Annotated in this window: 38 protein-coding genes and 1 pseudogene (1 of these 39 running past the window's edge); 12 read left to right on the forward strand and 27 right to left on the reverse strand. The window is 54.8% G+C overall.

The features are described 5' to 3' along the window. The 8 genes from WC392_09980 to cysC form a co-directional block, all read left to right on the forward strand. Positions 1–1111, forward strand: the 3' portion of a protein-coding gene (locus tag WC392_09980) for a hypothetical protein (protein MFA5242685.1). It extends 317 nt beyond the left edge of the window; only the last 1111 of its 1428 coding nucleotides appear in the window; the start codon falls outside the window, past its left edge; the stop codon is at positions 1109–1111. A 2-nt stretch (positions 1112–1113) separates the two neighbouring features. After that, the gene (locus WC392_09985) at positions 1114–1887 is read left to right on the forward strand and encodes a polysaccharide deacetylase family protein (protein ID MFA5242686.1); all 774 of its coding nucleotides are present in this window, start codon (positions 1114–1116) and stop codon (positions 1885–1887) included. Next, positions 1880–2935 (forward strand): glycosyltransferase family 2 protein, encoded by a 1056-nt coding sequence (locus WC392_09990; GenBank protein MFA5242687.1) that lies wholly within the window; start codon positions 1880–1882, stop codon positions 2933–2935. Before WC392_09985 ends, WC392_09990 begins: the two co-directional genes overlap by 8 nt. A 491-nt stretch (positions 2936–3426) precedes the next feature. Further along, the gene (locus WC392_09995) at positions 3427–4260 is read left to right on the forward strand and encodes a hypothetical protein (GenBank protein ID MFA5242688.1); all 834 of its coding nucleotides are present in this window, start codon (positions 3427–3429) and stop codon (positions 4258–4260) included. Continuing rightward, a complete protein-coding gene (locus WC392_10000) occupies positions 4218–7418 on the forward strand; it encodes a sulfatase-like hydrolase/transferase (protein ID MFA5242689.1) in 3201 nt (1066 codons plus the stop codon). Before WC392_09995 ends, WC392_10000 begins: the two co-directional genes overlap by 43 nt. Further along, positions 7405–8394 (forward strand): glycosyltransferase, encoded by a 990-nt coding sequence (locus WC392_10005; protein MFA5242690.1) that lies wholly within the window; start codon positions 7405–7407, stop codon positions 8392–8394. The genes WC392_10000 and WC392_10005 overlap by 14 nt, the downstream gene beginning before the upstream one ends. 4 nt (positions 8395–8398) lie before the next feature. Beyond that, positions 8399–9628 (forward strand): glycosyltransferase family 4 protein, encoded by a 1230-nt coding sequence (locus tag WC392_10010; GenBank protein MFA5242691.1) that lies wholly within the window; start codon positions 8399–8401, stop codon positions 9626–9628. A 97-nt stretch (positions 9629–9725) separates the two neighbouring features. Next, entirely contained in the window at positions 9726–10361 is a 636-nt protein-coding gene (cysC, locus tag WC392_10015; GenBank protein MFA5242692.1) for an adenylyl-sulfate kinase, read from the forward strand. Between the two features lie 129 nt (positions 10362–10490). Here the strand turns inward: cysC and WC392_10020 are convergent, their stop codons facing one another. Then, complete coding sequence (locus WC392_10020; GenBank protein ID MFA5242693.1) at positions 10491–10892, reverse strand: type II toxin-antitoxin system MqsA family antitoxin; 402 nt, start codon at positions 10890–10892, stop codon at positions 10491–10493. Between the two features lie 206 nt (positions 10893–11098). Here WC392_10020 and WC392_10025 point away from each other — a divergent pair. Together WC392_10025 and WC392_10030 are read left to right on the forward strand one after the other, a co-directional pair. Continuing rightward, positions 11099–11185 (forward strand): annotated as a pseudogene (locus WC392_10025) (IS200/IS605 family transposase). Positions 11186–11202: 17 nt separating this feature from the next. Then, the gene (locus WC392_10030) at positions 11203–12069 is read left to right on the forward strand and encodes a sulfotransferase (protein MFA5242694.1); all 867 of its coding nucleotides are present in this window, start codon (positions 11203–11205) and stop codon (positions 12067–12069) included. Between the two features lie 116 nt (positions 12070–12185). Here the strand turns inward: WC392_10030 and WC392_10035 are convergent, their stop codons facing one another. The 18 genes from WC392_10035 to WC392_10120 all read right to left on the reverse strand — a co-directional run bounded on the left by WC392_10035 (position 12186) and on the right by WC392_10120 (position 34825). Next, on the reverse strand, positions 12186–14135 hold the full coding sequence (locus WC392_10035) for an acyltransferase family protein (GenBank protein MFA5242695.1): 1950 nt from the start codon (positions 14133–14135) through the stop codon (positions 12186–12188). A gap of 86 nt (positions 14136–14221) precedes the next feature. Then, the gene (locus WC392_10040; protein MFA5242696.1) at positions 14222–15517 is read right to left on the reverse strand and encodes a putative O-glycosylation ligase, exosortase A system-associated; all 1296 of its coding nucleotides are present in this window, start codon (positions 15515–15517) and stop codon (positions 14222–14224) included. Next, the gene (locus WC392_10045) at positions 15514–16866 is read right to left on the reverse strand and encodes an AMP-binding protein (GenBank protein ID MFA5242697.1); all 1353 of its coding nucleotides are present in this window, start codon (positions 16864–16866) and stop codon (positions 15514–15516) included. Before WC392_10045 ends, WC392_10040 begins: the two co-directional genes overlap by 4 nt. Positions 16867–16880: 14 nt before the next feature. Beyond that, a complete protein-coding gene (locus tag WC392_10050; GenBank protein ID MFA5242698.1) occupies positions 16881–18386 on the reverse strand; it encodes a glycosyltransferase in 1506 nt (501 codons plus the stop codon). Next, a complete protein-coding gene (locus WC392_10055; GenBank protein MFA5242699.1) occupies positions 18379–19599 on the reverse strand; it encodes a TIGR04063 family PEP-CTERM/XrtA system glycosyltransferase in 1221 nt (406 codons plus the stop codon). The genes WC392_10050 and WC392_10055 overlap by 8 nt, the downstream gene beginning before the upstream one ends. Beyond that, positions 19599–21518: an XrtA/PEP-CTERM system amidotransferase gene (locus WC392_10060; protein ID MFA5242700.1), complete on the reverse strand. Its 1920-nt coding sequence runs from the start codon at positions 21516–21518 to the stop codon at positions 19599–19601. The genes WC392_10055 and WC392_10060 overlap by 1 nt, the downstream gene beginning before the upstream one ends. Before the next feature lie 12 nt (positions 21519–21530). Beyond that, a complete protein-coding gene (locus WC392_10065; protein ID MFA5242701.1) occupies positions 21531–22712 on the reverse strand; it encodes a TIGR03088 family PEP-CTERM/XrtA system glycosyltransferase in 1182 nt (393 codons plus the stop codon). Between the two features lie 30 nt (positions 22713–22742). After that, positions 22743–24323 (reverse strand): exosortase A, encoded by a 1581-nt coding sequence (gene xrtA, locus WC392_10070; GenBank protein MFA5242702.1) that lies wholly within the window; start codon positions 24321–24323, stop codon positions 22743–22745. Further along, a complete protein-coding gene (locus WC392_10075) occupies positions 24320–25579 on the reverse strand; it encodes a TIGR03087 family PEP-CTERM/XrtA system glycosyltransferase (GenBank protein MFA5242703.1) in 1260 nt (419 codons plus the stop codon). Before WC392_10075 ends, xrtA begins: the two co-directional genes overlap by 4 nt. Before the next feature lie 4 nt (positions 25580–25583). Beyond that, the gene (locus WC392_10080; protein ID MFA5242704.1) at positions 25584–26630 is read right to left on the reverse strand and encodes a FemAB family XrtA/PEP-CTERM system-associated protein; all 1047 of its coding nucleotides are present in this window, start codon (positions 26628–26630) and stop codon (positions 25584–25586) included. Beyond that, positions 26627–26800: a hypothetical protein gene (locus WC392_10085; protein MFA5242705.1), complete on the reverse strand. Its 174-nt coding sequence runs from the start codon at positions 26798–26800 to the stop codon at positions 26627–26629. The genes WC392_10080 and WC392_10085 overlap by 4 nt, the downstream gene beginning before the upstream one ends. Before the next feature lie 5 nt (positions 26801–26805). Beyond that, positions 26806–27675 (reverse strand): XrtA system polysaccharide deacetylase, encoded by an 870-nt coding sequence (locus WC392_10090; GenBank protein ID MFA5242706.1) that lies wholly within the window; start codon positions 27673–27675, stop codon positions 26806–26808. A 2-nt stretch (positions 27676–27677) separates the two neighbouring features. Then, positions 27678–28838, reverse strand: a complete 1161-nt coding sequence (gene wecB / locus WC392_10095; protein ID MFA5242707.1) for a UDP-N-acetylglucosamine 2-epimerase (non-hydrolyzing) — start codon at positions 28836–28838, stop codon at positions 27678–27680. Further along, positions 28838–29839, reverse strand: a complete 1002-nt coding sequence (locus WC392_10100; protein MFA5242708.1) for an XrtA/PEP-CTERM system-associated ATPase — start codon at positions 29837–29839, stop codon at positions 28838–28840. The genes wecB and WC392_10100 overlap by 1 nt, the downstream gene beginning before the upstream one ends. 10 nt (positions 29840–29849) lie before the next feature. Beyond that, a complete protein-coding gene (locus WC392_10105; protein MFA5242709.1) occupies positions 29850–31418 on the reverse strand; it encodes a TIGR03016 family PEP-CTERM system-associated outer membrane protein in 1569 nt (522 codons plus the stop codon). Further along, complete coding sequence (locus WC392_10110; protein MFA5242710.1) at positions 31399–32349, reverse strand: XrtA-associated tyrosine autokinase; 951 nt, start codon at positions 32347–32349, stop codon at positions 31399–31401. The genes WC392_10105 and WC392_10110 overlap by 20 nt, the downstream gene beginning before the upstream one ends. 115 nt (positions 32350–32464) lie before the next feature. After that, a complete protein-coding gene (locus WC392_10115) occupies positions 32465–33979 on the reverse strand; it encodes an XrtA system polysaccharide chain length determinant (GenBank protein ID MFA5242711.1) in 1515 nt (504 codons plus the stop codon). Positions 33980–34186: 207 nt separating this feature from the next. Beyond that, positions 34187–34825, reverse strand: a complete 639-nt coding sequence (locus WC392_10120; protein ID MFA5242712.1) for an XrtA/PEP-CTERM system exopolysaccharide export protein — start codon at positions 34823–34825, stop codon at positions 34187–34189. A 256-nt stretch (positions 34826–35081) separates the two neighbouring features. Between WC392_10120 and WC392_10125 the strand changes: the two genes are divergently transcribed. Continuing rightward, positions 35082–35900, forward strand: a complete 819-nt coding sequence (locus tag WC392_10125) for a GAF domain-containing protein (GenBank protein ID MFA5242713.1) — start codon at positions 35082–35084, stop codon at positions 35898–35900. A 69-nt stretch (positions 35901–35969) separates the two neighbouring features. On the opposite strand, the gene recJ is transcribed toward WC392_10125, so the two are convergent. Together recJ and WC392_10135 are read right to left on the reverse strand one after the other, a co-directional pair. After that, the gene (gene recJ / locus WC392_10130; protein MFA5242714.1) at positions 35970–37661 is read right to left on the reverse strand and encodes a single-stranded-DNA-specific exonuclease RecJ; all 1692 of its coding nucleotides are present in this window, start codon (positions 37659–37661) and stop codon (positions 35970–35972) included. Beyond that, positions 37658–38701, reverse strand: a complete 1044-nt coding sequence (locus WC392_10135) for a phosphoglycerate mutase (GenBank protein MFA5242715.1) — start codon at positions 38699–38701, stop codon at positions 37658–37660. The genes recJ and WC392_10135 overlap by 4 nt, the downstream gene beginning before the upstream one ends. A 69-nt stretch (positions 38702–38770) precedes the next feature. Between WC392_10135 and WC392_10140 the strand changes: the two genes are divergently transcribed. Continuing rightward, positions 38771–39223: a histidine phosphatase family protein gene (locus tag WC392_10140; GenBank protein MFA5242716.1), complete on the forward strand. Its 453-nt coding sequence runs from the start codon at positions 38771–38773 to the stop codon at positions 39221–39223. 37 nt (positions 39224–39260) lie between these two features. Here the strand turns inward: WC392_10140 and WC392_10145 are convergent, their stop codons facing one another. From WC392_10145 to WC392_10170, 6 genes are all read right to left on the reverse strand, one after another. After that, positions 39261–39524, reverse strand: a complete 264-nt coding sequence (locus WC392_10145) for a DUF2442 domain-containing protein (protein ID MFA5242717.1) — start codon at positions 39522–39524, stop codon at positions 39261–39263. Continuing rightward, positions 39496–39735, reverse strand: a complete 240-nt coding sequence (locus WC392_10150; GenBank protein ID MFA5242718.1) for a DUF4160 domain-containing protein — start codon at positions 39733–39735, stop codon at positions 39496–39498. The genes WC392_10145 and WC392_10150 overlap by 29 nt, the downstream gene beginning before the upstream one ends. 131 nt (positions 39736–39866) lie before the next feature. After that, positions 39867–41126 carry an MgtC/SapB family protein gene (locus WC392_10155; GenBank protein MFA5242719.1) on the reverse strand — a complete coding sequence of 420 codons (1260 nt, stop codon included), beginning with the start codon at positions 41124–41126 and terminating at the stop codon, positions 39867–39869. A gap of 254 nt (positions 41127–41380) precedes the next feature. Next, complete coding sequence (locus tag WC392_10160) at positions 41381–41725, reverse strand: hypothetical protein (protein ID MFA5242720.1); 345 nt, start codon at positions 41723–41725, stop codon at positions 41381–41383. 33 nt (positions 41726–41758) lie between these two features. Next, positions 41759–42115, reverse strand: coding sequence for a DMT family protein (locus WC392_10165; protein MFA5242721.1), 357 nt, complete (start codon positions 42113–42115; stop codon positions 41759–41761). Positions 42116–42341: 226 nt separating this feature from the next. Next, the coding region (locus WC392_10170; GenBank protein ID MFA5242722.1) for an IS256 family transposase at positions 42342–42927 on the reverse strand (586 nt) is incomplete at its 5' end.

Here is a 42927-nt window from a genome sequence, read left to right on the forward strand (position 1 = left end):
TTTCTTCGGCTACTATGACAAGCCGCCGTGGAATGCTTCGGGCAGTTTGATGCTGGCACACGAGGCCGAATTTAACGATAGGCCGCCAGGTGACGAGGATAGTGTCGCTATTGGTATTGTTCGTTTGGATCAGGGTAATCGCTTTGAACCTCTCGGGCAGAGCAGCGCCTGGAACTGGCAACAGGGTGCGATGCTGCAATGGCACCCCGCCGATCCGGAGAATCTCTTGTTACACAATGATCGCCGTGATGGGCAGTTCGTGTGCGTGGTACGCGACAAGACAGGGAGGGAACTTGCTGAACTCAACCGGCCAATTTACGCTGTCTCTCCCGATGGCCGCACCGGATATAGCCTTAACTTCGCGCGTTTGCATACCCACCGCCCTGGTTATGGCTATGCGGGATGCTCAGACCCTTGGGCTAATGATCCCCACCCGGACGGGGATGGGCTTTATCGGGTTGACCTTGCGAATGGTCAATCGGAATTGATCATCTCGCTACATCAGCTTGCTCATACGAACCCTTCACCCGAAATGGCGGGCGTGTTTCACTGGATTAATCATATCCAGATCGCCCCTGATGGGAAGCACTTTGCCTTTTTTCATATCTGGCGGGTGGGTGAAAGCGGCTGGCACGTTCGCCTCTACACTGCCGACGCGAACGGAAAAAATTTGAATTGCCTGCTCTCAACCGAATTTGTCTCGCATTATGATTGGCTGGACAACGAGCAAATCCTTATCTGGGCGAAGGATTCCGATAGCCGGGGGCACTTCTGGTTGTTGCGAAATGGCAGCGATGAACGCAAGGTTATCGGGGGTGGCGAACTCACCGAAGATGGGCATTGCAATTTTTCTCCAGATCGCCGCTGGGTGCTAAACGACACCTATCCCGATGGCTACGGACTGCGAACCCTGATGCTTTACGCTTGGCCGGATGGCCCCAGAGTGGATATTGCCCGGCTTTATTCCCCGAAGGAGCGCTGGTGGGGCGAGATTCGTTGTGACCTGCATCCCCGCTGGAATCGCGACGGTAGGCAAGTTTGCATAGACTCGGTGCATAATGGCGAACGCCAAATGTACCTTGTCGATGTCGGCCGGATTGTTCAAAAGTAGCCATGAACCGTGCACTGATTCTGATGTATCACGCCATCGACGAACCACGCAGCGCGGCTGAAGCACGCTTCTGTGTGACGCCGGCAGCCTTTCACGCGCAGATGGCGCATCTCGCTGGTTCGGGATATACGCTAATTTCCCTTGCCGTATTGGTCAATGCAATCAAGTCAGGAAACGCCATTCCGGTCAACAGCGTCGTTGTCACTTTTGATGACGGCTTCGAGTGCTTCCGGCGTAACGCACTACCAGTGCTCACAGAATTCCGTATTCCGGCCACGCTGTTTGCGGTGGCGGGGCTTCTGGGCGAAAAGAATTTCTGGATGCAGGCCAAGGATTGGCCAGAGCGCCGACTGATGAGTACAGAAGATATTCGCTCCATACACGGCGCTGGCGTAACAATTGGTTGCCACGCTCTGACCCATATGCCGATGACGACAATGTCTAACGCCCAATTGGTGGAGGAAACCGCTGGCGCCCGTCGCATCCTGAGCGATGCGCTCAATACTGATGTATGCCTTTTTGCTTACCCACATGGCGCACAAGGTGAACGTGAGCGGCGTGCCGTCGCAGATGCGGGGTTCATTGCCGCTTGCTCAACCGATCCGGGATTCAACCGCAGTCAGGCCGATCTTTTTGCCCTGCGCCGCATAGACGTATATGGTGACGACTCTCTTTCTGGCTTCCGCCGCAAGTTGCAGTTTGGCGCTAACCGTGTCAGTCTCAGTGATATCGCCCGCTATTACCTCAATCGGATTGTGAGTCCTTTCCATGTCTGAAACGGTGTCTCAATCGCCACTACCCTTCGTAAGCGTCGTTGTGCCTGCCATGAATTGTGCCGAAGACGTGCAAGGCTTTGCTGATGCCATGCTGCGCCAGGATTACCCAACTGATCGTTTTGAAGTCATCGTGGTGGACAATGGATCTTCCGATGACACATTTGAGCGTGTTCGCGCTGCTGGGTTGATCGCGCTGCAGCGCAAGGAAAAAGGCCGTGCGCGGGCACTAAATACCGGGGTCGAAGCCGCCCAGGGCGAAATCATCCTCACCACGGACCTATCTTGCCGTGCAGAACCGGACTGGATTCGTGCGGTTGTTGAGACTTTTTCCGCCTACCCAACAGCAGGCTGCGTGGCGGGCGAGATCAAACTACTGAAAACACATGAAAACGCGGTGATCCGTTTCCAGGAAAGGAACAGCTACATGTCCCCCTTGCTCGCTTTGAATCGAATCCACTTTCCGTATATGCCCTTTGCCGATGGCGCCAACGCCTCATTCCGTAAGCGCGTGTTCGAGGAGATCGGCGGTTTCGAGGAGAGCTTCGTGAAGGCCGCTGACGTGGAAATCTGCTATCGCATGTTGGTGCTAACCGATTACTTATTGGTCTTCAACCGCGCGGCGCTGATGTGGGAGCCGGGCGAACCATCGCTTCGAGCCCTCTTGCATCAGCGTTTCCGCATTGGATTGGGTTCTAACCTGTTACGCATGAAGTATCCTGCGTTGCACGCTGTTCTAGGATCAGGCTTTAGCTTACGTAGGTCATACTGGCAATTGCGGCATAATTTCATCACCTCACTGCATTTGCACCGCCTTAATTTTGGCGCGCTCTTTGGATATAAGCGAGACGCAGCCATTGACGCAAATATCCGCCAACTCATGAACTGGTTCGATTGGTATGGCAGCCATTACGGTCGCTGGTGGTTGGATCGGCAAGGCATTCGTCCCACGCCAGTGGATGAAGCGTGTTTGCGCCGCTTCATGGAGCAACCGGAGCAGGTGCGGGAACGCGTGCTTCTAGTGGATATTCCTATTGGAAAAGGAACATGATTCGGTTGGCACTGCGGTTGAGCGATCTCCTCCTAGACTAGGTAATCTAGGAATTGAGAACAGTGATTGTCTCCATTTTTGGTATGATGATGGGCTATCGTAAGCGCCAGCGAGAAGTATCTGCATGATACGTTTGCTTTGTGACTCCAGTCATTATTACTATTTACTATCTAAATGATTTCATGGGACCTGGGGGTGCAAGCCCCCGTTTTTATATGGCATATTTACAGGAATTGTCCGCTTGGGTGAGTCATCAGCCCCTCTCTATTGACCGGGCCAGAATTTATTTCAATTGTAGGTTGGGCTTTAGCCCGACAATTCGGACTGAAGTCCGACCCACAGCTCAAGCATTAAATGGCCGCATCAATAGTGTACGGTTGATATATGTAGCAAAAAACATAAATGGATCGGTTATGTGGAAACTGGTTCCCTCGAGATTCAATCAGTTGAGCCAGTTGAGCAGCCTCAAGAAATTAGCCCCGTGCCATCCCATGAAATTGATATTTGGCCTCTTTTTCTCGTTTTTTCTTGTGTTCCTGAATGAGGATGCATTGGCGGAATACTCATTTTCACGCCATCCCACAACGGAGCAGGGCTGGAAAAGCCTCCCGCCCTATTGCAAAGTAAAAGTTCTTAATATCCAAGCAGAAGTACCTACATGGCATAGCGCACTAGGACCTGTATTTATACATATCCATCACTATTGCGCTGGTCTGAATTTCATGAACAACTACTATAAGAGCCGAACCAAAGAGGACAAAAAATTTAGTTTGGAAAGTGTTGTTGGCGAGGTCAGTTATATGATCGATAAGACCGACGATGATGAAAAAATGCGCCCGACATTCTATGTGGCCAGAGGAAAGGCATTGCTATTATTAGGCCGGACCCCTGAAGGCATTAACGACATGATGAAGGCAATACGGCTAAATCCTCAAACCACTGAAGCCTATATTGCGCTAGTCAGGCACTTTAATGATGTGCATCTGAAAGAAGATGCGCTACGATTTGCCACCGATGGCTTGCGCTATTTGCCCAATTCCAAAGCTCTGCAGCGGATTTATGATGAAATTGGCGGAAAGCGCCCCTACCCCGAGCCTCACGAGAAAAAAGAAGAGACCAGCCCGCAAGCAAGCGAGAATTCCGCACAGGTGGAGGCAGATTTGTCGGCCATATCCAATGCGCCCACTGGCGCCCCCAATGATCCTGAAGACAGCCAGGCTGCAAAAGAGCCATTGCCAGACAATTCATCTGGCAGCACCGCAATAGGCACCCCAAGCAATCCATGGTGCCGGTTTTGCACGGATTCCGATATCAAGCCGAAGTAAGGATGGCTGGAAGCGATGGTTCTACGAATATGAAGCGCCTAGCCATTCTGGTATGCACACACAATCGCTGGCATCTGCTGGAAAAACTGCTGCAATCCCTTAATTCGGCCAACCGGCCAGCGGGTTGGGATGTCAGTGTCCTGGTTGCCGCAAATGCCTGCACTGATGAAACGCATCGGTTGCTTGGTTCCTATCTCGAAGATAAAGCTGAAAATAATTGGCTGCCCCTTGAGTGGTTTGCTGAGCCGGTGGCGGGTAAATCCTTTGCTTTAAATAGCGCCATACCCCGCATTACTTCTGACCTGATTGCATTGGTAGATGATGACCATAGGATTCCAGCGGATTTTTTGGTCAAAATTTGCCGTGTGGCAGATGCCCAGCCCGATACGGCCCTGTTTTGCGGGAGGATTTTGCCTGATTGGGTCGGGACTGAGCCTGGCTGGGTGCGTGACGATGGGGACTACAAAATCTATCCGCCTCCGATCCCTTGTTTTGAATTGGGGGATACGGCCCATTTCGTGACTGGAGAAGAAATCACCCCCGGCGGCGGCAATTTGTTCATAAGGCGCGAGGTGTTTGGGCGGGTGGGTGAATTTTCTACCGAACTTGGGCCCCGTGGCCACGACTTGGGTGGCGGGGAAGATACGGCTTTTGTGCTCAAGGCTCTTGCTCAGGGGGTGCGGCTGTATTACTCCCCGGATATTGTTCAATACCATTATGTCGACCCGGAAAGGCTGAAGCCGGGTTTTCTCATGCGCTTTGCGTATCAGCGCACCTTTGCTTCCGCTCGCCTTGGGCCGGGCACCGGCAAGATGCCCGCCTATGTGTGGCGGAAGCTCACAACCTATGGCATCAAAGCGCTATTGTCATTGGGGGCGGACCGGCGACGGTTCTACATGATCCGAACGGCTGCGGCTCTTGGGGAAATAAAAGGGCTGTTTGAGGCCAATGCTGCTGCACGGCTGTCTCGGTCAGATGCGGGGAGGGGGGAAAGCCTTTCTGTAAGCGTGGGCGTCGCTGTGCCTGCCGTCCTTGGCGGCTTGGCGGCTTGGTGGGCGAGGCCGCTGGTGATGGAGGGGCTGCCAGTTGCCGCCAGTGTCGCTGCTCTGTGCGTGGCTGCTTTGCTGCTCAAATCGGTGCTGAATTTTTCGCGAACCGGGCCACAGCTCAAGTCGGAGATATTGCGCTACTACCTGCCTTATTCCTTGTATGCCTTGTCTCGCCTTGGTTTTTGGACTTTTGTGCTGTGCTTGTTGATGGCGCTAGCCGGAGTTACCTTTTATTCTTTCCTGGCTGCGGCCCTGGATTTTTCCTTCCATCGCGGGGTTGCGGCAGCCTTTGGTCTGTTGGGCGTTGCGATCGTGACGGGCTTGCAGTTTTGCCGTCATCTCCTGTACATCCCGGGCAGTATAGAGGCTTCTTCAAACTATCGGACGAGCCGTTTTTACCCGTTATGGGCATGGCTAACCCCCAGCCGGATCGAAGCCGCCAGGTATGCTTTGTTGCTTGCCTTTGCGGGCGCTGCGATTGCCGGTGGCGCGCGTGCCGGGCTCGAAGGCCAGATGGGATATGGCCTGGGGCTGCTTGCGGCGGCAGCGGCTTTTTTGATACCTGTAGTTCTGTGGCATGCAGGGAAAGAGCCGCGCCCTGTTCGCGCTGGGGCCGCAGCGGAAAGGCCAAACATTTTAATGATCGGGGCCGATTCCTTGCGCGCCGATCGCCTGGGGGTGAATGGCAATCCACGCGGCTTGACCCCCACGCTCGATGCTTTGGCCAAGCGTGGCGTGTTGTTGCAGCAATGCTTCGTGCCCTGCGCGCGCACGGCGCCCAGCCTTGCTTCCATGCTGAGCGGCCGGTGGCCTCATGGCCATGGTATTCGCGATAACTTTTCCATTGTGGACGAAGCTGATCTGGGCCGCGCGCCACTTCCTCACGTCCTGAAGGCGCACGGTTATCGTACGATTGCAGTGAGCGACTGGTGCGGTTCGGATCTTGGCAAGTTTCCGTTCGGGTTTGGTGAGATTGATCTGCCGCAAGATCAGTGGAATATCCGATACCTTATCCGGCAGGGTCCGAAGGATATTCGCCTGTTTTTGTCGCTCTTTACCCACAACGATTTCGGCCACCGCTTTTTGCCCGAGCTTTATTATCTGGCGGGTGTTCCGATGACTTCGGAGCTGGGCAGGCGAACTCGCGGTGCCATCAGCAGATGTGCGCGGGAAGGGAACCCGTTTTTTCTGAATGTATTCATGTCTGCCACGCATGCGCCTTTCGGTTCTGAATACCCTTATTACACTCAATATGCGTCCAAGGCGTATTCCGGATGTTCCAAATTTGTCATGAGCGGCCTCAATGAACCTTTCGAAGTGATTCAGCGCCAGAAACAGGGCAAGGAATTCTTTGATCTTGAACAAGTGCTGAATTTGTATGATGGCTGCGTGAGCAACTTTGACAACGAGGTTGCACGCACCCTTGATCATCTTGACCAGTGCGGCCTGACAGACAACACCATTGTGGTGATCTATAGCGATCATGGCATGGAATTTTTCGAACGGAAAACCTGGGGTCAGGGCAATAGCGTGATTGTCGACGATAGCTCCCGTATTCCCTTGATCATTGCCGATCCGCGTCGACCGAATGGCCAGGCCATCAACCATACCGTGCGCAGCATCGATCTTGCCCCCACGCTTCTGGATCTGGTTGGGCTGCCCATCCCCAATGAGATGCAGGGGGTTTCCCTGAAACGCTGCATCGACGGCGAGATTGATGATCCGGGCCTTCCCGCTTTTGCCGAAACCGGGATATGGGTGACCCGTGTCCCGAGTATGGAAGAAGATCACATCACTTATCCGGATCTGCCGGATCTGCTTGAGATTCCGGACAAGCGGGACGGAACAATGGCAATTAAAGCCGATTATCGTGATTTGATTGTTATGGCCAAGGATCGCATGGTGCGTACTGACCGCTGGAAACTCGTTCATCTTCCTATGAATGAGGGAGTTTCCCGCCAGCTATTCGACCTGGATAATGACCCGACATGCCTGAATGACGTGTCAGCCATTTATCCCGAAGCGATGGCCGAGATGAGCGCCTTAATGGAAAAATGGCTGGCGGAAGACACCCGAAAGCAGCACGGGAGACCTGATGCCCCCTGTTAACGAAAATCCTGGTTCGCATGGCGGCATGCGAGTAAGTGTCGTTATTCCTGCATACAACTCAGCGCGTTTTCTGCGGGAGACGATTGAAAGCGTGCGGCAGCAGACGGCTCCGGTGCATGAAATCATTGTCGTGGACGACGGTTCAACGGACGAGACAGAACAAGTCATTCATTCACTTGGCGAGGGCCTTGTTTACATACGTCAAGCCAATGCAGGGGTGTCTGCCGCGAGAAACCGGGGTATTGCTCAGGCTACGGGTGAGATCATCGCATTTCTGGATGCAGATGATCTATGGCTTCCTCAAAAGGTGGAAAATCAGGTCAGGGTTTTTCTAGGCAACCCGGATGTGGCGCTGGTCGCCACTGACAGGACTGATATTGATGCGCAGGGTGGCTTGCTGCTGGATTCGTTATTCAAAAAACAGGGGCTCTACGAGTTTTTTTCAGAATTGCGCGGCAACCCTGTTCCACTTGCATTGAGCCGCCTGGTGCAGGTGAATTTCATCCCCACCAGCAGTGTCATGGTTCGCAAGTCGGCGCTTGCGCAAGTTGGCGTTTTCGATACGGCGATCCGCTATGGGGAGGATCTTGAACTGTGGGCGCGTGTTGCGGCGCAATATCCCATCGCCTGCCTTCCGGAGGTGCTGATTCGCTATCGGCAGCACGGCAGCAATGCGACCCAGGCCACGGAAAAGCTTTTGCTCGACATGGTGCAAGTCATGAAACGTATCCGTGCATGGGGAGGCCCGGCTTTGCGCAAAGAGAAGTCGAATGCGGACCAGGCTGTAGCCCAGGCCCTGTGGGAACTGGGTTACTGGTATTTCACCTCGAACGCGCCACGACGAGCCTGCTCGCCATTTTTGGAAAGCTTCAGGGAAAATCCTTCATTACGCACCCTGATGTATGCTGGGTTTAGTTTGCTTCCACTGGGCGCAATCGGAAGTGCCCGGCGCCTGAAACTAAAAATTCTTGGTTGATTTTATGTCTATTGATAAGCGCAAAAAACGCATTCTTTACGTGGAAAATGGCATCGGCTACGGCGGCGCCATTATTTGCCTGCGGCATCTGGTGAGAAACCTGGACCGGAACAAGTTCGAGCCCATGGTGATCACCGGGCTCACCGGCCCGCAATATCGGGAGATCGTTACCGAAGCACACTGGAAGCATATCCCGGACCGGCGCCTGGATGTGGTGACCATGAAACGCAAGTTGCAGGCGGCGCGGTGGCCGGATGCATTGCCCGGCTTGCGATGGCTGGCAAACCAGGTGCTGTCAAGACTGGATGATGTGTTTAATTTCCTGCCGGCCTTGCTTCAGACACTGTGGGTCGTTCAGCGTTTTAAACCTGACCTGATTCATGCCAACAATGAACCTTTGTGTAATCGCTCGGCATTACTGGCAGGCAAAATGATGGGGGTCCCCATCGTTGCCCACGTCCGCGGGGATCAACAAGGTTCGATGCTAATGCACTCGTTCTTCAAAATGCCTGACTATTTCGTCACCGTGTCCCGCTGGGTTTCGGACAGCATCGGGCGTTTAGGCGTTCCGGCGGAAAAACGCACCTACATCTACGACGGGATTGAGCTCCACAAACTCAATGTGGCTGCCGATGGGCTAGCGTTTCGCAGACAGCATCTGCTTCCGGAGGATGCCTTCATCGTTGGCCTGGTGGGCTTGTTGATACCCTGGAAAGGGCAGATGGTTTTTATCGAAGCTGCAAGGCAATTGCTGCAAGAAATGCCGGATGCTATCTTCGCAATTGTAGGGGGCACGCCGGAAGAATGCCGGGCTTATGAAGCGGAGTTGCGGCAAATCGTGGAGCAGCCCGAATTGAAGGGCAGGGTGGTATTTACTGGCCATGTGAGCGATATGGCTGCGGTTTACAATGGACTGGATGTCGTGCTTTCGGCTTCGACTTCCCCAGAACCTCTTGGCACCATGATTATCGAAGCCATGACCATGGCTCGGCCCCTCATAGCCCCGGATCATGGCGGTGCCGTGGAAATGATCGAGAACGGCAAAACCGGGCTGCTATTCAAGGCGGGGAGTGCTAAGGATCTTGCCGAAAAAATTAGCACTCTTTACCGCGAACCGGTTCTGCGCAAGGATGTTGGGCAGTCGGCGCGCGCCCATGCGTTGCAGGCATTTTCTGTTGAGGAGCATGTCCGGCATATCGAGGGTGTGTACAAGCAACTGCTGAAAATGCCCTGAGTTTTAATCGCGGTGAATTATTTCAGGCGGTACAGGTGCTGAATGAATAGCAACACGCTGCGCATATACAATTATTGAATCAGTAAGAGGTATCAAAATGTCTATTGATGTGACACGCCAGACCGTTTGGCAACAGCTAAGCATTGACCGTGCATCCCGCTCCCGGTTGATGAATCAGAACCCATGTTGTCTCTGGTTAACCGGCCTCTCGGCATCTGGAAAATCCACCATTGCGGATTTGCTTGAAAAACGACTTCATGCCATGGGGCAGCACACATATTTGCTGGATGGCGATAACGTTCGGCATGGCTTGAATCGGGATTTGGGTTTTTCGGATGCCGACCGTATCGAGAATATCCGCCGGGTGGCAGAAGTGGCCCGGTTAATGGTGGATGCCGGATTGATTGTACTGGTTTCGTTTATTTCGCCATTCAAGGTTGAACGTCGCATGGCGCGTGATTTGTTTGGGGAGGGGGAGTTCATCGAGATTTTTGTCGATACCCCGCTGGCTGAATGCGAGCACCGCGACCCTAAAGGTCTTTACGCCAAAGCACGGCGCGGCGAGTTGAAGCAATTTACAGGGATTGATAGCGCATATGAACCGCCTGAAGCACCCGAGGTGCATCTTTTCCCAGATCAGAAAATGAGTGCGGAAAATTGTGCCGAGCAGATATTGGCGTATTTGGGGGCACCTCAGAAAACTGAAAAAAACGTACGGGAAGGTGACGAGTGACCTTCTCGGAAACAAGTTCTGCAAGAAGGCTGCGTAATAATGCGGCCATATCCAGCGGGCGCGGGCTTGGGATGTTCTCGAAAACCATTCTCCAAGCAGGATGAAACGGCGAGTTTCAAGAAGCCGGGATCAGGCGGCTCTGACCTCACTGAGCAGATCTGGGTGACGCTCCAGCACCTTGAGCAACTTCACCAAGGCCAGCGGTGGCCTGGTCTTGCCGGTCTCGTAGCGCGAGAAGGCATTGATGCCGCCGCCGAAAATTTCAGCCGCTTCGCGCTGGTCGAGAGCGAGCTTCTTGCGCACGCTGGTGATGAAGCCAGGATCGACGATGGCCGCATTCACCTGTTTCGAGAAGGTGCGCATCTCGCACATGACGCGGTCAGATTCCGTCGAATCCAGGATCGACTCGGCACAGGCCGGGCAGAAGTCAGCAGTCACCGCCGTAATGAGGGTAGTTTCACCCTTGTAGGTGTAGGGCAGGTCACGGGTGTCGTGGATCAGTTTCGCAGCGCCGCAAACAGGACATTTCATATTCATAGCTCCTTAAACACGATCAGCACGTCAATTAAATGAGTGGTAGAAACAATAGGCTTCATGACCGCATATGCTGCGTGAAGAAGGCGTTTCGCACGCCTTAGGTAAAAGTGAGAAAAAGAGTATTGGTGATTGCCTTAGGCTTGACCGAGCGCTATAGTCAGCCCGATTCTTCTGACTCGATCAAAAGTTAGGAGAATCAATTGAAAGAATACCAGAGTCTTTGTCATACGAAATGGGATTGCAAATATCACGTGGTATTTATACCGAAGAGGCGAAAGAAAATGATTACTACAGGTGTTGAGCAGTGCTAAGCATAATTGGTAGATTCCTTTCCTCAATAATTATCAAAAATCCAATTTTTATTGTGGGAGGTAGCCGATCGGGCACCAGTGTCCTGGTTCAGGCTCTCGGAAAGCATAAACTGATTTACAGCTTCAAGGGAGAAGATCCGTTTATCACGGATATCGGGGGCATGGTTTACAATTTGGAATATGCTTCTGAGCGTGAGATCAATTACTATAAAAATTCTCTCAGGGTTAGCCACAGTTATATTTATGACAATCTTCGCCGTCTAAGTTATGAGAGCGCGTTCGGAAAAAACTATGGTTTGATGCGAATGCTGAAAGATATGGTGCATCGCGAATTTAATCCTGTCGCCAAGAAATTCTGGTGTGCCAAAACATTTCCGAATGAAAATGTGGCAAAGGGTTTAGTAAAGATTTATCCCAGTGCGAAATTTATACTGATACATCGCAATGGGATTAATGTTGTGCATTCACGCACTCAATTTCCCGGTTTCCGGGACTTGGATTTTCGAAGTCAATGTGAAGAGTGGGCTCATAGCGAAAACCACTTTGCTTACCTGTTCGAGCATGAAAGCGCCATTGTCATCAAGCATGAAGATTTGATCGAAGATCCCCACGCCGTGTTCCAGAAAATTTGCAAACACCTTGGAATCGAATACGACCCAAGGACTGCCAAGTTCACTAGCACCCATCAGGTGCATCCCTTGGCAACCGTGGGCACCTCAGAAAATGTTGATGTGAAGGAAGTTATGAGCCAGCGTGGCTCTGTCTATGAGAGCTGGTCGATCGAACAACGCCAGATTTTCAGAGAGGTGTGTTCAGAAGCGATGGATAGAATGGGATACGTTATTCCTTTCAAGGAATAATGATGTGCATTCAATAAGCATTTATTTCAACTGTCTCACGCCAAGATCTTGAGCGGCTTCACTGCCGTATGGACTAGTATCAGGCGCGCTGCTGCCGCATTCGCTGAATTTCCTGCTCAACGCACTTCATTAAGTACACGATCTGCCAAGTTAAGCTGCGGAACGACCCATTCTGATCCAGGGACAGTCAGATGTCCTTCGTCACGATATATCGAAGTGCTGTCTATTGCCGTCAAGCAATGCTCATCATCACAGATAATTCCATCTAACCACACGACATCTACATTTGTACGATTTTGGACTTCTTTTATAGCATCAATGATTCCTTTCTGATAAGACCGATATTCATCAATATCAAGATTGCAGTCGATGCGACCAAGAAGAATTAGTCCTGTTGCCTTCCGCTCCCAACACTCTCCGATATTAAACCCTGCTCTTGGCGGTGGCGTTACCACGATGGGGTGCTTGCCGATAGCGCGCAATTCCTTGATGGTCGCCACCATTTGGCTGATTGCGATAGTCCTGTCTACTTTTGTTTTTTTTCCTTGGTAAAAAAGCAAAAGACCACCATGGTCAAAATAACCAGAGAATGATGAACTCATGATTACGTATTTTATAGAGTCGTTATCCCGAAAAAACTTAACCGCATTTTCATTAAATGTTAAACATTCCTTAGCCCAATTCTCATCGTAGTTAGAATCAATGGATGCAATCCCCAAGACTGGCGCGCAGGCCGACTTGGTTATCTGGATCATGGAGTTTCCTATTCTCGGATCAGTTTTTAAACCGGGAATCAAGTGCATTGCGTAGCTATCTCCCCAAACGGCGAAAGTTGGCTTGCCCGAGGTCGAGCAGTCTTCAGGCTTAACAAAGACCTTTCCTTCACTACAAATCTTGTGTAAGCCAACATTTGGAAGGCTGAGATAGCTGAAATCCGGCATATTCGTTTTGCTTTTTACGTACCCAGCCACCAAGGCCGGTACTGGCGTAAGAATTACCAGGAGCGATGCGCCGGCAAGCCATTGAAAGGCTCTTTTGTTATTTGCTTGCTGGTTATATCGAAAGCGCTGCTCTACAAATTCGTATTGCATGTAAGCCAACATTATTGACATAAAGAATAGAAGCAACATGATATGGTTTGGTACTTCTCCTAGGTAGGCATTGTGCGCGAACGCGAATAGCGGCCAATGAATCAAGTACAGGGAATATGACCAATCACCAATCTTTGCCATGGAAACAGTAGCCCTGTTTAGAGGAAGCCATTCACTCTTCCCTGCCAACATTATTGCGGTTGCGATCACCACCAGTAATGCGTTCCATCGTGGGTGGTCGCTATCAATGGGTAAAAAAATAAGACATACAACAAGCAAGAGCGCTACAAGTTTTACGACTCGCGGAACTACAAGAGAGGTTGAACGCCTGACAAACCAAGCCAGCAGAGACCCCGCGAGCAATTCCCAAGCACGAGTTGGAAGCAGAAAAAATGCTAGTGTTCCCGACTCAATTGATGGAAGGCGCCAATAAGTGAAAGGGAAACTGACGAAAATAGCGCAAACAATGAAACTGGCTACCATCCCACCCCCAAAGGCCCAGCCACGCCATCTCGGAGGAATCATGAAAAGCAGAAAAGGAGTAACTAGGTAGTACTGTTCTTCAAGTGAAAGCGACCATGTATGAAGTAAAGGTTTGCCTGCTGCCGCATTTTCAAAATACCCAGTTTGAAAAGGTAAAATAAAATTGGCTGTGAACGTAACTGTTCCAATCAATTGTTCAATGTAATCATCCCACTGCCCTTTAGTTAAAAATGCATAACCAAGCAATGTTGAAAAAATTAGGGTGCTATATGCTGCGGGAAGAAGGCGTTTCGCACGCCTAAGGTAAAAGTGAGAAAAGGAGAATTGGTGATTGTCTAAATCCCTCAAAATTATTGAGGTGATAAGGTAGCCAGAAATAACAAAAAAAATGTCAACGCCAAGATAGCCCCCTCGCACGTGAACGATATCAGCGTGATAAAGCAAGACTGAAAGAACGGCAAATCCACGGAGAAACTGGATATCTTGGCGCATGGTGCTTTGCCTTATGTGTAGTAGTTGCGGCCTGAGCTGACAGTTCCCCAATTTGACGGATGCGACTGTCAGTTCAGATTAGTTGTTCAGTCTGGTGAAAGAGGGCGAGCTGCGACGAATTCAGCAGGTTTAACCTGTTCCAGCGTGCCCCACTTGTCCTTAACGGCAATCTGGTAGGTCAAGACCAGAATAATGACCAGGTGGTAGTAGTAGTCAAAGTACGCAAGGCCGAGAAACGCGCCGCCCGTCGCATATCCAACCATGCTCACCTGAGTCATGGCTGCCAGGTCAACTGCCCACTTCCGGCCCGGATCCTTCCGGCATTCCCGGATAACCTTGCTCCCCGTCCGCCATGCCAGCAGGCCAATGAGCACGAACAAGCCAAAGCCGATGAAGCCATGCTCGCCCATGACTTCGAAGTAGATGCTATGCACGTCGTGTACATCCCAGGGGTTCGGGGCGTACTGGTGAAAAATTGGAGCTTGAAAGGTTTCGAAGCCCCCGCCGGTGATGCGGTCCTTTGCAACATTAAATGCGACATGCCAGGCATTTATGCGGCCCATCGCCGAGGCATCCTGCTCGTAGGTCTTGATGGTGTTCATGCGATCCCAGTATTGCTGGGGCATGATCGCGGCAATCAATCCGGCTACCACAACGATATAGATCGCCGTGGTTGCCCTGTTGCGGCTTTTCAGCCAGAGCAGGCCGCCCATGGCTGCCGCAGCCAGCAAGGCGCCGCGTGATTGCGTCCCGATGGCGGCAATCCCGGTCAGTATCATGCTGGCAGCCAGCCCTATTCGTATCCATTTGTGCTGTGCCTGGAGGTGCAGGTAGCGAAGCAAGGGCACCGTCATGATCATGGCCAGCCCAATTTCGTTGTTGCCGGCAATGAAGGTGGTTGCCGGACCCCATACATGGTGTTCGCCGCCTTTCAGAATCGTGAAGATTCCGCCTTTGATCCCATAAAATGCAATCGAGAGTGCGATTACCCATACCAGGCCTTCCAGGCGTTTCCGGCTGGTTATCAGCATCGCGGTCAGCAGTGTCATGATCTGTATCTTCAGCACCTTGTCCCACTGCGCCCAGGCGAGCTCCGGGTAAAATGCATAGAAGGTGGTGAATGTCACCCAGCCCAGAAAGACGAACAACAAGACAATTTCCGGAGTCCACGGCAAGCGTTTGGGTTCTTTCGACAACAGGTATGCCGTCAGGGTGACCACGGCGGTCATGAGGGCGAAAGGAATGTTGAGCGCGAAGCCCCACGCCAGCTTGTGGGGGTTCATGTAGCCCAGCCAGGACCACAGATAGATTCCGTAGTGAGGGTGTTTGAATGCCAGCAGCAGAACAGCAAACACTACGCCGGTGACAATAATATCCCTCACGTCGCGGTCCCTGTGCTGGCGGCTGCCACTTTACTGACGATGTAGCGGAATTTTCCCGAGGTTTCCTTGGGGATCGATGTGACGTGTTCGATTTGTATGTCTACCTCCGACCCAAGTCGCCGTTTGAATCCCTCGATGATGGTTTGACTGTTTGCCGGCTGGAAGGGCGCTTCGGTCACTAGATATACCCGGGTGAGTTCCAGCGTTTCCTGAACAATCTTGAATTCCTTTACACCCGGAATATCGCGCACCACGTAGACCAGTGCCAGGCCGTGCATCACGGTGCCGTCCCGGGCGACGACAAAGTCCGTGGTCCGCCCCTGAATTTCCTTGAGCAGCGGCAGCCCCCGTCCGCAGGTGCACAACTGCTCGTCGAGCACGCCGATATCGCCGGTGCGGTAGCGGATGAAGGGGAAATCACCGGTGGCGAGATGGGTGGTGACAATTTCCCCGGCTGTCCCATGTGGCACCGGCTGGCCGGCCTCGTCCACGATTTCGACGATGATGTCCTCGGCGGTGAGATGCATGCCACCGCTCGGGCACTCATGGGCGATGAAGCCCGCATCCCGCCCGCCGTAGCCGTTTGCAACCTTGCAGCCGAAGGCGCGGGAGATTCGTTCACGCTGATGGTCATAGAGTTTTTCCGAGGTCACGAAGGCGACACGGATGCCGAGGTCATCCATGCGCTGGCCGCGAGTTTCGGCATGCTGGGCGATATGGGCCAGTGCGGAAGGGTAGCCGAAGAGCATTTTGGGGCGCATGGCGCGAATTTCAGCGACAAAGCCGTCGAGTTTTGCCGCGGACATTTCAAATGCGGGCAGCAGTTTGGTGCGCAACAGGCTGTCGCGAATCTGGCGCACCTTGTCCTGGCTACCCAATTCGATGGGTGAACCCCACACGACGATTTCCGGGTCGCCAATATCAACATTCCACCAGCGGGTTGCCCGCCATTTGGCGGCTACATCGTGACTGACGCGTTCATTGCCGAGAAAAAATATGAGCGGTTCACCACTCGAACCACCCGTGTTGAAACGGGAAAGGTCCTGTGCGATCTCTGATTTCAACTGCTCTGTGTTGGCGCGAATGACGGCCTTGGTCAGAAATGGCAGCCGGGCAAGATCGGAAAGGCTGCTGATGCCGGCAGGGTCGAATGCCATGTCGCGGAACAGGTTGCGGTAATAGGGCACATGCTTGCCCGCCTTCGACAAAAATGCTCGCAGCCGCTCAACTTGCATGGTTTCCAGGTGCTCTGGCGATAACCACTGAGTGCGTTCCATTTCCTTGAAAATCTGCACCGTATCATGATGCTTCAATTTTTCATGCAAGGGGAACAGGCAGGAGGACACCATTCGGGTGTATAAATTTAGCGACACGTTTCCGATCCCTTGTGTTGTGCGCGCGGAGGCATGATTGGCTCTCCGGTTTTGTTGTGCCGGGCAATATCCAGAAAGGCTTCAACCAGTATGGCTATTCGCGAATCCCATGTATTTTCGTTGGCATAGGCAATAATTTTGCTTCGATCCCATTTTCGTTCAAGGGCCGCCTTGAGTGCCTGCTCCAGCGCTGACTTTTCATTGAACCCGGATTGTTCATTGGCCGCTACAGCGCTAATAAAATCAGCGGGTTGTAGGTCGGGTTTCAACCCGACACGTCGGGCTGAAGCCCGACCTACGCCTAATGGATTATTAGGGTTAAATGGAACGATTGTCCCCAGTTCCGGTTTGCATACGACTTCTGCGTTACCGCCGACGTTGGTGGTGATGACGGGCAGGCCGCAGGCCATTGCTTCAAGAAAAACATTGGCCCAGCCCTCGTTCCGGGTGGAAAGCACGAACACGTCCGCTGCGGAAAGAGGTTCCTTCAAAACCCCGGATTTCATCGGGCCGGTGAAAGTGACATGTCCTTCCAGGCCAAGTCTGGAAACCTGGGCACGTAACTGGGCGCCCATGTCGCCCTCCGGGCTGGGGCCGCCCACGATCAGGTAATGCAGCGCTGGAAAGCTTTCAAGCAGGGCAGGAAGGCAATCAATGACACGATGAAAGCCTTTTCGTTCGACCAGGCCGCCTACTGAAACGAGCACTGGCGCATCCGCCGGCAAGCCAAACCTGGTACGGGCATCGGCCTTGTCGATGGGGTGGAATTTCATGGTGTCGACGCCATTCCCCACCACTTCTGTCCTGGACTCTGGAATGCCTAGCGAAAGGGCTACCTGGCGCAAGGAAGCGGATACGGAGAAAATCCTTGCCGCAGCTTGCAGCGCCAGGGTCATGCGCTTGCGGAATGCGGCCTTTTTGGCCAGGCGGGATTCAGTGCCGCGCAGGGTGACGGTGAAGGGGAGGGCGAGCCACTTGCCCAGCAGGCTCGCCGCATAAGCATCCGGATAGGCGAAATGGCTGTCGATGATGTCGCAACACCGTTCACGCTGGAGCCTGCGCATCAGGACGAATGTGCTCAGTGCGAGAAAAAATCCATCCAGGGATTTGAACAGGCCGGGAATGGAGAAAAAACGCGGGTGCAGCACTTCGATGCCATCCTGAATTTCCCGGTAAGGCGGAACAGGACGAAAATGGGGCCGGAAGAGGCGGATGAATCCCTGAAACGGAAACCAGGGCACAGGTGCAACCACCATGAGCGGCAGCACCTTGCCCACCCGGAACATGCGCTCGCGGATAAAAACCCCGGCGCCGGGCTGCGCGGCATTGGGAAACAGGGTGGAAAAGACCACGATGCGGGGCTTTTTAACGTGAAACTCGCGAAGCGAGACCTCGTCCCTCTCTCCCGTCGGGAGAGAGTTAGGAGAGAGGGAATCGGTCATGGCGAATTGCTGTTTCATGATCTGGGGTGGCGGTTTGCCATGATCGTCAGGCATGGCGGGCACTTTTCCCCGCAAGCCGGTTATAGATGGCGGCATAATTCGACACGGATCTGGGCCAGTTACGCTCGGTTTCCACAAATTGCCGCGCGGCGGCGCGCAGTTCCGGCCATCTGGATTCTTCCGCAAGCAGCCGCAACACTGCGCCGGCCAGGGCCTGCGGGTCTTCCGCCTTGAACAGGATGCCGGTCTTGCCGTCCTGGATGAGTTCCTTGTGGCCGCCCACATCCGAGGCGACCAGCAGCCTCCCTTGTGCCATGGCTTCCAGTGGCTTCAAGGGGGTCACCAGTTCGGTCAGCCGCATGGAATGGCGCGGGTATGCCAGGATATCCACCAGGTCGTAATAGCGCTGCACCTGGTCGTGCGGCACGCGGCCGGTGAAGATGATTTTGTCCTGAATGCCCAGTCCGGCTGCGAGATGCTTGAGGTTGTCATTCTGCGGACCTCCTCCAACCAGCAACAGACGGGCGTCAGGCGCGGTTTTGAGGATGGCGGGAAACGCCTGTATCAGCAGATCCAGACCCTCGTAAGCGTAGAAGGAGCCGATGAAGCCGATGACGCGGTGTCCAGTCAGCCCTAGCTGCTGCCTGAGGGCCGCGTCGCCCGTGCCACCCACCGAAAATTTCTCGATATCCACTGCATTTGGGATAACGGTGACTTTTTGCGCAGGAATACCTCGGGCAACGATATCCTGGCGCAAGCCTTCGCAGATCGTGGTCACCGCATCGGCACGCTTGAAAGCGCTGGTTTCCAGCCCCCGGGTAAGACGGTAGCGCATCCCCCCTTCCTTGCTGGTTCCATGGTCCACCGCGGCATCTTCCCAGAATGCCCGGACTTCATAGACGACGGGGATGCCATGCTTGCGCCCGGCACGCAATGCGGCAATGGCATTAAGAGCGGGTGAGTGGGCGTGCAGAATATCGGGGCGGATGAGCGGCACGATCTCGTCCAGCCGCCTGGCCAGGGTGTCGATGACGCTGATCTGGTTGAACAGGGGCAGGGTGGCGAGCGCCCCCTTTGCCGGCGGGGTGCGATAGAAATGCAGGCCATCGACATCCTCTTCGAGTACCTTGCAATTTTCCTGCTTGGAGCTGGTGATGTGATGTGTATCCCATCCAAGGGCACGTTGCTCGCGCAGGATTGCCAGCGTCCGGAAAGTGTAGCCGCTGTGCAGCGGAATGGAATGGTCGAGGATGTGAAGAATGCGCATCAGGTATGCACTCCTTCGGACGGTGAATTCCCCATTACCTTGCGCAAAAACGCTTCAAACATCAGGATCGTCCACAGCGATGCGCTGTAGTCGCGCAGGCCGGATTGGTGCTGGTCCACCATTTCGCGTAGGAAGGCCATGTCGAATATGCCGGTCGAGGCCAGCGTTTCACCCAGAATGGCATCGCGCACCCGTTGCCTGAGCGGCCCGCGAAACCAGCTTGCCAGGGGCACGGAAAATCCCATCTTGGGACGGTAAAGGATGTCGTCCGGCAGGTAGGGTTCCAGGGCTTTCTTGAAAATGTATTTGCCTTCCTGTCCGTGCAGCTTGTAGGAGGAGGGCACGCCCGACATCCATTCCACCAGCTTGTGATCCAGAATGGGAACCCGCACTTCCAGCGCGTGGGCCATGCTGGCCCGGTCCACCTTGGTGAGGATATCTCCCACGAGATAGGTCTTCATGTCCAAGTATTGCACGCGGGAAAGCGGGTCATCGGTAGGGGCGCGGTCTGCATGGCGGCGCATCACATCAACCGCGCGGTGCCCCTGTAGCTTCAATTTGAAGTGGCTGCTGAACAGCTTGTCCCTCAACTTGTCGCCCATGACGGACACGCTGTGGAAGTAGCCCTCAACCGGGTCGCGCGCGAGCGCTTCAAAGGTGGATTTGGCGCGGAACATTTTCGGCGCCCAGTCTGCCTTGGGATATACCGTGCCGAGCAGGCCAAATAATGGCTTGCGTATGCCCAGCGGCAGCATGCCACGCATGCGTTCCTCGTACAGGTGGTAGCGATAGCGCCGGTAACCGGCGAGGTTTTCGTCCCCTCCATCGCCAGAGAGGGCGACTGTCACACGCTTTTTCGCCAGCTCGCATACCCGGTAGGTGGGAATGGCGGAACTGTCGGCAAACGGTTCATCGTAGAGTTCGGCCAGTTTGTCGATCAGATCGTAGTCGTCGGACTCGACCTGCTCCACGTAGTGGCGGGTATGGTAGCGATCCGCCACTTTTTGCGCGAAGGCGGCCTCGTTGAAGGCGGGGTCGCCAAAGGAAATGGAGCAAGTGTTGACGGGTTCGTTCATCAAGCCCGCCATCAGGGCGACCACGGCGCTCGAGTCCACGCCGCCGGAGAGGAAGGCGCCGAGCGGCACTTCGGCCACCAGCCGGATGCGCACTGCCTCGCGCAAACGGACGATGAGTTCTTCCTGCGCTTCCTGCTCCGAGATGGGCCCGTGTGGGGTAAAAGGAACATCCCAGTATTCCCTTGGGTGCGGCATGGCCTGCCCCCGCCTGAGCGTCAGGGTGTGAGCGGGGGGGAGTTTTTTTGCACCGTTGAAAATCGTGCGCGGCTCCGGTACGTAGCCATAGGCAAAGTACTCTTCCACGGCGCAATCGTCGATCTCGCGCGGGAAGCCGGGGTAAGCCAGCAAGGCCTTGAGCTCGGAGCCGAAGAGGAATGTGCCGTCGGGCAATGTGCCGTAATAGAGGGGTTTGATGCCCAGGCGGTCGCGGGCGAGAAACAGGGTTTCCTGGTTGCGGTCCCACAGGGCGAAGGCAAACATGCCGCGAAAGCGTTCCACGCAGGCTTCTCCCCATTCCTCCCAGGCATGGACGATGACCTCGGTGTCGCAGTGGGTGCGGAAGGTATGGCCAAGCCGCTGCAATTCCGGCATCAGGTCGACGTAGTTGTAGATTTCGCCGTTGAAGACCACTACGACGCTGCCATCTTCGTTGAACAGGGGTTGATGCCCGCTTGACAAGTCGATGATGGAAAGGCGGCGGTGCCCCAAACCCACGCCGGGCTCGGCATGCAATCCGCCTTCATCCGGCCCGCGGTGGAACTGGGTCTGGTTCATGCGCCCCAGCACCTGCTGGTCGATTTCGCGCTTGTCTTTTAAATCAAAAATGCCGACGATGCCGCACATGACGTAAGCCTGTTATTTGTATTTAATGATGGGAGCTGCATTTTCAGTGACAGGGCGAGGGATCATGTTCTCATAGACGGAGAGATACCCCTGGACCATTGCCTGCATGCTGAAATGTGATTCAATCCTTGCCCTGCTGGCCCGCCCTTGTGTTTCGGCCAGGCTTTCACTGCGAAAATATTTCAGCAAGGTTTGTGCCAGTGCTTCGGGATCCGACACGGGTACCAAAGTGCCATTATGGGCATCTTCCACCAGCTCCGGATTACCCCCGACCCGGGTGGCAACAATCGGCAGCCCGCAAGACATCGCTTCCAGAATGGTGTTTGAAATGCCCTCTCCCAGCGAGGGCAGCACAAACAGATCCATGTTGCGCATCAGCTCTGCCACATCCGTACGTTCGCCGGGAAGCCATGCGAGATGCTCTGCGTTGGCCTGTCTGAGCAGGCTCAGGCAGGTTTCGCGCGCGATGCCTTCGCCAATAATCACCAGCCGTGCCCTTTGGCGGGCAGAGGGTTCAATTTCCAGCAATCTGATGAAAGCGCGCACCAGATTGGGATAATCCTTCACCTCCGCCATTCTTCCTGCACTACCTATCACAAAACCGGTTTCCGTTGCGAATCCGGCCGGGCCGATATTCCGCGCATCTTTTCGCGGGTGGAAGAGGGCGCTGTCGACACCGTTGTAAATCTGGCTCACGCGTTGCGGTGGAACGCCGACAGTGTCTATCAGCCATTGCTCCAGATCGCGGCTTACGGCGATATAGCGCCGCACCAAAGGGCGCGCCAATTTGCGCAGTAAATTATATTTGCGATTCTTGCCATGTAAATCGAACACATCGCGGCCATGCTCCCCATGGATTCTGGCGCGAATGCCGGCGGCGGCGGCGACAAACTGGCCTTCAAGCGCGGACAGGTTGCGGGTATGCACGATGTCCGGCGAAAGCACCCGCAACAACCGCCACAAGCGAAAATACCACGAGACATCCCGGCCGGCTGGTTTGGCCAGGGCATAAAAATCCACATCGTTTCGCCGGATGCGCGCCCTGAAGCCGGTGTAGTCATCGAGGCAGATCACCACATGGCGGAAGCGCTCTTCCGGCATGTGGTTAATCAGATTAACCATGCCATTTTCCATGCCACCGACCCTGAAGTGGTGAACAATGTGGGCGATCAGCGGGGTTTCGTGTTTTGTCATTATGTTGCTGGTGTTTTCAAGTCCGGCGGCTTACTGCCCTGACACCCGGACAATGCTTTGCTGAATGGCCGGGAGCGTGTCCTGGATAAATGCCTTCATCGCCAATTCAGCCGCTTCCGGGGTATCTTCATAGAGTGAGTTGATTATGATTGCCGCGCCATCATCCTGCTGCCCGAACATCCGGGCCTTGGCGAGAAGTAGTTTGGCCAGATAGGGATTGACGGTATAGCTGCCTGACAGGCTGTTCCAGCTCCATACAAGCAGGCGTTTGCCGGGCGCGCGCAGCAAGGTCTGCTGGATGGTTTCGTTTTTGCCGCGCAGAGAAATGACGCGCTGTTCTTCGCCTACTGTGCTCCATACCGGATGCTTTTGCATGACCATGTAGTTTTGCGAGGTGATCAGTTCAGCGCCCTGGCGTTGAGTCCGGTAGTAACCCAGATACACGCTGACCGCCATGCCATCCTTCTGGTAAGTTTGCATGGTGTACGAATCTGGCCCCATGTAGTGCGGTTGCCAGTCGGATAACGGCGTTTTTTGTCTGTTCCATCCGTTTATTGAATCTGGCAATTCGATCATTAACCCTGCGCTCCTGACCGGACGGTTGTCCAGATACGTGGCGTAGGCTGGCCACAATCCCGCAACAGTGATGATCGCAAAGCCCGCCATGAAAAAAGTAAGGTTCAGCCTGGCTGGCGCCACTTCATTCGTTGGCGCATTGGCGTGGCCGGTTTTGTGATCCTCCTGATCCTCTCGCCAGATGGCGCCTATCCAGAAAAGCAGCATCATGACGATGCCGAAAAACACCCAGCCATAAATGTAATGATCGACACCCAAAGCCAGTTTCATGTCGCTCAGATGGGCGATCATCACGATCATGTAGGCGCGCAGCCCGTTTGCGATTACCGGGACAATCAGGGACAGGGCAACAAAAATCAGCCTGCGCCTTGTGCTGCGGTAGGTCAAATAGGCATAAAGGCTGCCCAGGGTGAACGAGGCGATGAGATAGCGAAGCCCGCTGCAACCTTCAACCACTGACCACTGCCCGCTGGGTATCGTGAAAAAGGTTCCCTCGCGAAAAACCGGAATGCCGGTTAGTTGCAGGGCCGCCACCACAAAGTCGGCTGTGAAGTTCATCATGTGGGGAATCAGGAACTCGCCTGCCGGAACGGCAAAAAACAGGAAGCCGAGGGGAAATGCGATTGCACGCGCCACCTGTGTGCCCAGGAGTGTCCAGACGGCCACCGGGATCATGGCTACCAGACAATATTGGGCGATGACCAGAACGCTCCCGGCATCAGAAAAAAGCCAGCCTAACCCCAGTCCTGCCAGGACCAGCAAGCCGCGGAAATCCGGGCGAGGCGGTATTCCGGCGAGTGTTTTGCGTCGCGCCCAGATGAGATAAAGACTGATGGGGAATATCAGGAAGCCGTGCGCAAAGGTCTCGGAGCGTTCCCAGATGGCAACAGTGGACAACACGGTTTGCTGGTAGATGACCAGCATGGCTGCAATGGTGGCAAACATCAGGATCGTTGCCATGCGCCATGACATTCCTGGTCCGGCGATGCCGCCAGGGGAGGAGGGCGTTGCCGCGCGGGAATTTGTTTCCTTCATGCCTGGCTATCCCTGAGAGTGGTCGTGTGTTTTACTTCCTGCGATGCCCCGGGTTCGGGTGTTTCCGCAAGCAATGCGTCCACCCGCGCCAAACAGCTATCCCAGTCATAATCAGTCAGAATCCGGGCCCGTGCTGCTTTGCCCATTGGGCCGCAGGTTTTTTCCGCCAGCAGCGTCAGGATTGTTTGCCCGAACTCCCGGGCGCTGGAGGCAACATGCAATTCCTCTCCCAGCGTGGCCTGAATTCCCTCTGCCGCCTGTGGAGATGAAACCACGATTTTTTCCATGGCCATGGCTTCCAGCACTTTGTTCTGCAAGCCTCTTGCAATTCGCAATGGCGCGACCGCAAGCCGGGCATGAGCGAGGTATGGCCTGATATCCGCAACTGTGCCGGTTACCGAGATCCCGGGCAATCGTGCCAGTTCGCTTACAGCCGCGCTCGGCCGGGAGCCCACGATATAAAAGCGGGCTTGGGGATGCGCCGCCTGGATTGCAGGAAAAATTTCCCCGGCAAACCATTTTACGGCGTCAATATTCGGCCAGTAGTCCATGGCGCCCGTGAATACCAGGACTTGTTCGTCTTCCGGGTAAGGATTGGGATATTCGCGCTCGGGAGAGAAATAGCCGGTGTCTACGCCATTGCTGAAATAGCCTGTTTTATCCGCGCTTTCCGGGGCGAGGTGCTTGAACAGTTCCGCTTCCTCGCGGGACACGAACAAGGAGGCATCGAATTCCCCTGCTATTTCACGCTCATAGTGCAGCAGCAGTTTCCCTTCGCGCCGGTAGAGCCACGAAAGCGGCCAGCGTTTGCTTTTGGCATACTGCATCCATTTGTCGGAGTCGATATCGACAAAATCGATCACGCGCTTCCTGCCTCCGGCCTGCCTGACATACTGGGCCATGGCCGACGAGAAAACCAGGATGCGATGGATTGGATGCCTGGCAAGCAGATCATTAACCCAGTGCTGCATCCCGGCATTGTGGTAATAAGGCAGTGTCAGCGCCTGGCCTGAAAGCAGGCCGGTCAGGCTGCGCAAGCGTGCCGTGGATGGGTTGAGGGTGGCAAAGTGGCTTTCTCCGCAAAATGATCTGGTGGTATCCGCGTGTTGCCAGTCAGCCTCGTCATCCACAAAAGTACCCAGATGTACCCGGTAGTGCTGGCTCAAATGCCTGAGCATGTGAAATGAGCGGATTTTGTCACCCTTGTTGGGCGGATAGGGCATGCGGTGGGTAAGAAACAATAATTCTTCAGGCATGGGCCTACCCCAGATTTTTCACGATGTGCGGGCCGATGAAATTGGCCAGGGGCAGGGGAAGTTTTTGCCAGGCCTTGATAAAGAGCTGATATTTAGGATTAAGCGGGTTGTGGTCCGGCACTGCTTTGGCCCGGTGCAGCTGATATTCGTAGCATAGCGGTTGCGGCTCGAACCCCCAGTTCTTCTTGAAGTCGAACGGCCCTGTGCCGCGCTTGCTGCGGCCATAGTCGAAAACCTTGATGCCACGCTCGCAGGCGCGCCGCATCAGTTCCCAATACTTGAAATCGTTGGCCGCAAAATCGCGCGCCTCCAGCGTGTCGCCGGCGTAATAGGGCAACACTTCATCGCGGAAATAAAAGCTCAGCACGCTGCTCAAGACCCGCCCGTCCTTGACCACCGACAGCACTTCGCAGTCGTTGCCGAAGGTTTCCTTGAGCAGCGCAAAATAGCGCTTAGGCAGCGCGGGCGTGCCATGGCGGTGGACATTGTCCGCGAACACGGAAAAAAACCGCTCCACGCCTTCATCGATCTCGCTGGCGAGCCCGGCCTTGATGCCCTTTCTCACCATCGCACGTTGCTTGCGCGGAATGGCGAGCATGTTCTGCTCAACATCCGGGTCCAGTTCCTTGCGAAAGGTTACGTACAGATCCTTGCCCGGCCAATCCGGGTGCCTGGGCTTGATATTCCGGTATTCCAGGTGGTCGACCTTCTGTTGCCTTGCCAGCGCCTGCGCGGCTTGGTCCAGCGCTTCTCCGGCTGATTCCGTCAGCGCCGCCACGCCGCCGTAGACGCAAAATGGCAGGGAAATCAGGGAATGTCCGAAAAGCCGGCTATTGATTTCGGCGAGAGGCAGTACCCCCTGGATTTTTCCATCCGCTTCGGCGTAGAGGAACCAGGTCTTGTGGCCGAAAGCGTGCTCGATCACTTTCTGCCACCCCGCACGGTGGAAGAAGGTGGCTTCCGGGCAGTTCTGGACGAATTCGTCCCATCTTGCCGCATCCGCGGGCTGCATCTGGCGGATGGCCGGAGTGAGGGCGGCAGTTTGAGTCATCCTAAAAGCCGCAGTTCGATTACCACGGAGGGCACGGAGAACACGAAGAAAGGCTGTTTGCGGTCATTGATGACCTCATCCAACGGGTGAATGCCAAACATCATGTAATCTATTGTTTCTACTCCGTGTTCTCCGTGAACTCCGTGGTTAACTGCTTTATCTGGGTTCATGCGCCTTACTCCAGGAAAATCCGGTCCATGCGGTCCCAGCTGAAATCGCGGGTCAAGGCTTTGACCCGGCCTTCCATGCGATGCAGATTCAGATAGTGGCGGAAACGCGTTTTCATGCCGATGCCGTCCTGGCGCGGCTGACCGGGATCCAGTTCCCAGGGGTGAAAATAGAAAATCCCGGCTTGCTTGTCGTGGTTGTTGACTCTTTGCAGAAACCAGCGCGAGACCGGGTAGGGCCAAAAACGGAAATAGCCGCCGCCGCCGGCAGGCAGATTTTTCTGGAAAATGCGCACCGTGGTGACAGGCAACTCAAGCAGCCCATCCTTGCCATTGGGGTAGAAGGCGAAACGGGGCGCATCGGGCATTCCGTAATGGTCATGCTGGATGGGGTAAATACTGGAACTGTAGCGGTAGCCGGCCTGAAGAAGCAGATCCAGCGCCCAGAGATTTTTGCTGCCTATGGAAAAACTTGGCGCACGGTAGCCCAGCACCTTCTGGCCGCCGATGTCCTCGAGCAGGGCCATGCTGCGGGTGATATCTTCGAGGAATTCTTCGGCTTTCTGCTCGGAAGCCCTGAGATGGGCGTAGCCGTGGCTGGCAAGCTCGTGGCCGTTTTCAACAATACGGCGCACCATGGCCGGGTAGCGCTCCGCAATCCAGCCCAGAGTGAAAAAGGTTGCCTTGGTGTCTCCCTCATCCAGCAGCTTGAGGATGCGATCGATGTTCGCTTCCACCCGGCATGCCAGGGATGGCCAGCTATCTCTTGGGATATGGGGTGCAAAAGCCGAGACCTGGAAGTAATCCTCCACGTCGATGGTCATCGCATTGCGTATCGGCGCTGGGAACGTCAGTTCCTTGCTGGCGGAGGTCTGCATGTTCAGTTCCGCAAGCCATTATTCAGCCATGAGTAGATCTCTGCGGCAATGCGCGTCGATGCCTGCCCGTCCCAGAATTCGGGGATTCTGCCAGCCTTGCCGCCGTTCTGCATGATCTCGTCAAATGCGCCCAGGATCCTGACCGGGTCCTGTCCGGCAATGGTATTGGTGCCTTCGTCTACCGTGATCGGCCGTTCGGTATTGTTCCTGAGCGTGATGCACGGCACGCCAAGCGCCGTGGTTTCTTCCTGGATGCCGCCTGAATCGGTCAGTACGACACGCGCGTCTTTCATCAGGCCCAGCATCTCCAGGTAACCCATGGGCGGCAACTGAACCAGTTCAGGGATATTCAGCATCGCGCCCAGGCCGAATTTTTCGATCATGGCGTGGGTGCGCGGGTGCACCGGAAAGATGATGGGGAGCCGGGTGCTGATTTTGACCACGGTTTCAAGCAGGACGCGCAGGGTATCGGGGTCATCCACGTTGGAGGGCCGGTGCATGGTGAGGACAGCGTATCCATCCTGCCCGTCCAGGAAGGCTTCCCTGCCGGCATCTTTCAGGATTTGAGGCGCCGTGACAGCTCTATCCAGATTGCGGCGCAAGGTGTCGATCATGACGTTGCCGGCAAACCGGATGCGGGAATCGTCAATCCCCTCGCGCAACAGGTTTTCGCGACCACTACGCTCTGTGGTGAAAAGAAGGTCGGATATCTGGTCGGTCAATATCCGGTTGATTTCTTCGGGCATGGTGCGGTCGAAGCTGCGCAGGCCGGCTTCGACATGAATCACGGGGATACCCTTTTTCGTCGCGACAAGGGCGCAGGCGAGGGTGGAGTTCACATCCCCGACCACCAGCATGGCGGAAGGCTGTTTTTCATCCAGGGCCGGTTCGAAACGCTGCATGACTTCGGCTGTTTGCGTTGCATGGCTACCAGAGCCCACCTCCAGGTTGATATCTGGCTGCGGGATGCCGAGTGCTTCGAAATACTGGTGATTCATGGCAACATCGTAGTGTTGCCCGGTATGAACGAGGCTGACAGTCAAATCCGGTCCGAGATCGGCCAGGGCAGCCATGATCGGAGCTATTTTCATGAAGTTTGGGCGCGCGCCCACGACACAGAGGATGCTGAGTGGAACCTTGGCGTCTGACATGGGGATAGGCATCAGTTCTTTTCTTTTGGAGGATTTCTGACGCCGGGCAGGTAGAGAATCTGCTTGAGCAGGTCCAGCACGGAGATGACCGATTTTTCCATTTTGGAAAGCCGTTCATCCATGTGTTCCAGGTTGGCCGGCATGTCCGGGTCATCAGTCAGGCTGGGTGTGCTCTGGGCTTCGGCTTCCGAGGCGGGAAGATTGAACTCCTGCTGAATATCACCAATAACGACTTGCACCTCTGCGCTTCTGAAAGCGTGAATCTCTTCAAGGTAGCCCATTAAAAAAAGGCGGTCGCAAAGGGTATTGATTTTCCGGGGAATCCCTCCCGAATAATCGTAAATGGCGGCAAAGGCGTCTTCACTCATGGAAGGGTCGCCATTCCAGCCAACTGTATTCAGCCTGTGTTCAATATAGGCGCGAGTTTCCGTGCCATCCATCGGGCCGAGGTGGTAAGTGGCGATCACCCTTTGCCGCAATTGCTGCATGTCGCCGCTTAGAAGTGTTCTTCTGAATTCAGGCTGGCCGAGCAGAAAAGTTTGTAACAAGGATTTGTCATCGGTTTGAAAATTCGAGAGCATTCTCAACTCCTCAACGGTGCGAGGGGAGAGATTCTGTGCTTCGTCCACCACCAGGAGCGCGCGTTTCCCTTGCCGGTCGCAGGCACGCAGAAACTGTTCAAGCCGGATCAACAGGTCAGCCTTGCTGACGTTTTCATAGAGGAGTCCGAACGCGGCGGCCACTACTCTCAGCGTGTCGTCCGAGTCCAGGTGGGTGTTGACGATTTGTGCTGCAATGATGTTTTCTGACGCCAGATTGCGGAAAAGGTTACGCACCAGCGTGGTTTTTCCCGCGCCGACCTCGCCCGTGATGACGATGAAACCCTCTCCCTGTGACAGGCCGTATTCAAGATAGGCCATGGCACGTTTGTGGCCCTTGCTGCCAAAGAAAAAATTCGGGTCGGGCTTTAGCTGGAAGGGTTTGGCTTTGAAGCCATAATATTGCTCATACATCTGTAAGCCCTTAAAAACTCATGTGCATGGAGGCCGTGATGGCATTCTCGCGATAATCGCCGGTACTCAGATTGGAATCCCGCTGGATATGCCGATAATCAAGCGAGCCATTGAGCTTGGGCTGAATCTTTCTTGTCAGGCCGAACCTGATTGACTTGGTGTTTTCTTCCCGGTTTGTGGACAGAGAGCTGGTTTTTGCATAGCCGACACTCATGTTGGTGCTGGTGCGTGGCGTCATTCTCCAGTTCCACAATACGTTTGCACCCGTTTGTCTGGTTTCATCATTTAGCGCCAGGTTGCTTGTTCCGAGCAGAGCGCTGTCCATTTCCTGTGCTGTTTGTGCTTCGCGCAAGGTATTGTACATACTTAGAACGATCGTGTTTTTTACGCCATTCACGGCTGCGGACGCCTGCAAACGTTTTTGCAGAAACACCCGGTTGGTGAAGTAATTGATGGAGTCGGAAAGCGAAGCTGGAAGCTTTGCGTCGCTGATGAAAGCGTCAACAATTTGCTGGCGCAGGACTGGATCGGGAATGCTTGATGCCCAGAGCTGGTTAAGGAAATCCGCGGTGTCGATCGTGGCGGGAACCAGGAACTGGTCTCGTGTTGTGGTTATGTCCTCGCTGTAACCCAGGCTCCAGGCCGTTCTGCGCGTGCGATGATGGGCGCTGAGGGCGTAGGTGGAGCCATAGAACCTTTTTCCGGTGCTGGCTGTAATGCTCGTTCTTTCGGCAGGCGCCCAGATAAAACCGGCTGACCAGAAAGAACCCTCAGGTGCACTGCCGATTGAAAGATAGTTATTTTTTTCATAACCGCTACTTGCAGTCAGACTGAGTCTTGGCGAAACCACGTAGCGAAGACTGCCTGTCAAGGTTTCCAAATCAATGGTGTTAGTGCTGTAGTCGATTTTTTGTTTGTTGTAGTTCACGCCCCAGCCCAGGGTCTTGAATGCTGTCCCACTATTCAGGCTGAAAAGGATGCGGTCTGACTCGCTGGTCGATAGTCCGCCTGTGCCTGTATCGACTGAATCATGGGTATAACGCAACTCGGAAGAGGCCAAACTGCCAAAGCGGTGGCGCAGGTAGGGGCTCAGGCTGTAAGTGGTTGTTTCGGTGAGGTTGTCTGTGACGTTGGCGTTGTCAGCTGACTGCGCTCCATACGCGGAAATGTTTTGCTGGCTGATTGCGGCTCTACCATCAAGGAAAAAAAAGTCATCAAGCAGTTCCGCATTTGCGTGAGCGTTCAGATTGTGCCTGGTCGTATTCCGGTTGCCTTCATCCGCGTAGACAAGGTTTTGCATGCCATAGCGGGCATTGACCTTCAGGCGGGGGCCTGTCCCAGTCAGGGAGATGGCAGGGTTGATCTGGGTGACGAAATCGCCCTTTTCCCTTCCTTGCGGCGCCAATGCAATATTGTCGGAATAGGTTTCTTTCAAATCCAGGCTGGGCATGATTTTCCACTCCGCGGAGAGGGCGTGGGAAGGTGCCAGCGTGATTGCCGTCACGGCTGAAAAAATAGCCGAAAGCAATGTCCGGCGATGGTTTTTGTGCTTGGTCACGTTAACTGTAGTAGTAGCCATAATATTCTCCGCCGGGGAATGAACTGGCTTTGTTATAGATCAAATTGACGACATCGCATGATTCGATCTGCCGGAGGGCTTCCTTGACCGCCTGTTGTGGCGTTTTTTCCGCGGCCACAACCAGAACAATCTGTCCCATCTGGCTCGCCAGAACGTGCGCCTCGCTGGTCAGCAGTAATGGCGGGGAATCAAAAATGACAATGCGGTCACTGTAGCGTTCGGCGATTTCATTCAGCAAATCGCTCATGCTCTGGCTTGCCAGCAACTCGGTTGCATGCCTGTTTTTTCTTCCAGCCAACAGAATTGAAAGTTTTTCGACATTGGTTTTAAGCATGACATCAGCCAGTTCAAGCTTGTCATCCAGAAGGACGTCCAGAAGGCCTCTCTCTGCTTTCAGGCCAAGGTAACCCGGCAATGAAGGCCGGGCCACGTCGGCGTCCACCAGCAAAACGGTGTGATCCATTTCCGTTGCGATGCTCATCGCCAGGTTGATGGCGCAGAAACTTTTCCCTTCCCCCGCGAGTGCGCTGGTAACCATGATCAGGTTGCCATTCCTGATTGCCCCGGCACCCTGGGTGAAGGCGTTCTTGATCAAAGGCCGCTTGATCAGGCGGAACTCTTCGGCAATTTGGGTTTTTTCCACATCCGGCGTGATGACGCCCATTTGCCGTAATTTTGCGAGGTTGATCGTGCCATTTACCGACACTGGGGTTGTGCTGGGCAGGGGAGTTTGATCGAGACTATTCTCGCGCATGATCTTTGCGCCAACGGGTTCCTGACCAGAATCTGCTGTCGTCTTATCCGTTGCAGGGATAGGGGACGCCTCGCTTTTTTCCTCGATCTTGTTTATTGCTTTTTCGATGATGCTTATGTTCGTGGAGGTTTTGCCCTCCCGGCTGATTTTTTCGGCTGCTTTTTCAATGATGCTCACACTGCCTCCCGGTAGGATCCATTTCCTTGATGGTTAGATTGCCACTTCGGATCGGGTATTGCTGAGAATGACATCTCCAGCTGGGCAAAATATTTGGGCTCAAAGCGGTGTGATGTCATAGAGCCATCTTTATCATCAGTGCGCTATACAAGCCCAACAAGGAAAGCAAGGAGAGACCGAAGGCATAGAGACGCCTTTTTCGCTTGAGCTTTTCCTGATCAGTCCAGATCATGGCAACTGTCCCCAGTATTGGTCTCCCGGCCACTTCGCGAAGGCTGATTTGAGTATGAAAGGCGGGGCGGATCTGGCTCATCAAGAATGCGATGCCGACTCCCGCCAGTAATGCAGCCAAAAATACCAGGGAGGACAGTCTTAACCGGTCAGGTCCTGCGGGTATAGCCGGAACCGTTGGCGGGTCAATGATCTTGAACGAGATCAATTCTGTCGTGGAACTCATTTCGCCGGACATTTTTGCGCTCTCGCGGCGTTGGAGAAGGCTTTCGTAATTGGATTTGTTCACTTGATAATCGCGATTGAGACGGGTGAGGTCTGCTTCCACTTCGGGCACCGCGTTGCTCAGCGACTTCAGGTGAGCGTAGCGGGAACTGTATTCCGCCACGCGGGCTCTCATGGAAGCCACTCTGGATTCGGCTTCCATTTGAGCAATTTTTAATTGCTGAAGCATGGGGCTGTAATTCACCCCAGGGTCGGCACTGTGTTTTTGCAGCTTGGCTTCCTGCTTCTTGCGTTCCTCGAGCTGTGTTATCAGGCGTTTCGTGGAGACAATGTCGGGATGCTGGTCGGTAAAGTTCAGGCGCAAGGCATCGAGGTTCTTGTTCAGGGTCTGGATGCGGGCATCAATTTCCGGGTTGACTGGAGATTGCTCCACCATTTGTACCGGTTCATCGTCGGATATTTGATTCTTGACGGCATCTCGCGCCTGCTCGGCTTCCCTCAACTCCAGCTTTGCCTGGTTGAGGCTTTCCGCGGCGCTGGTCAGCTTCGAAAGATAATCACTGCCTTGACCAGGCATCAAACCAACGTTCTTTTGCTTGAAAGTCATGAGGGCGGCTTCTGCCGCTGCCAGCTTCTCTTCGTAAGATTTGATCTGTTCATCGATAAAGCGAATTGCCGAAGCGGATTCCTGCTTGTTTCCCCCGAGGCTTCCCTCGACAAAGATGGTCAACAAGGATTGAACAACGTCCTTGGCCAGTTTGGGATTGTCGTTGCTGTAGGAAATCGTAAAAAGGTTATCTCGCCCGGTTGTGCCTATCTTGATCTGGGACATCAGCTCATTGACGAACTCATCATGGTCTTTCACTGTTTTGGCCTTGATGTCCAGATCCACCATGCGCATGACTCTTTCCACGTTCGGGCGGCTGATCAAGGTGCGGCTCATCATGGTAACTTGCTGTTCCACGTTGGGAGGCGCTGTCATTCCCGACATCAGGGGTTTTAAAATACTCTGGGTGTCGACGTAAATTCTTGCGGAGGCCTGGTAGTCATCAGGAAGCTTGTAGATAATGACCCATCCGGCGATGGCAACGACCCAAGCCGTCACTACTGCATACCAGCGGTATTTCCATGCCCCTTTCAGATAGGTAAGCAACTGGGTTATCAGTTCCTCCATATTATTTAAAATCCCTTAGAAAAATTGCTGCCGGTATTCGGTTGCTGGAAAACCCATACCATCACATATCTCTGCGCGGTCACCCGGCCCTGGGCCTGGCGATGATCTGTAATGAATCCAGTATGCTGGTCGAATATTGCATTACTGCTTTGCCCCGCTCCCAGAGAGGGAGGCAGGTCAAAGCAGGCGTGAATTCAGTGAGTTAAATCAGAAAAAGCTTTCGGGCACGACCAGAATGTCGCCTGGGCGCATGGGTACGTTGGCCGATATGTCGCCATCCTTGATCAGGTCGTTCAGGCGGACGGCAAGTTGTAGCTGTTTCCCATCCACGTTGCGAATAATGCTTGCCTTGTTGCCGGCGGCAAAGTCCGTAATTCCGCCCACTGTAATCAGGACATCCAGCAGCGTCATTTCATCGCGGTACGGAAGGGCCTGAGGTTTTGCTGCCTGGCCGATGACCCGGATTTGTTCGCTATAGGGGCCAACAAAGCCAGTCACAATCACCGTTACAATTGGATCCTGAATGTATTTTGCCAGCGCCTTTTCTATGTCTCGCGCCAGATGGCTGGACGTCTTGCCGCTGGCAGGTAGATCCTCTACCAGCGGGGTGGTGATTTTACCGTCTGGCCGGACAGGAACCGACATGGAAACTTCCGGATTACGCCAGACAATGATGTTTACATTGTCGCCCGGGCCGATCAGGTAGTCATGTGTCGGGGGTTGAGCATCCGCGGAAGAAAGAGGCGGTTGTGCTGTGCTGGCGCAACCGCCAACGGTCAGAATGGAAAGTGCGAAAGCAAAGCAAGCAAGCCATCTCGCGGCATTGGTGTATTGCGGAATATTCACTTGGGTTACCTCTTGATTGGTTGAAAGGGGGTAACGCCAGACATTGAGTCTCTCCCCACGGCCTTATAATAACAAAAACTGTCAGACTACTGGCATAAATTCAACCCCATTTATAATAGTGCGCCCAGTCAAACAAAGGTTGTAAAACAATATGGGTGTTGGGTTGGGGGTGTGGCCAGCTCATTTATTATTCATTACTACCTTTAATTTGCCCGCTTATAATGGAACGGTTGGGCCATTCCAAAGGGGGTACATAATGGATACCGGCAACACGGAAAATCCGCTGATCAAGCTGCAAGACCTGGCCAGTTTTCTGGAAGAGGGCAGCTTTGATGACAATATGCAGCAGCTTGCGGCGATGGCGGCAAAAATTCTCAACGCCGAAAACTGTTCGCTCATGCTGCTCAACGATGGCGAGATGGAAAATCTGCGCATGCGCGTCTGTGCCAGCTATGGGCCGCTGCCGGCAGCGGCCTACAAGGAATCCACCAGGAAGGGTGAAGGCATTGCCGGGCGGGTGATCGCTACCGGCAAAGCCTTGCTTGTCGACGACATCCATCATTCTGAATTTTCCGAATGGGCGCGGCGCGCCAATGATCCGCGTAAAAGCCTGATTTCATCCCCGGTTACCATCAACGGAAATATCATCGGTGTGGTCAATATAAACGGCCATCTTCAAGGGCGTGCCTTCAACCTGGATGACATGAGACTGCTTGAGGTGGTCGCGCTGTTTATTGGTAAATCCATTCAGGTAGTGCAATTACAGAATATCTTGAATTCACGCTTCGCCCAGCTGGCATTGGTCCAGTCCGCGGGAAAGGATTTGGAAAGCACGCTGGTAAGAGCTGTGCAGAACCCGGATCAGGTGGCCAAGATTCTGGCGAAATCGTTTTACAAGGAAATGACCCGCGCCGGCTTTGGCTCCAGCCAGATCATCAATGCCGCCTCGGAAATTATTTCGCAACTGAGTGGCAGCCTGAATCGCCACAGCAAACGGGTGGAGCGTGAGACTGCGGATTCACCGCAGGAAGCGGTGCTGAAACGCAAGACGGTAAAAAAAACATCCGGCGAATGATTTGGACCCTGCCGTTCCAAGGCGCGGAGAAGTGGTGGTGAATGCTCATGATGGAATTTATCTATTTCATCAGGCAGGTTCCCAGTGGTTCAAAAGCAGTTGCAGCGTGGTGTTTCCGTTAAACTCGTTTACATCCAGACGGTAAACCGCATGCAGCCGCTCTGGTAAGGGTTCGGCGTGAAAAAACAGCATGGCTTCGAAGCTGCGCCCTGACTGTTTGAGGCGCAATTTCAAATGCTTTTCACCCACCACGCGCTGTTGCTCGACCTGGAATTCACCTTGAAATGCAGGCTCGGGAAAAGCCTGGCCCCATACCTCGGCTCTCAGCAATTGCGCCAGTTCCAGCGACATGTCCGGAGATTCCAGCGCGCCGTCGGTTTCGACTGTCCGGGTCAGCAGGGCAGGGGTGAGCAGCTGGCCGCAAACTTCCTCAAAAATCTTCTCGAAGCGGGGAAAGTCCGCTTCCGCGATGGTCAGTCCGGCCGCCATGGCATGGCCGCCGAATTTCCTGATCATTTCGGGATGCCGCTTGGACACCAGATCCAGCGCATCGCGCAGGTGCAAGCCGGGAATGGAGCGTCCCGAACCCTTCAGTTCACCATCGTTGCCCTGGGCGAACGCAATCACCGGGCGGTGAAATTTTTCCTTGAGGCGCGAGGCCAGAATGCCGATCACACCCTGATGCCAGTCCGGGTCGAACAGGCTGAGGCTGGTGTTGTCCTGCACCGTAATCTGTTCCAGCGCGGCCAGCGCCTGGTCGTGCATGCCGGCCTCGATGGCGCGGCGTTCGCGGTTGAGGGCGTCGAGCTGGTGCGCCAGATCGAGGGCACGCACGGGGTCGTCGCAAAGCAGGCATTCGATACCCAGGGCCATATCATCCAGCCGCCCGGCAGCATTGAGGCGCGGGCCAATGGCAAAACCCATATCCCAGGTGGAGGCGCGGCGCGCATCACGGCCCGCCACCTTGAGCAGCGCCAGGATGCCGGCGCAAGCCTTGCCGCCACGGATGCGCCTGAGACCATTGCTGACCAGGATGCGATTGAGGTCGTCGAGCCTGACCACGTCGGCCACCGTGCCCAGGGCAACCAGATCGAGCAGATTGCCGAGATTGGGTTCGGGCTTGCCGGCAAAGGCATTGCGCAGGCGCAGCTCGGCGCGCAGCGCCAGCATGACGTAGAAAATCACTCCGACACCGGCCAGGTTCTTGCCCGGAAAATCGCAGCCGGGCTGGTTGGGGTTGACGATGCAGGCGGCATCCGGCAGTTCGTCGCCGGGCAGGTGATGGTCGGTCACCAGCACCTGCATGCCCAACCGGTTCGCCTCGGCCACGCCGGCCACGCTGGCAATGCCATTGTCCACGGTGATGAGAATGTCCGGCCTGCCTGCGGCGGCCAGATGCACGATTTCCGGCGTCAGCCCGTAGCCATACTCGAAGCGGTTGGGCACCAGGTAATCCACCTGTGCGCCAAATGCCCGCAAGGCCCGCAGCGCGACGGCACAGGCGGTTGCACCGTCGGAATCATAATCGGCAATGACCAGCAGGCGGCGCCCTGCCGCGATGGCGTCAGCCAGTTGTGCTGCCATGGCTTGTGCATGGGTCAGCAGATGAAAAGGCAGCAGCGCCTTGAGGTCATATTCCAGTTGTTGCAGGGTATGGATGCCGCGCGCGGCATAAACGCGTGCCAGCACCGGGTGCAAGCCTTGTGTAGCCAATGCCTGTGCGGCATCCGGGCTGAAGGGGCGGGGTGCAATATCCGTCATGCTTCGGTATCTCCGGGGCGATAGTGAATCAGTGGCCGCTGGCGGCGCCACAGTTGCCACAGGCTGCCGCGGCTGGCATTGAAGCTCAGCGTCCCATGGGGGGTTGGCGCGTGCAGGGTCAGCTGGATGGCGCCTTTGCGCAGTGCCTGTTCCAGAGGCGCAAACCATTGCTGCTCAAGTTGTGCCAGCCGCTCTCTCCAGGCATGCGGCGTGCCATAGCGGGCGGCAGGACGCAGACTGTCCAGCACCAGCAGATGGCTTCCTGCCTGCGCCATATTCAGCCAGGCGTCCGCATTGGCCGGCAAGGTTTGATGGGGAATATTTCCGGCCATTGCCAGGCCGCTCGCCAGCGCATCATTTGACCAGGCCTGGTCAAACGGGCGGCTTGGAGCCGAGGACAGGGAGCCGCCGCCCCACGGCCAGATGCTGTTGATGGGCGCCTCGCCGCGATTTTCACGAGCGACATTGACCGGATGCTCGAATAGCAGCATCTGCACTTCGTTGATCAGGGCGCGCCAGCGCAACTCTTCCGGGCCGCGCGGCAGGTTTGAATGGATATTGTGCCCGGCCACCTGGCCGATATTTCGCGTGCTAATGGCGGGCGGGTGTTCCAGCCTGAGATACCAGCGCAGCGGATGGGAGGCGCAAAAATGCAGGCCATCCGGCAAAAAATGCTGGTTCAGCGTGGCGACCAGATGGTCGCTTTCCGGCTGGCTGAGTGCAAAGGTGGAGCTATCCGTCAGAATCAGCTGGTCTCTTTCCACCGCCAGATGAACCGGGTCGGCACGCAGCCAGTAGCCGTTTTCCGCATCAATGCCATCCGCCATCGCGCTGAATGGGCCAACCGGGTAATCCTGCTGACGCGCTACGCCGAAGGTTTCGCACAGCCAGCCTTCCATGTCGTTTGCTTGCGTTTGGGTGCGGCGGCCTCGCGCCAGCAGGGTTTGCAGGGCGGGCGATTTTGCGCCATGGAGCGGATCATTCTCCCGCGTCAGGGCAGGGGGAGGGAGCAGGGCGGGGATGAGCAGGTGGCAGTGCATGGTGCGCGTTAGTGTAACATTGGCTCGATAAAATGATGGGTTGCCGATACCCATAACGAGGAGAACAGTATGGACTTGATTCTGTGGCGCCACGCCGAAGCAGAGGACGGCTTTCCCGATAACAACCGCAAACTGACCGCAAAAGGCGAGAAGCAGGCTGCCCAGATGGGCGAGTGGCTGCGCGAGCGCCTGCCCAAGGACACGCGCATTATCGTCAGCCCGGCCAAACGGACGCAGCAGACTGCGCTGGCCCTGAAGTGCCAATTCGAAACCCTGAAAGAGATCGGTGTTGGCGCCTCGGTGCCCGCTTTGCTCATCGCCGCAGGCTGGCCGGATGCCAAGGGCGCGGTGCTGGTGGTCGGGCACCAGCCGGTGCTGGGCCAGGCCGCCGCGCTCCTGCTGGGCGGCGACGAAGCGGACTGGACCATCAAGAAAGGCGCCGCGTGGTGGCTCTCCAGCCGGGTCCGGCAGGATGAAACCCAGGTCGTGCTGCGTGCCGTGATGGCGCCTGATCTTTTATAAGATCGCCGTGCCCATCATGCTATGGCAAGGGGCGCCATTAGGTGAGCTGTTTGGCCCTTGAAACTAATGGGAAATTGCCAGGGGTTCGTATGGACTCTACTGATAAATCGACATCAATCAGTGGCCAGTAGAGGTGGTTTGGTGTTGGCCACTCGATAGTGGCTAATTCTTCGATGGTGGCTTTTTTGAACCAGGGGAACTCGGAGAAAGAAACAAAAAGCTCCTCCTCGCCCAGTAGCAACCAGAAACCCATGCTGGAAGCCAGGGAAACTTCAATTCCCGAAGTGGATGCGCCAAGCATTGCAAATCTCCTCGTGATGGCCCTGAACCAAAATTGATGCCTCACTCAGTTGTTTTTGTGAGAGCCCCTGATTCATGGCGAGCTCAATCTGAGGCTCTAACCAGAATTTGGCTTCCCCATCCGTATGTGATACATGGATATGCATGCGTGGCTCTTCGCGTGAGAAGAAAAAGAAGCGAAAAGCGCCTTGGCGGAAGACAGTTGGAGCCATGGACAAATTGTAAAGCTAAACCATCAATCGTGTTGATCTTTCAAAAAGTTGCAGTCTCACCGGCCATCGTTTATCGATATCAAACTGTACGTCACAGTATGGGGAACAGCGCCATGTCAGTTGGTGAAAAGCTACAGCCAGATCAATCCGATACCCATGCCCAGCCCCATGGCGGCGAAGCCGATGGCGCAACGTTTGGCCAGTTGTGCGCCGCCGAGGGTGGCGATCATTCCGAACTTGAAGCCCAAATTGGACAGGAAGGCCAGCGTAATGGCTGTCACAGCCTGTGACGACTCCAGTTTGCCCAATTCATACAGGCGCAGGCTGGAAAGGGTGATGGCATCGACATCGGTGAGGCCGGAAATCAGCGCCACGGTATACAGCCCTTTGCTGCCGGCGATATCCGATAGCCAGGCGGAAAAAAACAGCACCAGGGCATAAAGCAGGCCAAAAGCAAGCGCGGAGCGAATCTCGGTGGGGTTGGTCATTACCGGCAAGGGCAAATCAGCGGATTTGGCCAGATGGCGCCACAGGAAGGCCGTGCCAGCCAGTCCGAACGCAAGACCGCTGCCCAGTACCGGCAAAAGAGTGGGCAGGGATTTGGGCGAGACCACCACTCCTTCAACCGCCAGCCGCACGATCACCACCAGGTTGGCAATCAGGATCACGATCACCGATAGTTGCACCATGCCCTCGTTCTTGCCGTAGCGGGCATACACCATGCTGGTCGCCGTGCTCGACACCAGGCCGCCAAGAAAACCCAGAATGGGTGCGCCATAACGCTGGCCGACAATACGCAGGGCGACGTAGCCAGCCAGACTCAGGCCGGATATCAGCACCACCATCAGCCAGGTCTGGTAGGGATTCAGGGTGTTGTAGGGGCCATAGTTATGATCGGGCAGAATCGGCAGGATGATGAAAGTCAGCACGGCGAACTGGAAAATGGAGATCAGGTCGCGCCGTGTCAGATTCTGGCTCCAGCCGCGCAGCTCGGTCTTGAAATAGAGCAGGATAGCCACTGCAATGGCCAGCATCAGCGCCGGCGTCTCGGCGCCAAACCACACCATGGCGCCCAGCATGTAGCACACCAGCAGAGCGGCCGAGGTGGTGGTGCCTGGATCTTCACTCGGAGCATGGGGGCCAAGGTAGGCTGTAACGATGATCATGCCGGTGGTAAACAGTCCCAGGGCCAGCACCCACGGTGATTGCGTGATTTGAGACAGCATCGCGGCCAGGGTGCCGCTCAATGCGATCAGGGCAAAAGTGCGCAAGCCAGCCTTGGCGCTGGGGTTGCGTTCACGCTCGAGCCCGATCAGCAGGCCGATCGCCAGGCTGGTGAGAAAAGTCGGGATGTGCTCGATGCCATTGCCTTGCATGGCTGGCAGGTCCATCTGGCTATCTCCCTAAGGAAGGTCTGATCAAGTGTTGGAACCCCGCACGAGCTTCAGCTCGTAGTCCCGAGGGGCAATGACCACTCATTCATTAACGGGCCCTTATGCAGCTTCCCAATGGTTCAAAAGTAATGGCAGGGTGGTGTTGCCGTTATACCCGTTTACTTCCAGGCGGTAAATGATGGGTTGCCAGCCGCCAGGATGAAACCCGGCTTGTGCCGCGTGCCTGATCTGCTTTACTTGTCCTGGCCGGGTTAATCTTTCAAAAGAGTCACAGTCGTCTCGGCCGTCGTTTTGTCGATATCAAACTGTACTTCACAGTATTCGGTCTGCTCGCACAGCGGCGTCGGGTCATCAGCACAACAACTCCCGGCATTGATCCCGGCATAGAAAATCCCGGTTTTTGCGCGAATGAAACCGGGGGTCTCGGTGACTTTGAGAATCACCGCGCTGATATCGCTGCCGCTCACATGGCTGCTCAGTGACAGCCCCTCCTGCAGGGGGAGCAGCATCACATCGATATTCTGGATTTCGTCCTTCAAAACGCTCTCGAAACTCGGGGTTTTCCAGGCTTTTAAAGCATTAACAAGTTTAATCATTGGGTGTTCCCTCATTGCGGCATATCAGGGAAATCAGGCGCCGCCAAGCTTGCTGCGAAAGATGAAGTAAATCGCGCCCATTATGCAGAAAGCAGCCCATAGGTAATCCAGTTTTAGCGGCTCTTTCAGGTAGAACAAAGCGAACGGTACGAAAACCATAAGGGTGATGGCTTCCTGCAGTATCTTGAGTTGAGCAACGGAAAGTACGGTATAGCCGATGCGGTTACCCGGTACCTGCAGCATGTATTCGAAGAACGCAATGCCCCAGCTGATCAACGCGGCGACGATCCAGGGCTTCTGATTCAGTTCCTTCAAATGCGCATACCAGGCAAAAGTCATGAATATGTTACTGAGCGACAGGAGGAGAACGGTGGTCCAGATAGTACGCATATGGCCTGGTTTCAATGTTTTAAATCATTGCTCTGCGAGATTCTAAGAGGAGCTAGCAGGAGCTAGGGGTGGTCGCCTACACGTAGCGACGTCCCCCCGTTTTCAGTAGCACTGGGCTTTAGAGTCCGGGGTTGATGTTACCATTTTCTGGATCAGTGTTTTTGCATAAGCGGAAGGGGTCATTCCGCCGGGGGGTGTCCGGAATTTTGTGTAAACGGGATTTCGTTTAACGTTGTGGCATCCGGTCATCAAACTGGATAGTAAACCGGTTTAATGCCGCTTTCCAATCCCGGATCGGCATGGTCCATTTCTGGCTGATGTTTTGCAGTGCCAGGTAGAACAACTTCAGCAACGCCTCGTCGCTCGGGAACGAACCCCGGTTCTTGGTAATCTTCCTCAGACTCATGTTCACTGATTCGATGGCATTGGTGGTGTAAATCACCTTCCTGATTTCCGGCGGGTAGTCGAAGAACGGAATGATGCGTTCCCAGTTACGGCGCCAGGACTGGATAATCGAAGGATAGGCCTCGCCCCATTTCTCCTCGAACTCGGCCAGCATGGCTTCGGCCCCCTCGACGGTGGCCGCCGAGTAAATAGTCCGCAAATCAGCAGCAACGACCTTGCGCAGTTTCCAGCTCACGTAGTTCAGGCTGTAGCGCACCAGATGAACGATGCACAACTGAATGGCAGTCTTCGGGAATACCGCCTCGATAGCTTCCGGGAAGCCTTTCAGTCCATCGACGCAGGCGATGAAGATATCCTGCACACCACGGTTCTTGAGTTCGGTCACGACTTGCAGCCAGAATTTGGCG

Source organism: Sulfuricella sp., from assembly GCA_041651995.1.
GTDB lineage: Bacteria > Pseudomonadota > Gammaproteobacteria > Burkholderiales > Sulfuricellaceae > Sulfurimicrobium.

Bases quoted from the DNA above. Each gene is read 5' to 3' on its own strand.
- WC392_10055 (MFA5242699.1), bottom strand. From the start codon at position 19,599: ATGCGCATTCTTCACATCCTCGACCATTCCATTCCGCTGCACAGCGGC.
- WC392_09985 (MFA5242686.1), top strand. From the start codon at position 1,114: ATGAACCGTGCACTGATTCTGATGTATCACGCCATCGACGAACCACGC.
- WC392_10075 (MFA5242703.1), bottom strand. From the start codon at position 25,579: ATGCCTGAAGAATTATTGTTTCTTACCCACCGCATGCCCTATCCGCCC.
- WC392_10115 (MFA5242711.1), bottom strand. From the start codon at position 33,979: ATGGAGGAACTGATAACCCAGTTGCTTACCTATCTGAAAGGGGCATGG.
- WC392_10090 (MFA5242706.1), bottom strand. From the start codon at position 27,675: ATGCAGACCTCCGCCAGCAAGGAACTGACGTTCCCAGCGCCGATACGC.
- WC392_10165 (MFA5242721.1), bottom strand. From the start codon at position 42,115: ATGCGTACTATCTGGACCACCGTTCTCCTCCTGTCGCTCAGTAACATA.
- WC392_09995 (MFA5242688.1), top strand. From the start codon at position 3,427: ATGAAATTGATATTTGGCCTCTTTTTCTCGTTTTTTCTTGTGTTCCTG.
- cysC (MFA5242692.1), top strand. From the start codon at position 9,726: ATGTCTATTGATGTGACACGCCAGACCGTTTGGCAACAGCTAAGCATT.
- WC392_10155 (MFA5242719.1), bottom strand. From the start codon at position 41,126: ATGGACCTGCCAGCCATGCAAGGCAATGGCATCGAGCACATCCCGACT.
- WC392_10000 (MFA5242689.1), top strand. From the start codon at position 4,218: ATGGTGCCGGTTTTGCACGGATTCCGATATCAAGCCGAAGTAAGGATG.
- WC392_10065 (MFA5242701.1), bottom strand. From the start codon at position 22,712: ATGACAAAACACGAAACCCCGCTGATCGCCCACATTGTTCACCACTTC.
- WC392_10135 (MFA5242715.1), bottom strand. From the start codon at position 38,701: ATGCACTGCCACCTGCTCATCCCCGCCCTGCTCCCTCCCCCTGCCCTG.
- WC392_10100 (MFA5242708.1), bottom strand. From the start codon at position 29,839: ATGTATGAGCAATATTATGGCTTCAAAGCCAAACCCTTCCAGCTAAAG.
- WC392_10035 (MFA5242695.1), bottom strand. From the start codon at position 14,135: ATGCGCCAAGATATCCAGTTTCTCCGTGGATTTGCCGTTCTTTCAGTC.
- WC392_10050 (MFA5242698.1), bottom strand. From the start codon at position 18,386: ATGCCTGACGATCATGGCAAACCGCCACCCCAGATCATGAAACAGCAA.
- WC392_10060 (MFA5242700.1), bottom strand. From the start codon at position 21,518: ATGTGCGGCATCGTCGGCATTTTTGATTTAAAAGACAAGCGCGAAATC.
- WC392_10020 (MFA5242693.1), bottom strand. From the start codon at position 10,892: ATGAAATGTCCTGTTTGCGGCGCTGCGAAACTGATCCACGACACCCGT.
- WC392_10080 (MFA5242704.1), bottom strand. From the start codon at position 26,630: ATGACTCAAACTGCCGCCCTCACTCCGGCCATCCGCCAGATGCAGCCC.
- WC392_10005 (MFA5242690.1), top strand. From the start codon at position 7,405: ATGCCCCCTGTTAACGAAAATCCTGGTTCGCATGGCGGCATGCGAGTA.
- WC392_10140 (MFA5242716.1), top strand. From the start codon at position 38,771: ATGGACTTGATTCTGTGGCGCCACGCCGAAGCAGAGGACGGCTTTCCC.
- WC392_10150 (MFA5242718.1), bottom strand. From the start codon at position 39,735: ATGGCTCCAACTGTCTTCCGCCAAGGCGCTTTTCGCTTCTTTTTCTTC.
- WC392_10105 (MFA5242709.1), bottom strand. From the start codon at position 31,418: ATGGCTACTACTACAGTTAACGTGACCAAGCACAAAAACCATCGCCGG.
- WC392_10045 (MFA5242697.1), bottom strand. From the start codon at position 16,866: ATGGTGTCCTCCTGCCTGTTCCCCTTGCATGAAAAATTGAAGCATCAT.
- WC392_10125 (MFA5242713.1), top strand. From the start codon at position 35,082: ATGGATACCGGCAACACGGAAAATCCGCTGATCAAGCTGCAAGACCTG.
- recJ (MFA5242714.1), bottom strand. From the start codon at position 37,661: ATGACGGATATTGCACCCCGCCCCTTCAGCCCGGATGCCGCACAGGCA.
- xrtA (MFA5242702.1), bottom strand. From the start codon at position 24,323: ATGAAGGAAACAAATTCCCGCGCGGCAACGCCCTCCTCCCCTGGCGGC.
- WC392_10085 (MFA5242705.1), bottom strand. From the start codon at position 26,800: ATGAACCCAGATAAAGCAGTTAACCACGGAGTTCACGGAGAACACGGA.
- WC392_10010 (MFA5242691.1), top strand. From the start codon at position 8,399: ATGTCTATTGATAAGCGCAAAAAACGCATTCTTTACGTGGAAAATGGC.
- WC392_10145 (MFA5242717.1), bottom strand. From the start codon at position 39,524: ATGCTTGGCGCATCCACTTCGGGAATTGAAGTTTCCCTGGCTTCCAGC.
- wecB (MFA5242707.1), bottom strand. From the start codon at position 28,838: ATGCCTATCCCCATGTCAGACGCCAAGGTTCCACTCAGCATCCTCTGT.
- WC392_10160 (MFA5242720.1), bottom strand. From the start codon at position 41,725: ATGATTAAACTTGTTAATGCTTTAAAAGCCTGGAAAACCCCGAGTTTC.
- WC392_09990 (MFA5242687.1), top strand. From the start codon at position 1,880: ATGTCTGAAACGGTGTCTCAATCGCCACTACCCTTCGTAAGCGTCGTT.